Source organism: Eisenbergiella tayi, from assembly GCF_001881565.1.
Taxonomy (GTDB): Bacteria; Bacillota; Clostridia; order Lachnospirales; family Lachnospiraceae; genus Eisenbergiella; species Eisenbergiella tayi.
Genome location: NZ_MPDJ01000001.1, coordinates 643,031 through 700,701, shown reverse-complemented (window position 1 = coordinate 700,701; position 57,671 = coordinate 643,031). Strand labels below are relative to the sequence as shown.

46 protein-coding genes and 1 pseudogene (1 of these 47 cut by a window edge) are annotated in these 57,671 nt (G+C 49.4%); 43 read left to right on the top strand and 4 right to left on the bottom strand.

Features of this window, described 5'->3' with window-relative positions; genetic code table 11:
• Positions 1-521, bottom strand: the 5' end (the start) of a protein-coding gene (locus BLA28_RS02855) for a cache domain-containing sensor histidine kinase (RefSeq protein WP_069155934.1). 1,255 nt of this gene lie to the left of the window's left edge; the window shows 521 of its 1,776 coding nt (coding positions 1-521); its start codon is at positions 519-521; its stop codon lies off the left edge, out of view.
• Positions 522-1,120: 599 nt separating this feature from the next.
• On the opposite strand from BLA28_RS02855, the gene BLA28_RS02850 reads away from it, so the two are divergent.
• From BLA28_RS02850 to BLA28_RS02720, 27 genes are all read left to right on the top strand, one after another.
• The gene (locus BLA28_RS02850; protein WP_169897196.1) at positions 1,121-1,867 is read left to right on the top strand and encodes a carbohydrate ABC transporter permease; all 747 of its coding nucleotides are present in this window, start codon (positions 1,121-1,123) and stop codon (positions 1,865-1,867) included.
• Positions 1,867-2,742 carry a carbohydrate ABC transporter permease gene (locus BLA28_RS02845; RefSeq protein ID WP_044965126.1) on the top strand — a complete coding sequence of 292 codons (876 nt, stop codon included), beginning with the start codon at positions 1,867-1,869 and terminating at the stop codon, positions 2,740-2,742. Before BLA28_RS02850 ends, BLA28_RS02845 begins: the two co-directional genes overlap by 1 nt.
• Positions 2,743-2,812: 70 nt before the next feature.
• Positions 2,813-4,162, top strand: coding sequence for an ABC transporter substrate-binding protein (locus BLA28_RS02840; protein ID WP_069155932.1), 1,350 nt, complete (start codon positions 2,813-2,815; stop codon positions 4,160-4,162).
• An 88-nt stretch (positions 4,163-4,250) separates the two neighbouring features.
• Positions 4,251-5,492 carry an ROK family transcriptional regulator gene (locus BLA28_RS02835; RefSeq protein WP_069156580.1) on the top strand — a complete coding sequence of 414 codons (1,242 nt, stop codon included), beginning with the start codon at positions 4,251-4,253 and terminating at the stop codon, positions 5,490-5,492.
• An 18-nt stretch (positions 5,493-5,510) separates the two neighbouring features.
• Positions 5,511-7,610 carry a Sip1-related alpha-galactosidase gene (locus BLA28_RS02830; RefSeq protein WP_069155931.1) on the top strand — a complete coding sequence of 700 codons (2,100 nt, stop codon included), beginning with the start codon at positions 5,511-5,513 and terminating at the stop codon, positions 7,608-7,610.
• Between the two features lie 67 nt (positions 7,611-7,677).
• Complete coding sequence (locus BLA28_RS02825; protein WP_141702860.1) at positions 7,678-9,012, top strand: sedoheptulokinase; 1,335 nt, start codon at positions 7,678-7,680, stop codon at positions 9,010-9,012.
• Between the two features lie 100 nt (positions 9,013-9,112).
• Positions 9,113-11,647 carry a glycoside hydrolase family 2 protein gene (locus tag BLA28_RS02820; protein ID WP_069155929.1) on the top strand — a complete coding sequence of 845 codons (2,535 nt, stop codon included), beginning with the start codon at positions 9,113-9,115 and terminating at the stop codon, positions 11,645-11,647.
• Positions 11,638-12,660, top strand: coding sequence for an ROK family protein (locus BLA28_RS02815; protein WP_071698877.1), 1,023 nt, complete (start codon positions 11,638-11,640; stop codon positions 12,658-12,660). Before BLA28_RS02820 ends, BLA28_RS02815 begins: the two co-directional genes overlap by 10 nt.
• Before the next feature lie 13 nt (positions 12,661-12,673).
• Complete coding sequence (locus tag BLA28_RS02810; protein ID WP_069155927.1) at positions 12,674-13,393, top strand: MBL fold metallo-hydrolase; 720 nt, start codon at positions 12,674-12,676, stop codon at positions 13,391-13,393.
• A 129-nt stretch (positions 13,394-13,522) separates the two neighbouring features.
• Complete coding sequence (gtfA, locus tag BLA28_RS02805) at positions 13,523-14,986, top strand: sucrose phosphorylase (protein ID WP_069155926.1); 1,464 nt, start codon at positions 13,523-13,525, stop codon at positions 14,984-14,986.
• The gene (locus BLA28_RS02800) at positions 14,979-18,053 is read left to right on the top strand and encodes an FAD-dependent oxidoreductase (RefSeq protein ID WP_069155925.1); all 3,075 of its coding nucleotides are present in this window, start codon (positions 14,979-14,981) and stop codon (positions 18,051-18,053) included. Before gtfA ends, BLA28_RS02800 begins: the two co-directional genes overlap by 8 nt.
• Positions 18,054-18,113: 60 nt before the next feature.
• Positions 18,114-20,738: a glycoside hydrolase family 38 N-terminal domain-containing protein gene (locus BLA28_RS02795; protein WP_069155924.1), complete on the top strand. Its 2,625-nt coding sequence runs from the start codon at positions 18,114-18,116 to the stop codon at positions 20,736-20,738.
• Positions 20,739-20,827: 89 nt separating this feature from the next.
• Entirely contained in the window at positions 20,828-21,187 is a 360-nt protein-coding gene (locus BLA28_RS34390; RefSeq protein ID WP_278336432.1) for a glycoside hydrolase family 38 N-terminal domain-containing protein, read from the top strand.
• Complete coding sequence (locus BLA28_RS02790; RefSeq protein WP_278336431.1) at positions 21,136-23,274, top strand: alpha-mannosidase; 2,139 nt, start codon at positions 21,136-21,138, stop codon at positions 23,272-23,274. The genes BLA28_RS34390 and BLA28_RS02790 overlap by 52 nt, the downstream gene beginning before the upstream one ends.
• A gap of 77 nt (positions 23,275-23,351) precedes the next feature.
• Complete coding sequence (locus BLA28_RS02785) at positions 23,352-24,026, top strand: aspartate/glutamate racemase family protein (protein ID WP_069155923.1); 675 nt, start codon at positions 23,352-23,354, stop codon at positions 24,024-24,026.
• Between the two features lie 18 nt (positions 24,027-24,044).
• Positions 24,045-25,541 carry an FGGY-family carbohydrate kinase gene (locus BLA28_RS02780; protein WP_069155922.1) on the top strand — a complete coding sequence of 499 codons (1,497 nt, stop codon included), beginning with the start codon at positions 24,045-24,047 and terminating at the stop codon, positions 25,539-25,541.
• Positions 25,532-26,401: a class II fructose-bisphosphate aldolase gene (locus BLA28_RS02775; protein ID WP_069155921.1), complete on the top strand. Its 870-nt coding sequence runs from the start codon at positions 25,532-25,534 to the stop codon at positions 26,399-26,401. Before BLA28_RS02780 ends, BLA28_RS02775 begins: the two co-directional genes overlap by 10 nt.
• 351 nt (positions 26,402-26,752) lie before the next feature.
• The gene (locus BLA28_RS02770) at positions 26,753-28,018 is read left to right on the top strand and encodes a four-carbon acid sugar kinase family protein (protein ID WP_069155920.1); all 1,266 of its coding nucleotides are present in this window, start codon (positions 26,753-26,755) and stop codon (positions 28,016-28,018) included.
• Between the two features lie 23 nt (positions 28,019-28,041).
• Complete coding sequence (locus tag BLA28_RS02765) at positions 28,042-28,653, top strand: D-sedoheptulose-7-phosphate isomerase (protein WP_069155919.1); 612 nt, start codon at positions 28,042-28,044, stop codon at positions 28,651-28,653.
• Between the two features lie 23 nt (positions 28,654-28,676).
• Positions 28,677-29,255, top strand: a complete 579-nt coding sequence (locus BLA28_RS02760; RefSeq protein WP_169897195.1) for a class II aldolase/adducin family protein — start codon at positions 28,677-28,679, stop codon at positions 29,253-29,255.
• Positions 29,256-29,340: 85 nt separating this feature from the next.
• Positions 29,341-29,652 (top strand): ArsR/SmtB family transcription factor, encoded by a 312-nt coding sequence (locus BLA28_RS02755; protein ID WP_069155918.1) that lies wholly within the window; start codon positions 29,341-29,343, stop codon positions 29,650-29,652.
• 83 nt (positions 29,653-29,735) lie between these two features.
• Entirely contained in the window at positions 29,736-30,683 is a 948-nt protein-coding gene (locus tag BLA28_RS02750) for an alpha/beta hydrolase (RefSeq protein ID WP_069155917.1), read from the top strand.
• 136 nt (positions 30,684-30,819) lie between these two features.
• Positions 30,820-31,758 carry a cysteine synthase A gene (cysK, locus tag BLA28_RS02745; RefSeq protein ID WP_069155916.1) on the top strand — a complete coding sequence of 313 codons (939 nt, stop codon included), beginning with the start codon at positions 30,820-30,822 and terminating at the stop codon, positions 31,756-31,758.
• 364 nt (positions 31,759-32,122) lie between these two features.
• Positions 32,123-33,136, top strand: a complete 1,014-nt coding sequence (locus BLA28_RS02735) for a methionine ABC transporter ATP-binding protein (RefSeq protein WP_009251184.1) — start codon at positions 32,123-32,125, stop codon at positions 33,134-33,136.
• On the top strand, positions 33,126-33,791 hold the full coding sequence (locus BLA28_RS02730; RefSeq protein ID WP_009251183.1) for a methionine ABC transporter permease: 666 nt from the start codon (positions 33,126-33,128) through the stop codon (positions 33,789-33,791). The genes BLA28_RS02735 and BLA28_RS02730 overlap by 11 nt, the downstream gene beginning before the upstream one ends.
• 109 nt (positions 33,792-33,900) lie before the next feature.
• Positions 33,901-34,845: a MetQ/NlpA family ABC transporter substrate-binding protein gene (locus BLA28_RS02725; RefSeq protein WP_069155914.1), complete on the top strand. Its 945-nt coding sequence runs from the start codon at positions 33,901-33,903 to the stop codon at positions 34,843-34,845.
• A gap of 453 nt (positions 34,846-35,298) precedes the next feature.
• On the top strand, positions 35,299-35,745 hold the full coding sequence (locus tag BLA28_RS02720) for an RrF2 family transcriptional regulator (RefSeq protein WP_025485707.1): 447 nt from the start codon (positions 35,299-35,301) through the stop codon (positions 35,743-35,745).
• Here the strand turns inward: BLA28_RS02720 and BLA28_RS02715 are convergent.
• Complete coding sequence (locus BLA28_RS02715; protein ID WP_044970060.1) at positions 35,733-36,662, bottom strand: GGDEF domain-containing protein; 930 nt, start codon at positions 36,660-36,662, stop codon at positions 35,733-35,735. The genes BLA28_RS02720 and BLA28_RS02715 overlap by 13 nt on opposite strands.
• A gap of 251 nt (positions 36,663-36,913) precedes the next feature.
• Between BLA28_RS02715 and BLA28_RS02710 the strand changes: the two genes are divergently transcribed.
• From BLA28_RS02710 to BLA28_RS02700, 3 genes are all read left to right on the top strand, one after another.
• Positions 36,914-38,614, top strand: coding sequence for a GGDEF domain-containing phosphodiesterase (locus BLA28_RS02710; protein WP_050018793.1), 1,701 nt, complete (start codon positions 36,914-36,916; stop codon positions 38,612-38,614).
• 1 nt (position 38,615) lies between these two features.
• Positions 38,616-40,424 carry a DUF6044 family protein gene (locus BLA28_RS02705; RefSeq protein WP_141702859.1) on the top strand — a complete coding sequence of 603 codons (1,809 nt, stop codon included), beginning with the start codon at positions 38,616-38,618 and terminating at the stop codon, positions 40,422-40,424.
• Positions 40,425-40,558: 134 nt separating this feature from the next.
• A complete protein-coding gene (locus tag BLA28_RS02700; protein ID WP_069155912.1) occupies positions 40,559-41,512 on the top strand; it encodes a radical SAM/SPASM domain-containing protein in 954 nt (317 codons plus the stop codon).
• Positions 41,513-41,565: 53 nt separating this feature from the next.
• On the opposite strand, the gene BLA28_RS02695 is transcribed toward BLA28_RS02700, so the two are convergent.
• Entirely contained in the window at positions 41,566-43,149 is a 1,584-nt protein-coding gene (locus BLA28_RS02695) for an NAD(P)/FAD-dependent oxidoreductase (protein ID WP_069155911.1), read from the bottom strand.
• 797 nt (positions 43,150-43,946) lie between these two features.
• A complete protein-coding gene (locus tag BLA28_RS33640; protein ID WP_009251175.1) occupies positions 43,947-44,216 on the bottom strand; it encodes a helix-turn-helix domain-containing protein in 270 nt (89 codons plus the stop codon).
• A gap of 252 nt (positions 44,217-44,468) precedes the next feature.
• Between BLA28_RS33640 and BLA28_RS34385 the strand changes: the two genes are divergently transcribed.
• The 13 genes and pseudogenes from BLA28_RS34385 to BLA28_RS02625 form a co-directional block, all read left to right on the top strand.
• Positions 44,469-44,960, top strand: coding sequence for a sporulation initiation factor Spo0A C-terminal domain-containing protein (locus BLA28_RS34385; protein WP_009251174.1), 492 nt, complete (start codon positions 44,469-44,471; stop codon positions 44,958-44,960).
• A gap of 259 nt (positions 44,961-45,219) precedes the next feature.
• Positions 45,220-45,543: a hypothetical protein gene (locus tag BLA28_RS02680; protein ID WP_069151915.1), complete on the top strand. Its 324-nt coding sequence runs from the start codon at positions 45,220-45,222 to the stop codon at positions 45,541-45,543.
• Between the two features lie 14 nt (positions 45,544-45,557).
• Entirely contained in the window at positions 45,558-46,598 is a 1,041-nt protein-coding gene (locus tag BLA28_RS02675; RefSeq protein ID WP_009251172.1) for a V0D/AC39 family V-type ATPase subunit, read from the top strand.
• 42 nt (positions 46,599-46,640) lie between these two features.
• Entirely contained in the window at positions 46,641-48,596 is a 1,956-nt protein-coding gene (locus BLA28_RS02670) for a V-type ATP synthase subunit I (RefSeq protein WP_069155909.1), read from the top strand.
• A 42-nt stretch (positions 48,597-48,638) separates the two neighbouring features.
• Positions 48,639-49,082, top strand: coding sequence for an ATP synthase subunit C (locus tag BLA28_RS02665; protein ID WP_009251170.1), 444 nt, complete (start codon positions 48,639-48,641; stop codon positions 49,080-49,082).
• A complete protein-coding gene (locus BLA28_RS02660) occupies positions 49,082-49,390 on the top strand; it encodes a V-type ATP synthase subunit F (protein ID WP_009251169.1) in 309 nt (102 codons plus the stop codon). The genes BLA28_RS02665 and BLA28_RS02660 overlap by 1 nt, the downstream gene beginning before the upstream one ends.
• Before the next feature lie 14 nt (positions 49,391-49,404).
• Entirely contained in the window at positions 49,405-49,977 is a 573-nt protein-coding gene (locus BLA28_RS02655) for a V-type ATP synthase subunit E (protein ID WP_009251168.1), read from the top strand.
• A gap of 43 nt (positions 49,978-50,020) precedes the next feature.
• Positions 50,021-51,787, top strand: a complete 1,767-nt coding sequence (locus BLA28_RS02650) for a V-type ATP synthase subunit A (RefSeq protein ID WP_009251167.1) — start codon at positions 50,021-50,023, stop codon at positions 51,785-51,787.
• A gap of 12 nt (positions 51,788-51,799) precedes the next feature.
• Entirely contained in the window at positions 51,800-53,194 is a 1,395-nt protein-coding gene (locus tag BLA28_RS02645; RefSeq protein ID WP_009251166.1) for a V-type ATP synthase subunit B, read from the top strand.
• Between the two features lie 18 nt (positions 53,195-53,212).
• Positions 53,213-53,854: a V-type ATP synthase subunit D gene (locus BLA28_RS02640; protein WP_016359965.1), complete on the top strand. Its 642-nt coding sequence runs from the start codon at positions 53,213-53,215 to the stop codon at positions 53,852-53,854.
• The gene (locus BLA28_RS02635) at positions 53,851-54,663 is read left to right on the top strand and encodes a tyrosine-protein phosphatase (protein WP_069155908.1); all 813 of its coding nucleotides are present in this window, start codon (positions 53,851-53,853) and stop codon (positions 54,661-54,663) included. Before BLA28_RS02640 ends, BLA28_RS02635 begins: the two co-directional genes overlap by 4 nt.
• A 134-nt stretch (positions 54,664-54,797) precedes the next feature.
• Positions 54,798-56,966 carry a beta-galactosidase gene (locus BLA28_RS02630; protein ID WP_081329806.1) on the top strand — a complete coding sequence of 723 codons (2,169 nt, stop codon included), beginning with the start codon at positions 54,798-54,800 and terminating at the stop codon, positions 56,964-56,966.
• A gap of 322 nt (positions 56,967-57,288) precedes the next feature.
• Positions 57,289-57,671, top strand: a pseudogene (locus BLA28_RS02625) (hypothetical protein); the annotation flags it as partial.

The following is a 57,671-nucleotide window of genomic DNA, read 5'->3' as shown; positions in this document are numbered from 1 at the left end:
TCCGTCCCGCGCCGTTCGATATAAGAATTAATATATACGGGAGTAAAGGTTTCGGTTCTTCCATATGTCATGAAATCCTGATACCAGTGCTCTTTTTCCAGAATATCATAGTTTACGCCTGAATCAACAGAACAGATTTTATAAAAGTCATTTATGAAAGATACGGAACTGATCATGGTATTATTCTCTTTAATCTGAGAAAGAACATTCTTTAATATTATTTCATTTTCCCTTTTGACATCCGGAGATGCAGGTACTGAGGCAATAATATCCTGAACGGTACGATCAAAGAGAAAAGGGTATGTATTTACATTGATGGTGTTTAATACATTTTCTAACCTCACATTAAGTTGGTTTAAAAGATTCTGCGAATTGGATAACTCATTCTGGTATACGATACGGCTTGTGTTATGATACCACATAAAATTAACAAAGAGGAGGGGCAGGAAACCGAGGAGGAGGAAGGCAGATAATAATTTTGTGAAAAGAGAATGAATTGTGGCTTTAAACTGATGTTTCATTCCGGCTCCTTCCATAAAAGGCTGTATATGAACAGGCAGAAAATAAATATATTTACAATACTTTTGTTGATTTTATTGTAATATATGAGACGCTAAAAATCAATAAATGTGAAGGGAGAGGAATATGGTTATTACACAGACGGCTATTTTCAATTTAATTTAATAAGTAACTTTCTAAATTGAAAACAGCTTCTGTTTTCATCCTTTTCCCTCTATTTACCTTTAAAAAGTACCAAATTGCATATCTCATTTTTATGCACATGTACAAAAATGATTCAATTATTAAAAAAAGTTTAATTAGTAGTTGAATTATTTTTATAGATGGTATATATTGATACCAGAAAGAGAAAAGGCACATAAATACATATTAAAGATGGATAAAATATACATAGTGCCCAAACAGTTCATGGGGAAAAGGAGAGGATAACTTGAATTCTAAGAAAAGGAACAGATACGCATATTTTTATATTGCACCATTTTTTATAGTTTTTTTAATATTTAGTTTATTCCCAATTTTATATTCTTTTGTATTGAGTTTCTGCAATATGGATGTTCTATCCGGAAAGTTTACCTTTATCGGAGCGGAGAATTACAAGCGTATGATTGAATCGGGTTATTTCTTCCAGACCATTTTGAATACGCTGCTGATTTGGATCATGTCAATTATACCGCAGCTGACAATCGCGTTTGTGCTTTCATTGATACTCAGCAACAAATGGTTCCGGGGGAAATTCCTTTTAAGAAATCTTTACTATTTCCCCAACCTGGTAACGCCGGTAACAATTGGCCTGTTATTCGGAGCCCTGTTCTCTTATCCGGGCGGAGCGGTGAACAACATCATCAGCACATTCGGACTGCAGGCTGTGGATTTCCAGAATAACCCCATGCTGGCGAGAATTGTAATCGCCATCGCTATCTGCTGGAAGAATTTCGGTTTCAATATCATTTATTTTACGGCGGGCATCAATTCCATTTCCGAAGAGGTCATGGAAGCGGCTGAGGTTGACGGAGCCAGCTCCTGGCAGAAAATAACACGGATAACGATTCCGCTCATGAAGCCGATTTTGATTTATGTTATGGTAACGTCAATTATCGGCGGACTGCAGATGTTTGATGAATCCCATCTGGTATTCAAATCCGTTCCGGGAGATGCGACCTGGACGATGGTTAAGTATATGTACGAATCCGCATTTGTAAGATTCCAGTTTGGATATGGTGCGGCTGTAGCTTATGGTATTTTTGTCATCATTGCCATTTTCAGTGTGTTCTCGCTGTTGGTGACGAGGGATAAAAAAGATGATTACGGCAGTAAGCCTAAGAAAATAAGGAAAGGAGGAAAGGCATAATGAAGACTGTTGCAAATAAATCCAGAGATGATTTAAACAGTAGCGCGAAAAGAAAAAGGATATTATGCAGAGGCCTTGTTTACCTGTTTGCCATTGTCATGGCCATAACTGCCTTTTACCCCTTCTTTGTAATGATAATTTCATCGACTCATGACAATTACAATATTGTAGCCAAAATAAATGTACTTCCCGGTACGCATCTGAAGGAAAATTTTGAACGGCTGACCCAGAATATTGAATTATATAAGGGAATCATCAACAGCCTTTTACTGGCAGTCACGGTAACGGTGGTTCAGAACTATTTCACTATGATGGCTGCATACGCGTTTTCCAAATTTAACTTCAAAGGGAAGAACTTCCTGTTTTCTGTGATTCTGGTTGCGATGATGCTTCCGGGACAGCTGGGTATCATCGGCTTCTATAAGGAAATACAGGCAATGAAACTTTTGAACAACTATTTTACGCTGGTGGTGCCTACCATATCCAATTGCTTCGCGGTTTTCTTCTATAAGCAGTATATAGACGGCGCGCTGCCGAATGAACTGATTGAGGCGGCTGTAATGGATGGCTGTAAAGAACTTACGATATATCACAAGCTGGTGCTGCCGCTGGTAATACCGGCACTGGTAACGCAGGGAGTCATGACATTCATAGGAACCTGGAACAGTTACCTTACCCCGCTGATTGTTCTGAATGATAAGAATAAATTCACCCTTCCCCTGATGATTGCGACAGTCCGTGATTCCACTCATGCGGATTACGGCGCACAGTATGTGGGGATGCTGGTTTCCATAATTCCCATGGTTATCGTCTTCTGTTTTGCGTCCAGAATTATTATGGAGAAGATATCCATAGGGGCGGCAGTAAAAGGTTAATAATCCGATATTATATCAGTACGGCTGATAAATATAAACTTTCACATTTAATCAATTAGGAGGTATACTTATGAAGAAGAAGCTATTATCTGTACTTTTAAGTGCTGCAATGCTGGCAGCAGTGCTTGCGGGCTGCGGAAGCAGCGCACCGGCACCGGCTGAAAGCACGGGAAATGACGCCAGTGTTCCCGCTGCGGAAAGTTCCCAGGCTGCGGAAACGGGCAGTGAGGAAACAGAAGCTGCACAGGCGGATCCGGCAAGCCTTGAAGGGGAATTCACTTACTGGACCTACACGGACAGTGCAAACAATCTGGTTAATGCATTCAACGAAAAATACCCGAATGTAAAAATCGATCTTCAGGTTTTCGGCGGGGATGAATACAAGACCAAAATCCTGACAGCTCTGCAGAGCGGTGACAATGTGCCTGATGTATTTGACCTGGAAGAGAATTATATGTATGAGTTCCTGGACAGCGATTTGATTGCTGACCTGTCTTATATGAACATCGAAGAACTGACCAAGGATTTCTATGATTTCCAGATCGCGGGGATGAAGGATTCCACAGGAAAATTCAAGGCAATGAGTTTTCAGTCTTCTCCGGTAGGCTTCTGGTACCTGAGAGATGCCTGTGAAGAATGGCTCGGAACCAGTGATCCGGCTGAAATTTCAGCAATGCTGACCGATTGGCCGACTATTATTGCAAAGGGCGAAGAGGTTTATGAGAAATCAAACGGCACCGTTCAGCTGTGGCCGAATATTGCGGAAATGGTAAAAGTGGATGCGTTCTCCTTTGATCCTCTTGTAAGGGACAGCAAGCTTGAAATTACTGATGACTGGATCGGAATGATTGACAATATGCGGACAATGTATAACAGCAAGGCGAATGCAGAGCTGGGAAGCTGGAGTTCTGAATGGGCGGCTGCCTGGAATGACGGCAAAATTCTTTTCAGAGTTATGCCTTCCTGGGATTTCTTCACTGACTGGGATACGAATAAAGGAAATGTGGGTATTGCAGTTCCTTTCAACGCTTCCTATGAAGGTGTAACCGGAACCTGTGTATATAATGAGTCAGACAAAAAAGATCTGGCGGCAGCGTTCCTTGCTTATATAGCATCCGACGATTTCCAGAAGCTGAATCTGGAAAAATATAATCAGGTGCCCGCAAGCAAGAAGGTTTGTGATGAGATGGCAGAGGGCTTTACCTCCGAAGATTTCGGCGGACAGAATCTGCTTGCAACCTACAGTGAAATCTGTGATAAGATTGTCGGCATTACTCCTGACAAGTTCACTCGTGTAACACAGAATAAGTTCCAGGAAGCGGCGACCAACGGCATCAAAGAAGGTAAAGATAATGACGCTATCATTGATGAATTCAAAAAGAAATTACATGACATGTATCCGGAAGTTGTAATGGACTAAATGAAAAACAGGTGTGAAAACATCTGTGAAGGCAGCGGCAGAGGGAAGTCAGGCTTTCCTCTGCCGGCCGGATAAAAAGGAGTCGCAGATGGGAGAGCAAACAAACCAGGTTCAACTGAAGAATTTTAACCGAAGGACAGTACTGAATTATATCAGAAAAAATAAAACCGCCACCAAAGCAGGGCTTGCAACGGCGACGGGACTTACCTTCATGGCGATTAAAAAGATATTAGAGGAGCTGGAGGGACTGCATCTGATTCGCTGCGATGAGATGGAGGCCGGCGGCATGGGACGCCGGGCAGTTACTTATGCAGTAAATGAAACATACCGTTATACGGTGGGAATACATATCAACAAATTTGTTACCAGCATTGCCCTGATGGATTTGCGGGGTGAAATTCTGGAAGTGGAACGCTGCTCCATGCAGCAGGAATTTCCCAACCAGAATGCATTTGTAGAACTGCTGGTTTCCGAGATAGAAAAGGTAATTAAGAAATCAGGAATAGAAAAGGAAAAATTGCTGGGAATCGGAGTGGGAGTGCCCGGGCCTGTGGATACGGAAAACGGCATTATCCTCACCCCGCCCAATATCCCCATGCTGAGCTATCTGCCCCTTAAGGAAATCCTGGAGCAGAAATGCGGGTACAGTGTTTATGTCCAGAAGGATACCAATGTGATCGCCTTCGGCGAGTATTGGTACGGGGACGGCAGCGGCCGCAATAACAGGAATGACTGCTATGACCTCGCCTATGTGGATGTGGATATGGGTATTGGTTCCGGCTTGATAATAGATGGAAAATTGAACATAGGAGCCAACAGTATAGCCGGTGAATTCGGGCATATCACCATTGATATCAATGGGCCGCTCTGCAACTGCGGCAACCGGGGCTGTCTGGAGGCCATGAGTTCGGGGATAGCGGTTCTGCGTGAACTGAAGGCCCAGCTGGAAAAGGAGCCGGAGCATCCTCTTTATGAAAAGAGAGAAAATCTGGTGATTGAAGATGTGTTTAAAATGGCGGAGAAGAAGGATTTGCTGACGATTTCCATTCTGAACCAGTCCGCTTTATATGTGGGGGTTGCCATCAGCAACCTGATAAATATACTGGATCCCCAGATTATTATCCTGGGCGGTATCCTTATTCAGAAGTATCCCAGATATTTTGACATTGTTACCAATGTGGCCAACTCGAGAAAGGTCAAGGGGGCCAAGGAAAATTATATTGCGGTATCCAAGCTGGAAGAAAATGCAGGCGTCATCGGCGCCGGAGAAATAGTGGCCGACAATTTCTTTAATGAATTGGTAAATGAGTTATTTTGTAAAAACGCGTAATGGACAGGGAGACCGGATATGTTTGTTAAAGAAGAAGGAAAAGAAAGCCCCGTTATAATCAATCAGGAAAAAACAGCGGTTCTGGAGACAGAGGGAGGGATACGTATCCTCCTGCGTACGGAGGCGGCGGATAAAATAACCGCTTCCCTGGAAATCCGTCAGGAGGAAGAGGCGGCGGTATTCCTTCATGCGTTTAAGCAGCCGGAAGAACCTTTCTTCGGGCCGCAGACACATCTGGATCCTGCAAAAGGTGTTTCTTACCGGATGACGCTGGAAGGGACAGGAAGGCTGATGGCTGTTTATCAGCATAAGAACTGGTGGATAAGGCCTGCATTTCCGGCCTGCTTCGGGGATATCCCCAAACGTACGCAGCTTCTTTTGGCGGAGAAGAAAACGGGCGCCGGTTCCGGAAGGGAATATCTGGCAGTGCTTGCCGTATGCGGGGAAGAATACCGTACGGATATTGCGGGAGACGGGCAGGAGCTGCGCATCACCGCAGCTTCCAATTGTATAAATAAATCGGCGGCGGATGATTTGAGCCTTGTCCTGGCGGCGGGAAGCGATCCTTATCTGTGCTGTGAACGGGCGGTGAAAAAAGCACTGGCCCTCACAGGAAAGCAGAAAATGTTCCGTAAAGAACGCACCTACCCGGAAATGTTCGATTATTTTGGCTGGTGCAGCTGGGATGCCTTTTATCATGAGGTCTCTCAGGACGGGATAATGAAAAAAATGGATGAGCTTGCGGATAAGCAGATACCGGTCCGTTGGGTGCTTATTGATGACGGCTGGCTGGATGCGGACTATAAAAAGCAGGTTCTGAAGGGCCTTGACGCCGCCGCGGATAAATTCCCCGGTGGATTGGGAGCCTGTGTAAGTAAGCTGAAAAAAGAGTATGGAATCCGTCAGGTGGGAGTATGGCATGCGGTGATGGGCTATTGGAATGGCCTGGAGCCGGGAAGCCCCGCCCGGGAGGCTCTGCAGGAGGGCATCAGGATTCTGGAGGACGGAAGAATTGTGCCTGATGCGGAAGCGGGGAAAGCGTTTCGTTTTTATGATACCTGGCATGATTATTTAAGAAATATATGTGATATCGATTTTGTCAAGGTGGACGGTCAGAGTGCGGTTTCTTTGTTCTATGCAGGAAGAAAGGAATACGGCAGGGCTTCCGGAGAGATCCAGAAGGGGCTGAATGCTTCCGCCGCCCTTCATTTTGACAATCAGATCATTAACTGTATGGGAATGGCGAGCGAGGATATGTGGAACAGGCCCAGCAGCGCCGTTTCCAGAAGCAGCGATGATTTTGTGCCGGATGTGCCCCATGGCTTCCGGGAGCACGCGATCCAGAACGGATATAATTCCCTCCTCCAGGGACAGTTTTTCTGGGGAGACTGGGATATGTTCTGGAGTGATCACGAGGAAAACTGGCAGAACTCCATCCTCCGCGCCGTGAGCGGCGGCCCGGTGTATACCAGCGATAAGGTGGGACGTACCGACGGAAAATTCATCATGCCGCTGCTGAAAAAGGACGGAAGGGTGATACGCTGTGAAGAGGTGGGCATGCCTACGCTGGACAGTCTGTTTGAAAATCCGGTGGACACCACTCACGTGCTTAAATTGTTCAACCGGTATCAGGATAGTTATGTGATAGCGGCGTTCAATATCAATAAAGAGGATCAGGCTTGCGAAGGAAGTGTCAGTCTGGCGGATCTTCCGGGGCTGGACGGCGGAACCCGGATTCTGTACAGCTATCGTGAGAGAAAGGCCGTGCGTCTGGAAGCCGGAAAGGATTATTCCTTCCGTCTGGAGCCAAACGACGGGGAACTGTTCCTGCTCCTGCCGGACAAGGAATTCACAGCGCTGGGCATTCTTGAAAAATACATAGGAGCCGGCTGTGTGGAGACGGTGAGAGAGGGGAAGGAAAAGACGACGGTCATTCTGTCGGAAGGAGGGACCTTTGGTTTCCTTAGTGGCAGAAAGCCGGCGGCGGTTATGTATGATGGAGTAAAAGCGGAAACAGAAGGAAAAGAGACAGAGGGTTCCGGCAGCAGTCTTTATCAGGTGAGAGATCCTTTCGGGGAGAGTGATAAGGAAGGCCGTATGGTGGAAATTATCTGGTAACAGTTCGGGCTTGTCCGAACTGCTGCAGCATCCGGAGCCGACGGAAAAGAACAGGGGGAGAGCGGCTGTGAAATCACTGGGAATAGATATCGGGACAACATCTATCTGTCTGGTTTGCTATGAGGAAGGCCGGGAAAAGCTGCTGTTTACAGCAAGCAGGCAGAATGAATTCCTTCCGGGGACCTTTGAACAGGATCCGGAGGCTATTGTGGAAAAAGTCAAGGATATGCTGGCTGAAGCAGAAAGAAACGGGTTTGGCGCAGGGACGGCGGATACCATGGATTTCTCTGCCGCGGATTCCATTGGAATATCCAGCCAGATGCACGGGATTCTTTATGTGGATGCGGACGGATGCGCGGTTTCTTCCTTTTATACATGGAAGGATGAAAAGGGCAGAGAGCTTATGGAGGACGGCAGGAGCTATGAAGCCTGCCTCAGCCAGAGTCTGGGCATGCCTGTATTCTCCGGTTTCGGAACGGTAACGCATTTCTGTCTCTCCCGGAAAGGGCTGATTCCCGGGAAGGCGGTGAAGCTGGCTAACATCGGTGACTATGTCGCCATGCGTCTGACGGGCAGGAAAAGCCCGCTGACGGATGAGTCCATAGCGGCCAGCTTCGGCGGCTATGATGTGCAGGAGGGTGATTTTGCCCGGGAAAAGCTTGAACAGGCCGGAGTGGATATTTCCTACTACCCGGAGCTTTGCCGGCGGGGGGAAGCGGCAGGGACTTACCGGGGAATTCCGGTAAGCTGTGCCTTCGGGGATAATCAGGCCAGCTTTTACGGCGCTTTGGATAAACCGGAGACCCAGATCAGCGTCAATGTGGGAACGGGATCGCAGGTTTCTCTTTTTGACAGCCGTTATTACCGGACCGCGGCGGCAGATATCCGGCCCTATTTTCACAAAGGCTGCCTTTATGTGGGAGCATCCTTAAACGGCGGAAAGGTTTATGAAAAACTGGCCGCTTTTTTTGAAGAAATTGTATACGAATTTACGGGACAGAACATACAGGCATTTGACCAGATGGCACGTCTGGGAGCGGAAAAGAAGGAGACGGGACTGATGATCACCCCTTCCCTTTACGGAAAACGGGGAGAGGCGGGAAGCGGTGCGGACGCATATGGAACCATGAAAAATCTTACCGCAGATGACTTTCATGCTTCTGATTTTATCAGAGCTTACGTTAAAGGGATGGCGGATGAGCTGTACCGGATGTATCTGGAATTTCCGGAGGAAATCAGAAGAGGGCGGACGGAAATAGTGGCCAGCGGCAATGGAATCCGGAAAAATCCGCTGATGGCGGAGGAAACGGCTAAAGTTTTCGGCCTGCCGGTGATTTTTAAAGATACGCAGGAGGAAGCGGCGGCGGGAGCGGCCAAAGCGGCTTTGGATCTTCTGGCATAGCAGTGAGCGGGGTGCGCAGACTGTGGAAATGAATTTTCGGACATACTAGTGCTCCATCCGGATGGAGCACTTGCCTCCGCTACAGGAAAGGAACAGGAAAATGGACAGAATCAATTTAAACGGCCCGGACTGGCTGATGAAGGAATTTGTGGGAATGGACTGGGTCTGGAGGGATTCCGTAATGCCTCAGACCGGTGATGTGCGCTGGTGGTATCCGGCGGAGGTACCCGGGAGCGTGCTTCATGATTTGATGGAAAATGGCCTGGTGCCGGATCCGTATTATGAGATGAATTCAAAGCTGGCTGAGTGGGTGCCGGACAGAACCTGGGTTTATAAAAAGGAATTTTTTGTCCCGGAGGATCTGGAAGGAAAGCGGATAACACTGGTTTTTGAAGGAATTGATTACAGCTCGGAGATTTTCCTGAACGGGGTATCCCTGGGAAAACAGGAGGGGATGTATGTTCCCTGGAGCATGGATGTCAGTGCGAAGCTTCTTCCCGGAGAAACAAACCTTCTGGCGGTAGTACTGGAACCGGCTCCTTTTGAGCAGCCACAGGTAGGAAAAACCAGTCTGGTATATACGCATAAATCCAGAATGACCTACTGGTGGGATTTCTGTCCCCGCATGATCCATCAGGGGATCTGGCAGGACGTATATCTGAAGGTAAACGGGGAGGCAGTCCTGACCGACGTATACGTGCACGCGGAACTTTCCGAGGACAACCAACAGGCCGAAGTTTATGTGGATCTGGAAACGGACGGACCGGACGGATGCACGGTGGAAGGCAGTTTCGGTGACACGGTTTTCCGTGGAACCGTGGAAAGGGAAGAGGGCTCATCCAACGGAAAGTGCCGGATACGCCTGATTATAAAGGAGCCGCGTCTGTGGTGGTGCAACGGGCAGGGAGAGCCTTATGAATATCCGGTTGAGGTACGCCTTCTTGACAGACAGGGAAGGGTTTCCGACAGCCGGAGTCTGGAAACGGGAATCCGGAAGGTGGAATTCCTTCCTAATGAAGAAGGGATTGCCGGACGGGAAAAAGAGGGCAGCTTTACTCTGCGCTTAAACGGCAGAACCATATATATGAACGGCTATAACTGGGTGCCTGCGGACGTGATGTACGGCTCTGCTTCGGAAGAAACCTATGCCCATTTGATCAGGCTTGCGAAGGAAGCGGGCGTCAATATTTTCCGGGTATGGGGCGGCGGCCTGATAGAAAAGGATGTTTTTTACCGGATGTGCGCCGGGGCGGGAATCCTGGTGTGGCAGGAATTCATCCTGTCAAGCTCTGGAATTGACAATACTCCTTCCGAGGCGGACAGCTATAAAACGCTGATGAAAGAACAGGCGGAATCGATCATCCGTCAGAAAAGAGGGTTTACGGCCCTGGCTGTCTGGTGCGGCGGAAACGAACTTCAGGATCCTGACGGCACGCCGCTGGATGAAAGGAATGCCCTGGTAAGGACACTTGGGGAGCAGGTGAGAAAGCTGGACGGCACAAGAAAATGGCTGCCGACCTCTCCGTCCGGAGGAGTGTTCCTGAACTCTCTGGAAAATCTGGAAAAATGTCCGGAGGAGCTTTTCGATGTACACGGGCCATGGGAGCATCAGGGGCTGAATAAGCATTATGAGCTTTATAACCGGGGAACCTGTATGCTTCATTCCGAATTCGGGGTGGAGGGGATGACCAACTATGAGGCTCTGCGCAAAACGACGGCGCCGGAGCATTTCCTCCCGGCGAGCAAGAAGAATCCCGTATATTTCCACAGAGGGGCCTGGTGGAATAATGAGCCTCTGGTACAGGAAACCTTCGGGGGACTTACTGCAATCGAGCCAATCAGAAAGGGAAGCCAGTTCATGCAGTATGAAGGCCTGAAATATGCGGTGGAATGCAACAGACGCCGCGTCTTACACTGCAGCGGCACCTTCCCGTGGCAGTTCAATGAACCTTATCCGAACCTTTACTGTACCTCGTCCCTGGACTATTTCGGAAATCCCAAGCCCGCTTATTATGGGGTGAAAAAGGCGTATGCTCCTTATCTGGTGAACGCGTCCTTTGAAGGGGCGTCTCTTCAGGGAAAAGAATGGCTGGAGGCCGATATTTATGGTGCAACCAACCTTCCGGCCAAAAAAGAAAACCGGACTTATACGGTACTGGCGCGGGTTTACGCCCTTTCAGGAGAGATCCTGCAGGAGGAAGCTTTCCCCCTGGAAAAACTGCAGATAAGGGCATCCCATGCAGGAAAAATCCGTTTCTCTTTAAAAAATACCGAAGAGGAGCTGCTGCTTCTGCGGCTTGCCCTGAAAGAGGAAGGAACGGAAGAAATTCTGGCAGAAAACGAATATCTGTTTACGGCCGGCCGGGATCTGGGAGCAGTATTCCGGATGGAAGCGCCGGAGCTTACGGCGGAAGGGCAGGAAGAAGGTTTTGTGCTCAAAAACAGCGGAAGGAGCGCGGCTTTATTTGTTTTCCTGACGAAAGAAAAAGGAACTCCCGTTTACTGGAAGGATAACTATTTTACCCTTCTTCCCGGTGAAGAAAAGAAGCTGACGGGTGAGGGAGACTGGAAAGCCTCTTTCGTGCAGGCCCTGAATATGGAATATCAAAAATTGGAGGTAACACAATGCAGGTAGTGGTAGGAATAGATATAGGAGGAACAAAATGTGCGGTATCCTTCGCAAAACAGCATTCCGACGATATCGAGTTTCTGGATAAGGTGCGGATGAAAACGGAAACGGAGAGTTTTGACAGGGCCATGGAAAGCTTTATCCGGATCATCCGGGAAAAGTTCAGTCAGAATCCGGACTGGCAGCTCATGTCCATCGGCATTTCCTGCGGAGGCCCTCTGGATGCGGAAAAAGGGCTGATCCTGTCACCTCCCAATCTCCTGAAATGGGAGAAGGCCGATGTGTATACGCCTCTGAAAAAAGAATTCGGCGTACCGGTAATGCTGCAGAATGATGCGGATGCCTGTGCCCTCGCGGAATGGAGCATGGGAGCGGGAAAAGGCTGCAAAAACATGATTTTCCTTACCTTCGGTACGGGTATGGGAGCCGGCCTGATTCTGAATAATGAACTGTACAGCGGCACTACAAGCATGGCGGGAGAGGTGGGCCACATCCGTATGGAAGAGGACGGCCCCTTCGGTTACGGCAAATATGGTTCCTTTGAAGGCTTCTGCAGCGGAGGCGGTATCGCCAAGCTGGGCAGGATGAAAGCGGAAGAAGCGCTGCGGGAAGGAAAGCCTCCTCTTTTCTGCCGGAGCGAAGCGGAGCTTGAGGGAATATCCAGTAAATCCATTGCCGAGGCGCTGGAGCAGGGAGACGAACTGGCGGCGGAAATTTTTGATACGGTAGGCACCTATCTGGGAAGAGGGCTTTCCGTACTCATAGACATACTGAACCCGCAGATGATTGTGATCGGAAGTATCTATGGAAGGCAGAAATCGGTTCTGGATAAAAAAATGATGGAAACCCTGGAAAAAGAAGCGCTTCCCGTCTCCAGAAAGGCATGCAGGATTGTTCCGGCAAGTCTGGGGGAATTGATCGGGGATTATGCGGCGGTTTCCGTGGGAATTAAGGCTTACCAGGATTTATACCGCAATGCGGAGCGTTTCAGCCTGAAAATGACATCAACCGTTTCCTGAAAGGAGTAATAGGATGAAGCTTTTAACAAATATCTATCAGGTAGGCGGCCCCAGCCTGACTCATTTTTTTGACGCAGCCGTGTATCTGATGAAAGGGAAAGAGGGATGGTTCCTCATCGACTGCGGTACGCCGGAGGGCTATGAACAGATAAAGGAAAATGTGAAGAAAACAGGGGTGGATCCCGCTGAAATCCGTTTTATCCTGGGAACCCACGGCCATTATGACCATGTGGGGGCGGCCCATCTGTGGAAACAGGAATTCGGATGCCTTCTGTATCTCCATGAACTGGACAGGGAACAGGTCGAAAACGGAGACAGCGTAAAGACCTCCGCGGCCCTGCTTTATGGAACCAAATCAGAGCCCTGCAAGGTAGACGGTACGATTGCGGAAGGGGATACCTGGGAAGGCGACGGTTTTACCGTGGAAGCTATGTATACACCGGGTCATACCATGGGATCGGTCAGCTTTGATGTAACGGCCGGCGAATACCGGCTGCTGATAGCCGGAGATGCCATATGGGGCGGCTACAGCGAGAAAATCGGATCCAATGAGGAAGCCTGGTTTGAGACGCTTGATAAAATAACAGCCAGACATTATGATTTTTACACCTTCGGCCATGTGAATCCCCAGCTGATCGCGGATGCGGATGCCCGATTGAAGGAAGCGAAAATGGCCTTTGCCAACTATTATAATCCATGGTTTAAGACCTTTTACGAGACCTATAGATATTGACGCATTGTAACTGTTAAGCCCTCTCTTAGCCTGCAGGAACCGCAGGCGCACTCCCGGCAGGCTAAGAGGGGGCTTAACAGTTACGGTAAATTACTTTAAAAATTTATGATACGGACAGGAAACAGGGACATGAAAAATAAAATTATGCTGATTACCTACTCGGACAGCTTTGGCAAAAATTTAAAAGAATTGAAGCAGATGGTGGATACGTATTTTAAACGGGAAATCAATGGAATCCATATACTTCCTTTTTTCCCGTCTTCCGGGGACCGTGGGTTTGCACCCATCAATTACAGGGAAGTGGATCCTCAGTTCGGAACCTGGGAGGATATTCAGGCTTTGGCGGAGAATTATGAGCTGATGTTTGATTTCATGATCAATCATCTTTCCAGAAGAAGCCCGGAATTCCTGGACTTTTTGGAAAAGCATGACCAGTCGGAATATGCGGATATGTTCCTGCGCTTTAAGAAATTCTGGCCAAACGGGGAGCCGGATCAGAAACAGGTGGATATGCTGAATAAGCGCAAGCCCTGCGCGCCTTGTGAGGATATTCTTTTTGCGGATGGGACGACAGAGAAAATCTGGTGTACCTTTGACAATGAGCAGATGGATCTGAACCTGGAATCCGAGACGGCATGGCGTTTTGTGGAAAAGACGCTGCGGTTCCTGATGGATCAGGGGGCTGCCATGATCCGGCTGGACGCCTTTGCGTTTGCCACGAAAAAGCTGAATACCTCCTGCTTTTTTATCGAGCCGGAAATGTGGGATATGATGAAACGGGTACAGGGGATTCTGGATGAAAAAAACATACCGATGCTTCCTGAAATCCATGATCATTATACGATACAGCAGAAAATTGCGGATCATGGTTATACGGTTTATGATTTTGTCCTTCCCGTCATGGTGCTGCATACCCTGTTCAGCCAAAACAGCCGGAGGCTGCGGCATTGGCTTGAAATCTGCCCCAGAGATCAGCATACCACCCTGGATACCCATGATGGCCTGGGAACCGTGGATGTGGAGGATCTGCTTTCCGAAGAGGAGCTTCAGGCAGTGATTGATAAGACGGAGGAGTACGGCGCTAATTTTAAATGGGACTACAGCCAGAAGGGGCATGGCGGCAAAAGGGTTTATCAGATCAATTGTTCTTATTATTCTGCTGTGGGGGAGGACGATGACAGTTATCTTCTTTCACGGGCCATCCAGTTTTTCACGCCGGGAGTTCCCCAGGTGTACTATATGGGGCTGCTGGCAGGCGAAAACGATTATGAGCTGATGGAAAGAACCCAATACGACAGGAATATAAGCAGACATAATTATACGGTGGAAGAGATCGAAACACTGGTGGAAAAACCTGTTGTGAAAAAGCTGTGCAGACTGATGCAGTTCCGTAATGAGTACCCGGTTTTTGACGGGGAAATGAGTCTTCCGGATACGGACGACTCCTGCCTGAGCATCGTGTGGAGCTGTAAGGGACTGGAGGCGAGGCTGGATGCCCGGCTGAAGGAAAAAAGCTTTACAATAACCTATCTGGACAGAATGGGGGAGGCGGTAACGCTGAGCCTGGAAGAGGATTTTAAGTGGGATGAATAACCATGACTGCGGCCTGCCCGTTATCGGGGAAGCGGATTTATGTATATTAAGCGGAAAGCTGCCTGTGCTGCGCCGTGCGTTTGAACTGGCGCAGCAGGGGAAGAAGATAATTCTGGCGGTAAGGGAGACCTGTCTGGCGGAGGATATCTGCCAGACCTTCCAATATCGCCTGACGTCGGAAGAGTGCGCCTTTTTTCCGGAAGAGACAAGAACAGAAAAACTTATGCTGCTGAGGCCGGATGAAGGGAAGCGTTACCTGGAGGAACGCTGCCTGGAGGCCGGCATAAAACTGCTTTACGGGGTATGGCCCGTGGACTGCAGGGAGTGGGAGGAAGATACCCAAGCTGCGGACGGGAAGAATTCCGGGGGCGCCGGGAAAAGACTTCTCCGGGTGGCGGCTAAAGGCGGGGTGTTCGGGATTCTTTGTGATGAGGTATGGATGGAAGCTGAAGCATCCATGGAAGCTGCTACATCCGTGGAAGCTGGCGCATCCATGGAAACGGCCCCTTCCCCTGAAGGAATGTATTCCAAAGAAAACAGATATACCTATACGGCCCTCATAGGAGGCCTGCCGGATAAGGAGGCTGTGGTAAAAGAAGGCCGTGCTGTCTGGAAGGATCAGGAAATTCCATATCTGCTGGAAGGTGAGGAAGGGAGAGGAATCCTCACCGTTTTCCTGCCGCCTTCTCGGAAAGAGAATTCCTGTCAGGAGGCATGCGGGGAGGAAAAGCCTGTCCGTCGCGTACCCTGGCTGTCAGGGAAAGGCTCGGAGAGAGAAATCATTATCTCCGTTTTTGCACAAATACAAAAAGAGATGCCAAAGCTGGAATTGGGGCGTTTTGCACCGCGTCCTGCCTTGGTAAGAACTGGTGAAGGAAATTCTGCTGTGCGGAAAATTCCCCGCGAGGAAGGTAAGTGGATTTCCCTCCCATCGGGAAAGGTTTTCTCTGGCGGAAACAAGGCTCTCCGCCGGATTCCGGATAGCAGCCGATCCCGTATCTGCATATGTACAGGCAATGGCCTGCCTGAGGAAGGGCGGCACAGATGTCTTCCGGCCGCCAATGAAATCAGTTGCACAGAGGAAGAATACGATCTGGTGGTGGCGGGCGGAGGAACGGCAGGAGCCATGGCTGCTTTGTATGGAGCCAGGGGCGGCCTGAAAACAGTCTTGATGGAGCCGCAGTTCACACTGGGCGGCACATCCACGGTGGGCGGCGTGAGTACCTATTGGTTCGGAAACCGGTTCAGTGATGTGCGGGAGATTGATTCGGAAACAGAGCGGGTGGCCTCAGCCTTGAAGCTGCCCCGAAGGGATGGGATTTGGAGTGAACTGGACGATTTTCATCCGGGAATCCGTGCGGAGGTATTGACCCGGCTCTGCCTGGAGGCCGGAGTGGACATCCGGTTCGGAGAGCTTGTTTTCGGAACGGTATGTGACGATATACCCGGAGGCGGCAGGCGGTGTAAGGGAGCGGCAGCCGCAGGGCCTGCCGGTTTGACTGTTTATTACGGAAAGGCGGTCATCGATGCTACCGGCGACGGGGATCTTGCCGTATTTTCCGGAGCGGAAGCGGTATATGGTTCTGACAGGGATTATATTACCTATTGGGCGTCGCTGGCCCAGTATACGGATGTAAACCGGTATAAAAATAATTTTTCCTCCATGGTAATTTCTGCGGATCCGGAGGATTTTACCCATTTTATTCTGCTTGGAAGATGCCGGGGAGACGCGGTCCGGGATCATGGGATGTATGTGAGTATGAGAGAAAGCCGTCATGTGAAGGGGACATATACGGTAAATTTGCAGGATTTAATGCAATTCCGAACCTATCCTGACGGACTGTACACCTGTTATTCCAATTATGACCCGAAAGGAAAACTGGATGCGGACGTGATATACTGCGGCATGCTTCCGCCCCAGGTGCAGATCCAGATACCCCTTTCAGCCCTGCTTCCCTGTGACGGGAGCGGCGGGCGCATAGAGGGGCTCTATGTGGCGGGAAAAGCCGTCAGCGCTACAAGAAATGTGTTTCCCAGCATCCGCATGCAGCCTGATTTGATGCATCAGGGGGCCGTATTGGGAGGCCTTCTTGCGGAAAGCCTGAAAAAAGGGATCTATCCGGAACAGATGGAAGCGGAAGAAAGAAGGGATTTCCTCCTTCATTTGACAGATGATCCGCTCACCCTGCCCGGCGGGGAAGAGAAGAAAGGCGGCCTGTCCGCAGAGGTTCCTTGGGCTTTGGAGCATTTGAAAAAAGAAACGGAGGCCATAACGGCCGACTCCAGAACGCATTGGGTGGATGTTCCTTTTATATATGAAGAAAAAGAAGAGAGTGAAATCCTTTCTGTGGCAACGGCCCCGTCGGAGGAGGCGCTTCCTCTTCTTTTAAAAAGACTGCAGGAAGAAACCTGTCCTTATGACTGGACGGATAAGGAGAATCTCCGTATCCGGCTGTTGGAAATGTGTTTGTGGCACGGTTATGCGGAGGCGGCGGAGGAATTAAGCGCTTTTGTACTCAGGGAGCTTTCTTCTGGTACCCTGCCTGAAAGGGAAGGTTCTACGATGTGTGCCCAGCTTCTTCCGGATCACGGAGTCATGCCGGAGACTGTTTACCGGCTGAACCTATTGGGCCGCAGCGGGAGAAAATGTATCATCCCTGTTTTCAGAAAGGTGCTGGATCTGCTTTCCGGTATGGACAGAGATTACGAAGACATCCACAAGGGAATTTACCACTATGTGGAAAGCTTCGCTTATGCTGCGGAGCATAGCGGAAAAACAGACGCCGATACTGCCGCGGAATTTATTCCGATGCTGCGCAGGCTGACAGAATTTCCGGAATTCCTAAGCTGCCTGGAAAGAGAGAGACAGGTAGAATTGATGACGGAAAGGCTGCAGATTTTGCTGCTGATTCTATGCAGGGCCCTGGCGGGGCTGGGAGAGGAAGCGGGCCGGAAGCGTCTGAGGGAGCTGGAGAAAGAACCGGCTGGTCTGGCTGTCCGCCTGTCGGCCCGCAGGGCGTTGGAAGAAGCGGGGAAAAAGGAAAGAAAGACAGATAAAATCTGGTAAGTACAGGCAACAGTTCAGATATCTGCATTGTTACAGGGATATAAGGAGAAAAGCTGACGAATGGAAAAGAAAGAGCTTTATATGATAGGAAATTCCCATATCGATCCGGTATGGTTCTGGAACTGGGAAGAGGGGATGCAGGAGGTTAAGGCCACTTATGCCTCCGCGCTGGAGAGAATGAAGGAATTTGAGGATTTTAAATTCACTTCCACCTCCACCCTGTTTTTTGAATGGATAGAAGGGATACTTCCGGAGATGTTTGAGGAAATCAAACAGCGTGTGGCGGAAGGCAGATGGGAAATTACAGGGGGATGGTTTCTGGAACCGGACTGTATTCTGCCCTGCGGGGAAGCCTTTGTAAGACAGGGGCTGTATGCGCAGCGTTACCTGAAAAGCCGCTTCGGACGGCTGTGTACTATAGGATCCAATGTGGACAGCTTCGGACACAACCATGTCCTTCCCCAGATCCTGAAAAAAAGCGGTATGGATGCCTATGTGTTCATGAGGCCAAGGCTGGACACCCCGGTTTTTGTCTGGGAAGGAGCCGACGGAAGCCAGGTGAATGCCATCAGCCTTCCGGCGGAATACACTACCTGGTTTCATGATCCTACCGTAAAAAATATAGAAACCACGCTGGAGAGGACAAAGGGTTATGAAAAAATGCCCTGCTGTTACGGCGTGGGCAATCATGGAGGCGGGCCTACCATTGAAAATATCAACAGTATCCTCAGCCTGCAGAAGGCTTCGGAAACCCCGGAGGCGCCGTTCGCGGCTTATGGCGATGTCAGTCTGCGATTCTCTTCCTATACGGAGTTTCTGGAAGATTTGGATAAATCCCGCCTTCCGGTGATCAAAGGGCCATTTGAAAAGGTGAATGAGGGCTGTTATTCCATTGATTCCTATTTCAAGAGCCTGAACCGCCTGGCGGAACGAAGGCTGATAGAGGCGGATTGTCTTATGAGTATGGCTGCTTGCGCATCCACGGCAGCTTGCGCATCCACGGCATCATGCACATCCATGGGAGCATGCACGTCCACGGCAGCATGCGCACCAACACCGGCAGGCACCTCCGGGGGAGAAAGCCCCGCCGGCCCGGAATGGATGAAGCAGACGGAGGAAATAGAAAATCTCTGGAAGACGCTTTTATTTAATGAATTCCATGATACCATGGGAGGAACCACCATCAAACAGGCCCGGGAGGAAGCCATCATGCAGATGTCCGGTGTCTGTGCCGGAGCCGGAAAAATCAAGGCGCTGGCCATCCAGAAAATAGTGAACGGCCTTTCCACGCTGGGAGAAGGTTTTCCCCTGGTGCTGTTTAATACGGACAGCCAGCCTTATGATGATTATGTGGAAACCGAACTGGAATGGTTCTGCCAGGCTCCTCTTAAGCTTCTGGATGCAGACGGGAAGGAAATCCCTTACCAGAGAATCCATACAGACGCCAAAGTAAGGCATACTACCCTTGGCGGAAGAAGGCGTTTTGTGTTCCGTGCCCATATTCCCGCTTTTGGGTTTGCCGTGTACCGGACTGTGAAGGCTGAGCCTGCATTGTGCTGCAATAACCAGATGGAAATCGACAATCCCGCCGCCAATGTTCTGGAAAATGATTTCATCAGGGCGGAGTTCGATACACAAACCGGAGCGCTGGTATCCCTTGTGGAAAAATCCTTCCCGGAGAACGAAGAAACGGAAGGCTACGATGCCCTGAAGGGCGCCTGCAGCATCCGCGTTTACCGGGATGAACGGGATGCGTGGGGCGGACTGCAGGGAAGAAGATATGAGGATCGAAATGAAACCTTCCGCCTGATTTCCATGGAAAAAGTGGAAAGCGGCAAAATCAGGGAGGTTATCCGGGTGAGGACGGCTTTTGAGGGAACCACTCTGGAACAGCTCTATTCCCTTGGCGAGCAGGAGAAAGAGCTCTGTGTGGAAAACAGACTGGTTTTCAATCATACATGGACATTGCTGAAGGCCGCGTTCCCCACAGGAAAGGCATGCAGCCATACAGAGGCAGAAACCGCGTACGGAACGCTGGAACGGACGATCACAGAGGATACTTCCGAATTTTATATGCAGCGTTTCCTGGATGTGAGCGATGAAGACGGCAAAGGTCTTGCCATTGCCAATGACGGAAAATATGCCTTTAATATGGAGGACGGAAGAACCCAGATAACCCTCTGCAGAAGCGCCATTTATGCCCAGGGCAACAGCCCGGAGTGGTATAATGAAAAAGAAAGCTATCAATATACGGATATCGGTCCCCAGACCTTTCATCTGATCCTGAAGCCTCACGGTAAAAAGCTGCCCCGTTCGGAAGCCTACCGTATTGCCCAAAAAGCGAACGGCGCATACGATTATCTGGCCGACAGTGCCCATCCCGGCAGAGAGCAGATCACGCAGAAAAGCTTTGCCGGCGTACGGGGTACGGATGACAGGGCCGCCTGTGACGTATCCAATGTGCGCATCATGCTGGTTAAGAAATGCGAAGACGATAATTCCTTTATTATCCGGCTTCTGGAAACGGAGGGAAAGGATACCGCCTTCATGCTGGAATTTAACGGCAGGAAATATCCCATACAAATAGGCCATGAGGAAATCCTTACCCTGAAAATAGAGGAAAACGCACAGCAGCCGGTCACGGAAGTGAATCTGCTGGAATGGACTCTGAAAAAAGACCAATAGGCAGCCGCTATTTTTAATGAAGTATAAGGACAGCCCGCCGGACACGGCATCTGCTGTTTATGGCCCGCCGGGACGGGCAGATAGGAGTAATGATGGATAAAAAGAAAACATTATATATGATAGGCAACGCCCACCTGGACATCGTGTGGCTCTGGCAATGGCAGGAAGGCTGCCAGGAAGTAAAAGCCACCTTCCGATCCGCCCTGGACAGAATGAAGGAATACGACGATTTCTTTTTTACCAGCAGTTCGGCAGCCCATTATGAATGGGTGGAGGAAAACGAACCTGCCATGTTTGAAGAAATCCGGGAAAGAGTAAAGGAAGGACGCTGGGTTATCGTAGGCGGCTGGTGGATGCAGCCGGACTGCAACGCGCCCGGGGGGGGGGGGAATCCTTTGTGCGCCAGGGGCTGTACGGACAGCGTTATTTCCGGGAAAAGCTGGGAGTGACCGCACATACCGGCTATAACGTGGACAGCTTCGGGCATAACGGCATGCTGCCCCAGATCCTGAAGAAACAGGGAATGGACAATTATGTATTCATGCGCCCGGGACGCCATGAAAAGGGGATAGAATCCGAGCTTTTTGAGTGGGCTTCCAACGATGGATCCAGGGTGACGGCCTTCCGCATTCCTTTTGAATATTGTACCTGGCCCGATGAACTGAAAGAGCATGTCCTCCGGTGCGCAGGGGAAATCAAGGGGGAGGAAGGAAGCATCATGTGCTTTTACGGCGTGGGAAACCATGGCGGCGGCCCCACCAAACGGAATATCGAAAGCATCCGGGAACTGGATAAGGAAGAGGATATGCCTCATCTTATCATGGCCACGCCGGATGATTATTTCCGGGATATAAAGGCGCAGGGGAAAACACTCCCTGTGGTATCCGGAGAGCTGTTCCACCATTCCAGCGGGTGCTACAGCGCCCATTCCGAAGTGAAGAAGCTCAACCGGCTTGCCGAAAACCGTCTTATCATGGCGGAGAAGCTTTCTGTGGCGGCGAAGCACTGGGCCGGCGGCAGATATCCTCTGGAAAGATATACGGAGGGCTGGAAAAAGGTCCTTTTTAATCAGTTCCATGACATTATGGCGGGGACATCCATCGAACCGGCTTATGAGGATGCAAGGGAAAGCTACGGAGCCGCCCTTGATACGGCGGCCAGAGGCCTGAATGCGGCGGTGCAGTCCATATCCTGGCACATCAATATTCCCATGGAAGACGGGATGAAGCCTGTCGTGGTATTCAATCCCAATTCCTTTCCGGGAAAATTTGAGGTGGAGATGGAATCCCCAAATCTGAAGGAAAACCAGATCCTTGTGGATGAGGAAGGAAAGCAGATCCCCTTGCAGCAGGTGCAGCCGCTTGCCTCATCCAACGGAAGGACAAGGCTTGTTTTTATCGCGGATCTTCCCGCGATGGGTTACCGTACCTACCGTCTGGTGATCCGGGAGACGGCCCATGCCTTCCCCGATGTGGAAAGCACCGATACCACAGCGGAAAACCGCTGGTTCAAAATAGCTTTTGATGAAAAAACAGGTTATATCTCTTCCTTATATAAAAAGAATGACGGAACCGAATATTTCAGCGGCCCCGCGGCGGTTCCTGCCGTGATAGAGGACAGGAGCGATACCTGGTCCCATGCCGTCCGTATTTTTGATAAGGTGAAAGGCTGCTTTTCCGGTATCTCTGTAAAAAGGGTGGAAAATGGCCCGGTGAAATGTGTGATCCGTGTGACCAGCACCTACGGCAGTTCCCGCATGTTCCAGGATTTCTCCATTTACAGGGAACTGGACTTCATCCGGGTAAAAACGACGGTGGACTGGCACGAAAAATGGTCCATGCTCAAGCTTCGTTTCCCCATGCAGCTGAATTATCTGCGGGCCACCTGGGAAATCCCTTACGGTACTGCCTGCAGAGAGCCGAACGGTGAAGAATTCCCCATGCAGAACTTCCTGGACGTGGAGGGCGCCAATCCGGGCCTGACGACTGCAGTCAACGGTCTGTCCTTCCTGAATGACGGAAAATCAAGCGGAAGCATTGCGGGAAAAGAAGTGTCCCTCACCGTGCTTCGCAGCCCCATTTATGCCAATCATGAGCCCTATGAACCGGATGAAAACCTGGAATATGTATATATAGACCAGGGCGTCCAAACCTTTACCTACGCCCTGTACCCTCATGACGGAAGCTGGGAAAACAGCCATACCGTGAGAAGAAGCCGGGAAATCAATGAAAAGCCGATCGCTCTTTTTGAAACCTACCATAAAGGAGAGCTTCCCCAAAGCGCCTCCTTCCTGGATATTTCCGCTGAAAATGTGCTGCTGACAGTCATGAAGGAAGCGGAAGACGGAAGCGGGGATGTGATTCTCCGTCTGGTGGAAACCGCAGGAAGAGGCTGTGAGACACAGCTGAAGCTTCCGGGCCTGCACAGAGAAGCGGCTCTTACGTTTACCCCTTTTGAAATCAAGACTGTGCGTATCCCGGTACCGGAAAATATGGAAATACAGGAAAACAACCTGTTGGAAGATGCGATGAAATAAGAGAGGCAGGGGCTGAAAGAAAAACTCTTTCAGCCAGCCTGATTTCGAGTGCGCCGTGCGCACAGATGGGAGCTTAAATGAAAAAAGTAGCAGTAATCCATACGACACCAGTAACAATCCCCACACTGAAAAAACTGCTGACTGACAACCGGAGGCCGGATGAGGAAGAAATCGAGGTCATAAATTTTCTGGATGATAGCATGCTGCCGGAAATCAACCGGCTGGGGCACCCTTCGGAGGGCGTGAAATACCGGCTGAATACCCTTTTGCTGTTGTGTCAGACAACAGGAGCGGACGCCGTTCTGTGCGCATGCTCTTCCATCGGAGGGCTTGTGGAGGAAGGAAGCAGTCTTGTGGGAATCCCCGTTTTCAGGATTGATGAACCCATGGCGCGCCTTGCTGCCGGCTATTCCCGTATCGGGGTGGCGGCGACACTCCATTCAACAATAATGCCTACTACTGAGCTTATCCGCAGAAAAGCGGCGATAGCCGGAAAAGAAATTTCCATCCAGAGCACAGTAATTGAAAATGTGGGAAATCTTCTGGCAGAAAACAAAGGAGATTTATACGATGAGATGGTAGGGGAACAGCTGCGCCTGTTATTAGAGGAAAATGAAGTGGTGGTTCTCGCCCAGGCATCTATGGCAAGAGCGGTGGAGAGATGGCCGGAGGAAGAGAAGAGCCGCTGCCTTACCAGCCCGGTAAGCGGTGTGGAAGCGGTTCGCGATTACCTGCGTAAAAAAGAAGGGTAACGGGGAAGGCAGGCTGATATGGAACTTTATCTGGGTATTGACATCGGCACGACGCATATCAAGGTCTGTGCCGCGGATACAAACGGCAGGGTGGTGAAAACTGCCCTGCGGGATCAGGAAAGCAGGCCCGTGCCGGGCTGGGGAAACTGCATCAGCCCCGAAGAACTGTGGGATAAAACAGCGGCCTGTCTGGAAGAGGTGCTCTCAGAGACGGAACCCGGAGCGGTGAAAGGAATCGGCATAACCAGCATGGCGGAAGCCGGTGTCCCTGTCGGGCGTGACGGAAAACCGCTGATGCCTATCATACCATGGAACGCATGGGATGGTGCCGAAATAACCAGGGAAGAGTTTCCCGAATCCCTCAGAGGATGGGGGCTTTACCGGAAAACCGGGCTTTTATGGCATCCCAAATATACGATAAATCAGTTCCTTTTTCTGAGGAAAAACAATCCCCGGCTGTTGGAACAAATGGATTGCTTTTTATCCGTTTCCGATTACCTGCTTTACTGCTTTACAGGAGAGCGTCTTATGGAAGAATCCCTGGCCTGCAGGACAATGCTGTATAACATCCATGAGCGGAAATGGGATGATGAGCTGACGGAACTGGCGGGGGCAGCAGGCAGGCTTCCCCGGGTAGCCGGGCAGGGAGAAGACCGGCCGGTTTTAACAAAGGATATGGCGCGGCGCTTCGGGCTGCGTGAGGATGTGAGGGTATGCACGGGAGGACATGATCACCTGTGTGCGGCTCTGGCGGAAGATCTGAAAGAAGGGGAAATCCTGAATTCCATGGGGACGTCCGAGGTATATATCGGCTTTCTCACACAGCTGCCGGATCAGGATTTACTCTATAAAAAGGGAATCCAGCTGGGACGTTTTCAGGGGAAATATTATTGGATTTGCAATATGCCTTCCTCGGGAGCGTCTGTGGAATGGCTGCGCTCCTTCCTTTCTGTGGAGGGAAGGCCTGTTCCCTATGAAAGCCTGATGCAGATAGAACGGCAGGTCCCTTCCCGGATGATGTATCTGCCTTTTGTGAATGGGGCGGGTTCCCACCGGACAGGGCATGGCGGCGGCCATGAAAACAGGAATTATCAGGGCGGCCTGCTGAATCTGTCCATGGCCTCCGGGCCGATGGATGCGGCTCAGGCAGTCTACGAAGGCATAGCCTGTGAGTCCAGGGTGATCCTGGAGCTTCTGGAGGAAGCGGGCATAGGTGCAGAGAAGATAATCTGTGCGGGAGGAGGAACCGGAAACCCGCTGCTGATGCAGGCAAAGGCGGACATAACCGGACGCTCCTTCCTTATCTCCCATATGCTCCAGGCCACGGCGCTTGGGGCGGCTGCCATAGCCGGAGGGAGCAGGATGAAAAGAAATATGGATGCAGACAGTGAAAAAGAAACTATATCTCCCACAGATGCTTTGCGGGAGGCATATGATATAAAATATGAAACCTATCGGGAAATACTTCAGAAGCAGTACCCGATGGAAAGAGAGGCAGGAAGTTTATGCAGTTAGTACCGGTAACACAGATGCTTAAGGCGGCAGAAAAAGGAGGATATGGAATCGGCTCTTTTTCCGCCAGGAATACATACCTGATTAATGCGGTTCTGAAGGGTGCCCAGGAGACAAAGGCGCCAGTCATTGTACAGATATCCGCCAATGAATTTAATTGGTTTGATGTGACAGCAAAGGAATTCGCCGACCGTTTTTATGAGGTACACGGCAGGTATCAGGGACAGGCCGCCCTTCATTTGGATCATACCAAAGACATGGACATTATCAAAGCCGCCATCGATGCCGGATTTCAGTCTGTCATGATAGACGCTTCCCAGAAAAGCTTTGAGGATAACATCGCCATAACAAGAGAAGTAGTGGAATACGCCCATGCCAAAAATGTGGAGGTGGAAGCGGAACTGGGGAAAATAGGCGCTACGGATAAAATCGAAACCGACAATGATGAAAGCCTGTATACCGATCCCGCGGAGGCGGAAGAGTTTGTGGCAAGGACCGGTGTTGATACGCTGGCGGTTTCCATCGGCACGGCCCACGGGGTATATCCGGTAAAAAATCCGAAAATCGATCTGGAACGCCTTGCACAGATCAGGAAACGGGTGAGCATTCCCCTCGTGCTTCACGGCGGCAGCGGCCTTCCTCCCGAAACAGTTCAGGCGGCCATCACCATTCCCGGAGGAGGCGTGAGCAAAATCAACATTGCCACGGATTTGGAGCAGGCATTTTTAGGCTCTCTCGGCTGTCAGAGAAAGACCAACCGGGAAATCTGGCAGATGGATGAAAAAGCGCTGGCTGAAGCCGCAGAGGCGGTTCAGCGGGTTGTGGAAGATAAAATCACAAATTTCCTATTGTGGAAGGGATGATTTTATGAAAGAATAGGGAGGTGAAGCTTATTGACTCAAACTTCGCCCCTGCCCCTGTCCCCTCCGGCCCGTGTATTCGGGACTGCTGCCCGGTTCGGCGGCCCTTTTTCCCTCTGCCGGCTCTGCAGGGTTTCCTGTAAGGGGCGTATAAACACGCCGGTCCTTAGGCCGCGTACTTTGCGGCCTTAGTACCGCTGCGTGTTTGTCCGAGCGAGAGTGTCCCCTGAAAGGATCCCTGCAGAGCCGGCAGAGGGAAAAAGGGCCGCCGAACCGGGCAGCAGTCCCGAATACACGGGCCGGAGGGGACAGGGGCAGGGGCGAAGTTTGAGTGATTGACAGGAGGGGATAATTATGAAAAAGAGAATTGGAGTGGTTGCAGACGATGTGACCGGAGCAAATGACATCGGAGTTATGTTCCGAAAGGGGGGCTACCGCAGCGCTGTTTTTCCGCTGAGCCTTCTTTCCCTGTGTGATTTAAAAGGGGAATGTGAAGAACTGGATGCCATCATTATTGATACGGACAGCCGTTTTGATGATCCCAGGACAGCGGCGGACAAGGTCGCACAGGCCACCAGGCTTTTGCAGGAGCTGCCCTGCGACAGATATTTTAATAAAACCTGTTCGGTGTTCCGCGGGAACATCGGCGCGGAATTCGACAGCATGCAGGACGTGCTGGGTATTTCCTGTTCCATGGTAATCGCAGGCTTTCCCGGCAACGGCCGGACTACGGTGGACGGCGTCCATTATGTATATGGAACCAGGCTTGAAGACTCCCAGTTCCGTACGGATCCCATTCATCCCATGGATATTTCTTTTCTGCCCGATATAATGAGCAGGCAGACCGACAGGAAAATCAGACAGATCACCTGGGAGGATCTGGACAAGGGACTGGAGCATGTAATCGGGAAAAAAGAAGAACTGAAAAAACAATGTGCCTATATTCTTTTTGATATACGCCACCAGGAGGACCTGAAGCTGGTTGCCCGTGCCGTGGCGGATGAAATCAATCTGTGCGGCAGCTCTGCGATCGGGGAGGAGCTTCCCGCCGCTATCCGGGAAATGTGCGAAGACGGGCAGGATCCGGTATTCCTGATAGCGGGAAGCCTTACCAGGCAGAGCATTGCCCAGACAGAGTACCTGCGCGGAAAAGGATATCCGGTGATAACCTTTGATACCGAAACCATATTTGATGAGGAGGCTTTTTCTTGGGAAGAGGAAAGGCTTGCAGGGGAGGCCCTGAAGGCCATGAAGCAGGCGCCCCTTGTCCTGGTGCATTCCGCCCAGCAGCCGGAAAGGGTGCAGGCGACAAAGGAGAAGGGACAGAAGCTGGGATTTACCCATGAAGAAATCGGAAAGAGGATATCCGGGTGCCTCTGCAGGGTGACCCGCAGGGTTCTTTCGGAGACAGGCTGCCGGAAGCTGGTGGTGGCAGGAGGAGATACCTCGGCGGCGGTTACCGGTGAGCTGGAAATATACCGTATGGAAATCGGGGAAGAAATCGAAGCCGGAGTACCGGCGATGACAGGAAAAACAAATCTGGGAGAAATGTCTCTGGTGCTAAAATCAGGAAGCTTCGGCAGTGAAAGCTTTCTGGAAAAAGCGGCGCGCTATGTGTAAACAGAAAGGGGAAAACGAGTACAATGAACGATCTGGAACGTTTGACGGAAAGGTATCCGGCCCTGGCTGGCATGAAGGAAGAGATTGCCGGAGCCTTCCGTATTTTGAAGGAGTCCTATGAAAACGGAGGCAAGCTGCTTGTATGCGGAAACGGAGGCAGCGCTTCGGATTCCGACCATATTGTGGGCGAACTGATGAAGGGCTTTTATAAAAAGCGTCCTTTAAGTGAAGAAGAAAAAGAAAAATACGGAGAGCTCGCCGGGCATCTTCAGGGAGCGCTCCCGGCCATTTCCCTCACAGGGCATCCGGCCCTTTCCACGGCGTTTCTCAACGATGTGGATCCGGAAATGGTTTTTGCCCAGCAGGTGTATGGATATGGCAGGGAAGGCGATGTGCTGATTGCCATCACCACGTCAGGAAATTCCGTGAACGTGCTCCATGCGGTGAAGGTGGCAAAGGCAAAAGGTATGAAGGTAATCGGCCTTACCGGACATGACGGGGGCGCCCTGAAGGGACTGTGCGAGGTGTGCCTGATCGTCCCGGGCGGCACGACTGCGGATATTCAGGAATACCATCTGCCTGTTTACCATACGCTCTGCGCTATGCTGGAAGAACATTTTTTCCCGGGTGAATGACCGGGATTCGGAAGGAGGAAATCGTGGAAGATAAGAAAGAATTACTCTGCCGGATTGCGGGCCTTCTTTTTCAGAAGGGGCTTGTGAGCGGCAAGGATGGAAATATAAGCATAAAAACCGGGGAAGATGAAATGCTGATCACCCCGTCGGGGATTTGCAAGGGTTTCCTTACGCCGGACATGATCATACGGCAGAGGTTTGACGGCACAATAATAGAAGGCAGTCTGAAGTCAACCAGGGAAGCAGGCATGCACAGCAGGCTCTATGAACTGCGCCCGGATATCGGTGCTGTCGTACATACCCATCCGGCGGCCGCCACGGCCTTCGCCGTATGCGGACGGAAGTTTCCGGAAAACTGGCTGCTGGAGGTCCCCGCTCTAATAGGTAAGATAGGGATTGCAGGCTTTGCCCCGGCAGGCAGTGCCGAACTGGTGGCAGAAGTGGAGAAGGTGGCCGACAGCGATGTCATTTTCCTGCAGAATCATGGCGTGATTACCTATGGCCCGGATATATACGAAGCCTTTTCCAGGATGGATGCGGTGGAGAATACAGCCAAGACAATCCTGTATTCGCAGATCCTGGGGGATGTGAAGGAATTTTAAAACGAGTGATATAGCTCTTGATATTTGCCGGATATAATGATATTATGGGTTTAAACTTGTAAACGCGTTGGCACAGGAGGGCTTTATGAGTAAGCAGACCATGTTTTATATGAAAAAATGTGCTCCTATTTTCTCAATGCTCCAGGACGAAAGACGGCAGGAAATTACGCAGCTTCTGTTTGAAAACCGAGAATTGAGCGTTACGGCGCTTACGGAAAAGCTTTCCTTATCCCGTCCGGCAGTTTCCCATCATCTGAAGCTGCTGCTGGATACGGAACTGGTAACGGTCCGCCAGGAGGGGAAAGAAAGATACTACCGGATGAATTTAAGGCCTGCCCTTACGTATCTGAAAAATCTGACAGATTCTATTGAGAGCGATATAAAGCAGATGGAATAAATAATATGACGCCACGCAGGTGGCGTTATATTATAGACTATGAGTTTACGAGTTTAAACATATAATCAAAAGGAGAAATGAGAATGAACTATTCAGAACAGAAAAACTGGAAAAGAATAATAACTTTTCTTCCCGGAAAATATCATTTCAATAAGGAGTATTATCCCTCGGAAGAACACTGGGACTGGAAGGGGAACGATGTGCATCTGGATACCTTCCGTAATCCGGATGCAGAGGCTAAAATTATCCTTTTACATGGGGTAGGGACAAATGGCCGTCAGATGTCTGCGATAATCGGCGGACCGCTTGCGATGGACGGCTATGAGGTCATAGCCATAGATATGCCCTTGTATGGAGTTACGGAAGTGAACAGAAGGATGACAATCAGCTATGATGACTGGGTACAGCTCGGAAGTGATTATATTGACTTTGAAAGAACCAAGGATGAGCGCCCCATTTTCCTTTACGGACTTTCCGCCGGCGGTATGGAGACCTATCATATAGCCTGCAGAAATTCCCACATAAAAGGAATTATTGGCATGACCTTTCTCGAACAGAGAAATCAGGCCGTACGGAATGAAACAACGAACAATGTTTTCTGGGCGCATTTCGGTACCCCTCTGGCAGGACTGTCGGTAAAAATGGGATTGGGCGGGATGAAAATGAAAATGTCTGTCTGCTCCAAAATGTCTGCGCTGTGCAACGACAAGGAATGTTTAAAAGAACTGCTGGCAGATCCCACCTCCGCCGGAAACAGAATCCCCATGAAATTTATCTATTCCTATATGAATTATGCGCCGGAAACAGAACCCGAAAATTTTGATGTATGTCCTGTTTTGCTGACACAGCCGGAAAAAGACAGGTGGACCCCCCTGGCCTTAAGCCAGCCTTTTCTGAACAGAATAAAAAAAGTGCCGGTGAAAATAACTGTTCTGGATAATGGAAGCCATTTCCCGATTGAAGAGACGGCTCTGGAACAGCTGCACAATAATATACTGCAGTTTATTAAAGAGAATTTACACTTGGAATGAATTATTTTACACTTGGCATGAATTATTTTTTCCTTGACACCGGAATAACAGAGGAGTATATTGAATTCATAACAAACCTACTGAAATAGTAGGAAATAAAAATAGCAGGAGCATCACAAAAAGGAGAGCAGAAATTATGGCAAATATTAAAAAGAGTGCGGAAGAGCTTATCGGCAGAACACCTTTGATGGAGCTTGTTAATTATGAAAAAAAGGCGGGGGTAACGGATGCCGTAATTCTTGCAAAGCTGGAATATTTTAATCCCGCAGGAAGCGTAAAGGACAGAATTGCCCTGCAGATGATTCTGGATGCGGAAGAGGAAGGCCTGTTAAAGCCCGGTGCCACCATTATCGAGCCTACCAGCGGCAATACGGGAATCGGCCTGGCGGCTATGGCTGCGGCGAGAGGTTATAAAGCCATTCTTACGCTGCCTGAGACGATGAGCGTGGAACGGCGTAAGCTGCTGAAGGCTTATGGCGCCCAGATTGTACTGACACCCGGAGCGGAAGGCATGAAAGGGGCGATTGCGAAGGCGGAGGAGCTCCACCGCGAAATCCCCGGTTCCTTCATTCCCGGACAGTTTGACAATCCTTCCAATGCAAAAGCGCATAAGCTGACCACCGGCCCGGAAATCTGGGAAGATACCGACGGGAAGGTTGATATTTTTGTGGCAGGCGTAGGTACCGGCGGAACGCTTACCGGCGTGGGCGGTTACTTGAAGGAGAAAAATCCTGATGTAAAGGTGGTTGCCGTGGAACCGGCGCAGTCTGCCGTACTTTCCGGAAAGAAACCGGGCCCTCATGCCATTCAGGGCATCGGCGCAGGATTTGTTCCCGGCGTGCTGGATACGGAGATTTATGATGAGATCATACAGGTGGAAAATGAGGATGCTTATTCCACAGGCAGGGCTATCGCGCATACCCAGGGACTGCTTACCGGCATTTCCTCCGGGGCCGCCCTGCATGCCGCCACACTGCTGGCAAAACGTCCGGAAAACAAAGGCAAGGTAATTGTAGTGCTCCTGCCGGATTCCGGAGATCGTTATCTGTCCACCCCTCTTTTTTCCGAAGAATAAACTTTTGGATGGAAATGTCCGTCTCAGGAGGAAAAAGGGAAGAATCACCGGTAATAGTTCAAACAGAAATCCGGCCCGCCGCGCAGCCTTTTGGGGGCCGGATGCGGTAAAGGGCCGGACCTGTCCGGACTGCTGCTTTCCCCGCTTTGCCGGAGGAAGTTTGAAGTGCTTTACTATTTACAGGATAATAAGAAATGTGGTATGATAAAGCTTACGCGGGAGGACTGATATCATGCAGGCATAAGCTGTACAGCATTACAGTGAGCCGGCAGGATAGAAGCCGACGGCCTGTTTTTATGAACACATGTCCGCCGATTACGGACATTATAACAAAACAGAAGCGAAAGTGAAAGGGCCTGGAAAAATGGGACTGCCTATCATACAAATCAATAATGTAACCAAATCATTTGAAACGAAGGACAGCAGGGTGGAAGCCCTCAAGGGTATCAGCCTGGAAATCAACAGAGGGGATATCTACGGAATTATCGGTATGTCCGGCGCAGGAAAAAGTACTCTGGTACGCTGCCTGAATTTCCTGGAAAAGCCTACCGAAGGCACCGTGCTGATAGAGGGACAGGATTTGTCCTCCTGCAGTGATAAGGAGCTGAGGAAGGTCCGCAACAGCGTGGCCATGATTTTCCAGCATTTCAACCTGCTGATGCAGCGGACGGTCCTGGATAACGTATGTTTTTCCCTGGAAATCCTGGGAATGAAGAAAAAAGAAGCCAGGGAGAAAGCGCTGGGCATTTTGAAAATTGTGGATCTGGAGGAAAAGGCCAATGCCTATCCGGCGCAGCTGTCCGGCGGACAGAAGCAGCGTGTGGCCATTGCCCGTTCCCTGGCCATGGATCCCAAAATCCTGCTATGCGACGAAGCAACAAGCGCGCTGGATCCCACAACCACACGTTCCATCCTGGCACTTCTTAAAGAAATCAACCAAAAATATGGAATAACCATTGTCATCATCACCCATGAGATGGGAGTGGTTCAGGAAATATGCAGCCATGTGGCCATTATAGAGCAGGGAGAGCTGGCGGAAACCGGCACGGTGGAAGAGGTTTTCTCAAGCCCCAAATCAAAGGCGGCAAAGAAGCTGGTTTTCCGCGGGGAAAGAAAGTATTCCCTGATGAAGAGCAAACGCTGCATCCGTATTGTATTTACCGAAAATTCCTCTTTCGAACCAGTGATTGCCAACATGGTCCTGGAATGCAGGGCATCGGTGAATATTTTACTTGCGGACACCCAGGATGTGGGCGGCACTGCCAGAGGACAGATGGTCCTGCAGCTGCCGGAGGATGAGCAGATTGCCGAAAAAATGATACAATACCTGAAGGACAGGAATCTTGCGGTGGAGGAGTTGGACGATTATGTGGAATAGTGCAACGATTATGATGATTGTGGAAGGCACCTTTGCCACCATATATATGACCCTGGTATCCACGCTCATGGCCTACGTGATCGGCCTTCCGGCGGGAGTCGCCCTGGTGGTAACCGGAAAGGAAGGGCTCAAGCCCAACAAAGCCGTGAACCGTATCCTGGATGTTCTGGTTAATGTGATGCGCAGCATCCCCTTCCTGATACTCCTTATCCTGGTAATACCCCTTACCCGTGCCATCGTCGGAAAAAGCTACGGCCCCAGCGCAACCATTGTCCCCCTTACCCTGGCGGCAGCCCCCTTCATCGCCAGACTGGTGGAATCCTCACTGCTTGAGGTAGATAAGGGAGTAATAGAAGCCGCCCAAAGCATGGGAGCAGGAATCCCTACCATAGTAATGAAAGTCATGCTTCTCGAGGCCCGTTCTTCCCTGCTCAGCGGACTCGCTATCGCCCTCGGAACCATTCTTGGATATTCCGCCATGGCCGGCGCCGTAGGCGGAGGCGGCCTGGGAGACATAGCGATTCGATACGGCTACAACCGGTACCAGCTGGATATCATGATAGTAACAGTTATCCTGCTCGTGGCCCTGGTTCAAATCATGCAGGCCATCTGCATGAGGCTTTCCAGAAAACTGGACAAAAGGATCACCGGATAACGCCAAAAAAAGCATATTTATTTATATGAGCCATGCGCCCGTGCCCAAACACCACGGACTTACTATACAGATACATGGTCTATGATATTTCATGAATGGAGGAGACATTATGAAAAAGAAAGCATTATCATTAGCACTTGCGGCTGTCCTGACAGCCGGTTTACTTACCGCCTGCGGCTCTTCAAGCACAGGAACGTCCGCCCAGCCCGAAGGAGCATCAGAACCCGCTGCGGAAACAACAGCCAGCCAGGCCCCTGAAAGCGAAGAAGCTTCCTCAGAAAGCGCATCCACACAGGCAGCCGAAACAGAAGTGGAATCCAAAGGAACCGTTACCGTAGCGGCAACCAGCGTACCCCATGCGGAAATCCTGGAAGCGGCAGTCCCCCTCATGGCAGCAAAAGGATGGGAATTAAAAGTAACCGAATTCACCGATTACGTACAGCCCAATGAAGTAGTGGAAAGCGGCGACATGGATGCCAATTACTTCCAGCACATCACCTACATGGAAAGCTATAACGAAGAAAAAGGCACACACCTCGTAGATGCCGGAGACATCCACTACGAACCCCTCGGAGTATACCCCGGAAAACAGACTGACCTCTCAGCCATCACCGACGGTGCGGAAATCGCCGTACCCAACGACACCACCAACGAAGCCAGAGCCCTCCTCTTATTACAGGAACAGGGCCTGATCACCCTCAATGACGGCGCAGGCATCACCGCAACCGTAAACGACATCAAAGAAAACCCCCACAAAATCAAATTCGTGGAACTCGCAGCAGAACAGATCCCCAGAAGCCTCCCCGATTTTGACTTTGCCGTAATCAACGGAAACTACGCCCTCGAAGCCGGTCTCAACGCATCCACCGATGCCCTCGCAACAGAGACCTCCGACTCCGACGCCGTCAAAAAATACGTAAACGTCATCGCCGTAAAAGAAGGCAACGAAAACAACGAAGGCATCAAAGCCCTCGTAGAAGTCCTCAAATCCGAAGAAATCAAAAAATTCATCAACGACACCTACCAAGGCTCCGTAGTACCCTACGAAGGCTAATAAGAATATAAAACAGAACTATTTTCCAAGGCCTGTGTCCATCCCTCCGGAGAAACACAGGCCCTTTCCTTTTTAATTTATACACATTCCAAGTCCCCCTCCCCCTTTTATCACTACCTGCGCGAGTCCCGTCCTTATGCCTGCCAGCCGGGGCCGTGGTGCTTTCGGTTTTTCCGGCAAACACATGGAGCTGTAAGGGCCGTCATAAACACGCCGGTCCTTAGGTTGCGTCCTTTGCAACCTTAGTACCGCTGCGTGTTTATCCGAGCGAAAGCGTGCCCTCTAAGCCCATGTTTTTGCCGGAAAAACCGAAAGCACCGCGGCCCCGGCTGGCAGGCATAAGGACGGGACGATCCCCCACCCACTTAGACTTGACTTATAGTATTCATACTGGTATGGTATAGATACAAACAAAGCCCCATGAAAAGATAAACGAGGTAAAAAATGAGTGCCATGAGAATTTCAACCAAAGGAAGATATGCGGTACGGGTCATGCTGGATTTGGCAGTGAACAACACCGGAGAATATATTAAAGTAAAACAGATAGCCGACCGGCAGGGAATTTCAGAAAAATACCTGGAACAGATCATAGCTATCCTGAACAAGGCAGGCTTTGTTAAAAGCACGCGCGGAGCACAGGGCGGCTACCGGCTCTCCAGGGATCCGGCGGAATATACGGTAGGCCAGATACTCCGGCTGACGGAAGGGTCACTCAATCCCGTCCCCTGCCTTGACAGCTGCGGGGGAGAGGTTGACTGCCTTCGCTATGATACCTGCGAAACTGTGGAGGTATGGAAACAGCTGGCTGATGCTATAAACGGCGTGGTAGATAACGTAACTATCGCCGATTTGGCCGAGAAACATGCAAAACGGATGGAAAGCATGAATTACATGATCTGATCCTGCGCCGGACGAATGATACGATCCGCAAGCCGGAGAGGCAGCTGTCCTGCTTTTTCCCGGAGGGAGTCCAGGGTGTTTATAAGCCTGTCCTTCTGTATTAGCTCCGGAGAGGTGCAGGTGATAAGCCCGGCACAAAGCTGCAGGGATAAAGGCTTTTCTCCGAAAAGTATGGGAACGGCAGGGGCATTGTGGATAACCTTCAGCAGCTTTTCCTTCAGCTCTTCGTGGGTATCGCTTCCCGCTGCAAACAAAAAGGTATCTTCATTATAAAGCGCCAGAAAAGCGCCGGTATCCTCTCCGGGAAGATATTTCCGGATGGAGTCCGCAGCGGCACGCAGGATACCGTCGCAGGCCAAATGACCGGAATTTTTGCGTATTTCCTCCAGGCCGTCAATACCGATGAGGGCCAGGTGAAAGGAATAGGGATTATTTCCCGTGTTCATGGCCGTGTGGAGAAGATGTTCTTCGATATAATGCGGCCGGTAGGCTTGTGTAACAGGATCCGTCACCATTTTATGGTTCAGATCACGGATTCCTTCTTGTATTTCTTCCTTTGTCTTTCTGCTGTCAAGGACGAAGGCTGTAATGTCAGTCCCCATCTCCAGAATAAGCTTTGTATTTTCCAACAGAATATATCTGCATATAATCTGAAATACCTGATTTTCTATACATTCGAATTTGGTGCAGGCCTGTCCGGACCTGAGAGTGCGTGCGGAAATACAGTTTGCGCATTGCTGTGACCGGTTCCATACTTGATAGCAGGGGGAGGTCGGAGAAAAAATCAGTTTATCGTTTTGAAGGGTTACATGAACTACCCTGCAGATAATCGGATCCACAAGACGCACGATGGAAAAGGTGTTTTCTAATACAGACATTTCATTCTTTAATTCCGCATATGTATATTCGTATTTCATATGAAAGTCGCTCCTTTCCCGCTGAAACGGTTAATCTCAACATAATAGAATTATAACTTTCAGAATATCATATTTTGTTGAAAATAACAATAAAAATAGTTACAATATTAATGCGGTGTAACTATTTTAACGTTTAAAGGGAACTCTTTGGTATGCTGACAGGGAAAGAGTTGACATACCTGCCAGGTGTTTGTAATATGGAAGTAATGCAATGGAGAGTTGGCGCCCAAAGAAAGTATAGGGATAAAAGAATGGAAAATAAAGTCCTGTTGTCCGCTATGGATAATCAACAAATAACAGAAGTATTTCAGGCATTGAATCAGACAAGTGATGATTATTTTTATATACTGGATTTTATGGAAGACAGCTATTCCATATGTAACAGGGCGGTACAGCGCTTTCATTTGTCTACGGACTATATTTGTCCGGTTTCCACGGATTTAAGGGAAGTAGTGGTGGAAGAGGATTATCCTGTGCTGCAGAAGGAGCTGGAGCTGCTTAAGGACGGGAAAAAAAGCTTCCATGACATGGAATACCGCTGGTATGGCAGAGATATGGAGATAATCTGGATTCATTGCAGGGGGACGGTTGTCCGCGGAAAAGAAGGAAATGTCCGTCTTCTTGTAGGAAGTATTACAGAGGTCGGAAAAGAAGAAAAAAGAGATCGGCTCACGGGATTGTATGGGGAAAGCAGGCTGGCGCTGGATGCGGAACGGATGCTGCTGAAGGAAGACGGCAACGGTTTTCTGATGCTGATCGGTGTGGATGATTTCAGGGAAATAAATGAAAAATACGGAATAGACACCGGAAATTCACTGCTGCGGGAACTGACAGGCATCATCAGGGAATGTATGGAGCCGGGCATGATGCTTTACCGGTTGGTGGCGGATGAATTTGTGCTGTTCTGTCAGAATGATATATCGGCGGAGAGGGTTCGCGGGCTGTATGAAAATATAAGGGAAAATATTTTCCGTCACATAGAAGAAGAGGACTACCGTAATTTTTATACGGTTTCCGCAGGGCTTCTGGCGGCGCCTTATCCCTCAGGGACATATGGGGAGTTGGTGAAGTATCTGGAGTTTGCCATGAGCGAGGCCAAACGGCGTGGGAAGAACGGCCTGGTGGAATTCAGCAAAAACGATTATGATGCTTATGTGAGCAGACTGGAAATCAAAGAAGAGCTGCGTAAATCCATATTTAATAATTATGAAGGCTTCACTCTGTATTATCAGCCCATTGTGGATGCCAAAAGCTACGAAATAAAAGGGGCGGAGGCCCTTCTTCGATGGAACAGCAGCAAATATGGCAGCATGTCCCCCGGCGTATTCATTCCGGTCATGGAAGACAGCGGCCTGATCATACCCATGGGCTCCCATGTGATGAAGGAAGCGGTGGAATGCTGCTGCAGATTAAAAAAATATATCTCTTCCTTCCATATTAATATAAACCTGTCTTATGTACAGCTGAAAAAAACGGATGTGCTTGAGGAACTCAGGGTTCATCTGGGGATGCTTGAGGTATGTCCGGAGAACATTATGCTGGAAATCACGGAGAGCGGCTATATTGAAACGGATTTGGCGTTCCGGCAGGCCATGGAGGAAATCCAGTCGCAGAAAATGAGGCTGGCTATTGATGATTTTGGAACCGGCTATTCCAACCTGCGGTATTTAAAGGATCTGCGTGCGGATATGATTAAGATTGACCGTTCCTTTGGGATACGGGCGATGGAAAGCGAATATGATTATACGCTGCTGGGGCATATCATTGAAATGGCCCACAGCATCGGCCTTGGAGTATGCCTTGAGGGTGTGGAAACGGAAGAGGAGCTGGTAAAGCTGCAGAGACTGGGGCCGGATTTTATACAGGGCTATCTGTTCGGCAGGCCGGTGCCGGAAAATGTATTTGTGGAAAAATACCTGGAGACAGGAAGAAATACGGCAATGGAGAATTAAAATGAAGAAAATCTGCAGGATGTTGACGTCAAATTGGTACTGGCTGCTTTTTGCAGCCGTGGTGCTGGGAGAGGCGGCCGTATTCCTTTTTTTCGGAGAAGGAAGCTATATTGCCACTCACGACAATCTGGATTTATTTATGGGGCATTTCCAGGCGATGAAGCACTGGAATGCCTTTTTCGGACATGGTGTTACGGTACCCATATTGGGAGGGATTTCCCGGGACTATCTTAGTTCCGAGTTCTCCCTCTACAATATCCTTTTTTACTGTCTTCCTCCTTTTGCCGCCTATATGTGCGGTTATTTCCTGAAAATACTCATCGCCGCGGGTTCCGTTATCCTGCTGGCAAAGGATATTTACCGGGAAGAATATAAAAAGTATGAACCGGCCGCGGTCATCACAGGGCTGATATATGGGCTTCTGCCGCTGTTCCCTGCGTATGGGATTGCATTCGCCTCAATCCCCCTTGCCATACTGCTGCTCCGGCGCATTTACAGAGGGGAGAGCCGTTGGGATTATCTGTTCCTTTTCCTGTATCCGCTGCTCTCTTATTTCTCTTATTTCGGCTTTTTTATTCTTGCTTATCTGGTTCTGGCCATCATCATCCTGGCGGTGAGGGATTACCGCAGACGGAAAAAGGAAACGGGTTCCTGCAGCTGGAAGCAGGCGGTATGCTGGAGGCTTGCTGCGGCTCTTTTTATCCTTTCTGCCGGTTATATCCTGTTTGAGTACAGGCTGTTTGGAGAAATGCTGTTTTCCCCTGTGGTTACCATGCGCTCCACTATGGCGGAGGACAATTTTACCGCCGGACAGATCGCGTCAACCATATGGGATGTATTCTATCAGGCAATTTTTCATGCCCAGCCCTCCCATACCAGGTTTGTGCTTCCTCTGTGCCTGCTTTTTCTCGCGTTTCGGATTATCTGCTTTTTACGGGAAAAAAAGCCGGGCAAGATCCTGACGGACAGCTTCTGCCTTGTTATTTATTTCATTGTGGGGAACTGCCTGATTTACGGGTTTTATTACTGGGGAGGATTCCGGGGGCTGTTTGAAACGCTGGTTCCGCCGCTTAAGGGCTTCCAGTTCAACCGGACCGTATTTTTTAATCCCTTTCTCTGGTATGCGGCACTGTTTTTAATCATTAAATATCTGTACGATAAAAAGAAAAAGTGGATTGGCAATCTGCTTGCCTTCCTGGCGCTGGTGACGGTGGTGCTCACCCCGGCTGTGTACAATGATTTTTATTATACCTGTTATTACAATGCATATCATCTGATCAAAAAGGTGCCGGTGGAAAGCCTGAATTACAGGGAATTTTATTCGGAAGACCTGTTCGGGCAGATTAAGGAGGACATCGGTTATAACGGGGAATACAGCGCCGCTTACGGGATGCATCCCGCCGTTCTCTCCTATAACGGGATTGCTACCCTGGATGGCTATCTCGGTTTTTACCCTCAGGAATATAAAGAAAACTTCGGCGCCATGATAGCCCCCGCCACGCAGCGGGTGGAGGAATGGGATGTTTACTTCTGGGACTGGGGAGCGAGGGCTTACCTGTTTTCCGGCTCCGGGGAAAATACATGGAATGCGGTAAGGACCATGAATGTGTCCGATGACAGGCTCTATATTGACGGAGACATATTCCGTAAACTGGGAGGGAAATACCTTTTTTCCAGATTTAAAATCAGCAATGACAGGGAGCTGGGATTCACGCTGAAGGGAGTATATACCCAGGAAGAATCTCCCTATACCATATACGTATATGAAACGGGTGAAACCGCAGGTTACTTGTCACGGAGTGGACAGTAACGAAGTGGGCGGTCAGCCGTGTACAGGTGAGCGCCGGAATTGACAACAAAGACCGGTGATGATATGATATTAAGTGCTGTTAACGGGTTAACAGTAAGGATGGAACCTACTGTAAGAGAAGGAGATTATATACAATGCCAATCAGAATCCATAATTTCGCCGGTAAATTCGGATGGAATATGAGAAAATATTTTCCAAAGCTGTCCAGCGAAGGGTATCTTACCTTTCAGTTTATGACAAGGGGAAAATCACAGAAGGATTATATTGAATATTTTATGAACAGCGATCCGGTGCCTCATCCCAATGTGGTAAACCTGGAAACCATCAACCGCTGCAACAGTACCTGTGAATTCTGTACGGCCAATAAGAATGCGGAAAAGCGGCCTTATGCCAGAATGGAAGAGAGCCTGTATTACAGTATAATCGACCAGCTCAGAGACTGGGGCTACAAGGGGCATCTTACCTTATACGGAAATAATGAGCCCTGGCTGGATACCAGGATTGTGGAATTTCATAAATATGCGAGGGAACAGCTGCCGGAGAGCTTTATTTTCATGTCCACCAACGGACTGCTTCTGGATGTGGAAAAGGTGAAAACCATTGTCCCCTACGTAAATCAGCTCATCATCAACAATTACTGCCTGGATATGAAGCTGCATGACAATATCAAGGTGATTTATGAATATGTAAAAGCCCATCCGGAAGAATTTAAGAATGTGGATATCCTGATTCAGATGCGGTATCTGAAGGAGGTATTGACCAACCGTGCCGGAAGCGCGCCCAATAAGGCCGCGACGGAAAAGGTGATCAAGGAAACCTGTCTCATGCCGTATACGGATATGTGGATCACTCCCGGCGGGAAGTTGGGTATCTGCTGCTGTGATAATTTTGAGGTGACGGATGTGGGTGATTTGACGAAAATGCCCCTGAAGGATGCCTGGAACAGCCCGGCTTATCAGAAGCTGAGAAATGCGGTAAAGGACGGAAGGCAGAATTATCCCTTCTGCAAGCACTGTGATTTTATAGATGCGGGGCTTCGCATGGAAATCGTTAATGATGTACTGAAGCAGCAGAAGCATAAAAATTAATAATAAATATAAAAAGGATCCGGCCGTGAAAAGCCGGATCCTTTTTGTATTTATCAGTTCTGTTCCGCAGTGGATTCCAGATATTCCTTATCGGTATTTACATTCCAGATATTGCTTCTGTCCCTCACCTGATTCAGGATGTTATGGACGGTTTCAAAGGAAGTGACCATAGAATGGTCGATATTGTTATAACGGTGCTGGCCGTTGCGGCCCACACAATACAGATTATCGATGGTATCCAGGAAAGCCCGGAGCTGATCAATATCCTTATAAGTATCAAAATAAGCCGGATACGCTTTTTTAACCTTTTCCATATGGGTATCGATTACCTGGCTGACATCGTCAATCAGACCCATCTTCACCATTTCCTTCACGGCGAAATCAGAAAAGTCCTTTTCCGTCATTCTCCACAGGGAATCTCCCTCATCACAGAAATATTCCAGGCCTACCCAGACCGTGTTTTCCAGATCCTTCACCATATAAGGGGACCAGTTATTATAAATCTGGAAACGTCCCATCTGAACGGTCCTGTCATGCACATAAATCCAATCATCCGGAACGATGTTGGAAATGGTTTTTATCTTAGTCTTATTGACCAGATTCAGTCTGGGTACCAGAACCCCCAGAGTCATATAATCCCTGTAAGGAAGGCCGGCGGCGATGGCGGCTTCTTTTTCGGGGACATCGTTCATTCCTCCCACCAGATCCTTAATGGGCATGGAAGAAATAAAGATATCGCCTTCCATGGAATATTCCTTCCCTTCCTTAATATAAGTCAGGGAGGTGATATGGTTATTCTCATCCTTGTGCAGTTTGGTAACCTGGCAGCCACGGAGGATCTGCCCTCCGTTTTTAATGATTTCCTCACCGGTTACATCCCACAGCTCACCCGGCCCTAATTTAGGATAACTGAATTCTTCAATTAAAGAAGTCTCCACATGGCCCTTTTTCCCGCCGGGGAGGATTTTCTTGAACATATCCATGACTATCGCCATGACAGAAAGGCCTTTGGCGCGCTGGGCGCCCCAGTCAGGAGCGATTTCCCTGGGACTGCGTCCCCACAGATTTTCCGTATACTTTTCAAAAAACATGGAATACAGTTTCCTGCCGAACCGGTTGATATAAAAATCTTCCAGGGAATCTTCCTGTCTTTTGTGAAGCACAGAGACCAGATAACTGAAGCCGGCCTGAAGGGTGGTAATGAACCCCATATTTTTAAAGGTTTCCCATTTCAGGGAAATCGGATAATCAAAAAACTTCTTGTCAAAATAAATACGCGATACCCTATTCCTGGTGAGCATCACCCGGTCCGTTTTTTCCGGATCCGGCCCGCCTGCGGCGAGAGGGGGTGTACGTTTCAGAATAATATCATCATAGGCGGGAGCCCCCTGGGGAGGAAGCATTTCAAGCCACCAGGCGTTAACCTTCGGGTCTTTGGAAAAGAAACGATGGCCGCCCATATCCATACGGTTGCCGTTATAGTTTACTGTCTTGGAAATCCCTCCCAGCAAATCACTTTCTTCAAAAACAATGACTTCGATCTCCTCCGGGGGATTTTTTGCTTTGGAGCCCTTTAACAATTCATAGGCCGCGGTCAGACCGGCAGGGCCGCCTCCTATAATCAAAGCTTTCTTCATATGAATAAGGTTCCTTTCTATGGTGCACACAAAATGCACACCTGTTTCAGGTAATCATTGTTTTTATCTTAACATATTCTAACTACTAATTCAAATAGGAATACATGGGAGGCAGCAGATAAAAAAGAGAGTGCGGCTGTCCAATGTTCCTGAGACTCACCAAGGCTGCCCGGTTTCGCCCTCCTGGGCCCGTCCTTCCGCTTCGGTCTTTGCGTACAGGCGGCGGCTCAGCAAGGTTCCTGTGCGGGCACACTCTCGTTCGGATAAATACGCAGCGGTACTAAGGCTGCAAAGTACGCAGCCTAAGGACCGGCGTATTTATACGGCCCTTACAGGAATCCTTGCTGAACCGCCGCCTGTACGCAAAGACCGAAGCGGAAGGACGGGCCCAGGAGGGCGAAACCGGGCAGCCTTGGTGAGTCTCAGGAACACACGTGGCAACACTTTCTTATTTTATCTGCTCCCCACATTAAATCTACAACGTGGACGTCCCCCAAGAACCAACCGAGCGGCCTGGGGCATTGATCTTCGTCCGGCTTTCGGCTCCGGCCTTTCCGCAGAGACAGCGGCCCAACAAGGATTCCAGTAAGGGCCGTATAAATACGCCGGTCCTTACGCTGCGTATTTTGCAGCGTTAGTACCGCTGCGTAGTTATCCGAGCGAGAGCAAAAACGACTAAAAGTCGTTTGCCCGCACAGGAACCTTGCTGAGCCGTTGGCTGTACGGAGAGGCCGGAGCCGAAAGCCGGACGAAGATCAATGCCCCAGGCCGCTCGGTTGGTTCTTGGGGGACTGAAACTATGAATGATCGGAAGGTCGGGGAGAGATTTCTTTTCCTGCGAGGTAGTCTATGGTGCAGCCGAAGGCGAGGGATATTTTGAGGATACTTTTCAGGGATGGGTTTGAGATTTTGCCGTTGGCTATTTTTTTGATCGTTTCATAGGGGACGCCGGAATTGTCGGACAGAATTTTAAGGGACCAGTTGTGGGTGGAGAGTTGGCTGGATATTCGGGACATTATGATTTCAGCGAGATCTGGACTGTCGTTTTCCGTATCGTAGTAATCCATATAATTTCCTCCATGAATGTGCGGGTATTTGTGAAGAACAGGCTTTGAGAGAATGATAAGTCTGTATGTTATCGTTATTGCATTCTTCCTTTTTATTCCTTTATGTGCCATGAAAGGCACAAAAAACATAAAATTTTTCTTAAATTGTGCCATAAATTACCTTTACAAATAAAAATAATCTGATAAAATATAGTAGTAACATTTAATTGTTAATACAATTTTGTGGGGAATGATACGAGAGGAGAAAACATTATGAGTTGTATGTGGGTATCGGTGGCTGATTGCAATCAGTCACACATTTTTCAACTTACCCAATTACTAAGACAGGACAAGGAACTTCAGATCATTTTATCTTACGGAGCTCCATACGCGGACAATAGGGGGAATTGTTCATCACAAAGTCGTATTGAACGTTTGCTTTCCAGAATTGGAATGCCATCACATCTGAAAGGATATCAGTATCTGAAGACTGCGCTTGCTATTTGTCTGGAGGATATGGAAGAACTGGACGGAATTACCAAGAAGCTTTATCCTGCGGTTGCCAGAAAGCATAAGACAACGGCGGAGAAAGTGGAGCACGCCATCAGACATGCAATTGAGTCGGCCTGGAAAAGAGGCGATGAAAAGGTGCATAAGAGTCTTTTCGGTTATTGTCAGACAGAAGGAAAACGTCCTACTAATTCGGAATTTATTGCGAGAATGGCTGACTATCTTCTGCATGATACAACATCTCTCCTTTCCTGAGCCAGGAAAGACAGGAGGAGCAATGGGTGTAAAATGGGAGATAATTTGGGATATGGAAAAAGAGCTAAAAGGCGTCAGGAATCGGCATCCAGACGCTTTTTTTATTGCCAAGGAATAGCAAAATGAACATTGTTTATTTGTAAGTTATGCATATTGTGGATTGGTTTTTCGAGTGGTATACTTAATTAGCATTGGCAATATGACAGACAAAAATTAAATGATAGGGGCATATTGCTGATAGGAAGGCAGGAGGTAGTATATGGAAAAAGCCGTAGATGAAGTGATCAGCAGGCTGGCGGAGATTGAAGATACAGCCAACCGGATGAATGACGCGGTGGAAGTGAGGAAAAAAGAGATTTCTGCCGAAATGGAAGCCAGGACGAAGGATTTTGACGAGACCCTGTCCGCTGATACGAACAAAAAACTGGAAGAGCTGCAGAACAGGCTTATGAAGGAAAAAGAAGAAGCGCTGGCAGGACTTGAGGAAGAGACAGGTCAGCTTCTGGAGAAGCTGCAGCAGAAGTATGATAAAGAGCATGGTAAGCTGAGCGACCGGCTCCTTAATGAAATGGTTCGCAGCTGAAAGGACGAAGTGTTATGAGTTTATTCCGTTACAGCGGACTCTCCACGAAGGTAAAGGCCATGAGGGGCCGGCTGCTTTCCCAGGAGCAGTTCCGGGAAATGAGTGATCTGCACAGCGTGCCTGAGGTTCTTTCCTATCTGAAAAAGATTCCTTCCTACGAGAAGGCATTGGGGGACAGGGATGAAACGCATCTGCACAGAGGTGCGGCAGAAGCGCTGGTTAAGCAGTCCCTTTATTATGATTTCGGCAAGCTATATCGCTTTGCTGATTTGGAACAAAGAGTATTTCTGGATGATTACTTTATGAGGTATGAAGTGATTTTTCTGAAAAATGTGCTGCGGTACCTGTTAGACAGCCAGGAGGATTTGGCGGAGATTGATCTGTCGGCTTACCGGGCTGTTTTTGAACGCCATTCGTTAATGGATCCCCATGTGTTAATGGGGGCGGAAAGTGTGGAGGGCCTCATCGGCCTGCTGCAGGATACGCCTTACGGAAAGGCGCTGGCTATGGTGAATAAAGCAGGCGGCGCCAATCTGTTTGATTATGAAGCCGCTTTGGATATGCTTTTTTTCAAACAGCTCTGGCAGGATGTGAAAAAGCATCTGAAGAAACAGGATCTGATGGTTATACAGCGTTCTGCAGGATTGGAAGCGGATACCCTGAATATGCAGTGGATAAACCGGGCCAAGAAATATTACCATATGGCTCCTGCGGATATTTATGCATTTCTGATTCCCATCCACTACCGGCTTTCCACCGGTCAGGTCAAGCAGCTAGTGGAGGCGGAAAGTATCAAGGAATTTATGGATGTCCTGGAGGATACCGGTTATGGCAGGTTCCTTGAGGAAGCGGATAATTCCCAGCTGGAAAAAATATGCGGGAGGCTGATGGATAAGGTGCATCAGTTGAATATGCGGACGGCAGCTTATTCCGTTGCCTGCCTGGATACCTATTTATATGAGAAGGAACAAGAGGTAAATAAGGTAATCAAGGTTATCGAATGCGTCCGGTATGGTCTGCCCGCAGACCGAATAAAAGAATATCTGGCGTCCTGACCCGTTCGGCGGGTGGTGATGCCTGATTAGGAGGTGTGAGCAGTGATAGAAAAAATGAAATTTATCAGTATTATCGGACCCAAGGCAGAAATAGACAGAGTGGCCTCCGAATATCTTTGCCGGTACGAAATCCAGCTGGAGAACACGTTATCAGAGCTAAAAGATCTGAAAAATATCACGCCCTGTGCGGAAAGCAATCCTTATCGGGATGTAAAGGTCAGGGCAGATGAGCTTGCGGCCCGTTTGACGGATGGAACGCAGCGTTCGCAGACATATGACAGGATGGACACCGGGCAGGCGGTATCCCTGATTGAAGAGCTCTGGAAGGAGCTGGATGTATGCAAAAAGGCAAAAGGCAGCCTGGAAGAAGAAAGGAAGAAGGTAATAGACCTTCTGACGAATATCAAGCCCTTCCAGAACCTGCATTATGATGTCGCTTCTATTCTCCATTTCAAACATATCAAGTTCCGGTTCGGCAAGATTCCTGTGGAATCCTATTCCAAGCTGCAGGAGTATCTCATGGACGATATCTGTTCCATATTCGATGAGTGCGGAAGAGATGAGAATTATATCTGGGGTGTCTATTTTGTACCGGCAGCCGAAGAAGAGAAGGTTGACGCCGTATATGCTTCTCTCCACTTTGAAAGGACCTTCATCGATGATGATTATGAGGGTACCGTAGAGGAGGCTTATGATAAACTGACCGCCAGAAAAAGAGAGCTTGACGGTAAGCTCCGGGAACTGGAGGATACCTTCCAGGATAAGCTGGAGTCGCAGAAATCCAAAGTACTGTCTGCTGCACAGACGATTACGGAGAGCTCCGAATATTTCGATGTACGCCGTCTGGCGGCATTTACCAAGGCGAAGGATACGGTTTTCTTTATCCTCTGCGGATGGATGACGCAGGAGGATGCGAAGAAATTCGAGAAAGAAATCGAAGGGGATGCGGATATTTTCTGTATGATCGAGGACGGTAAGGGCGAAAGCCTGGAGAACCGGTTCCGCAAGCCGCCGACCAAGCTGAAAAACCCGAAGATTTTCAAACCCTTTGAAATGTTTATCCGGATGTATGGGCTTCCCAACTATCAGGAATTTGATCCCACGATTTTTGTAGCCATAACCTATTCCATTATTTTCGGAGCTATGTTCGGGGATGTGGGGCAGGGACTGTGCCTGTTTGTGGGCGGCATGCTTCTGTATAAGTTTAAAAAACTCAACCTTGCGGCCATCGTAGGCAGCTGCGGTATCTTTTCCACCATTTTCGGTTTCTGTTTCGGCAGTGTGTTTGGCTTTGAAGACGTGATAGAACCTCTCTGGCTGCGTCCCACCGAAGCAATGACCACACTTCCTTTCATAGGAAATCTGAATACGGTATTCGTGGTGGCGGTTGCCCTCGGCATGGGCCTGGTTCTCCTGATGATGGTGTTCCATATCATCAACAGCCTGCGGGCAAAGGAGCTGGGGGAAGCGCTCTTTGATACCAATGGCGTGGCAGGACTTGTATTTTACGGAGCCGTGGCCGCGGTGGTGGTGCTCTTTATGACAGGGCATTCCCTTCCGGCAGGTATCGTGCTTGTGGTGATGTTTGCGGTGCCTTTGCTGGTGATAGCCTGCAAGGAGCCGCTGACCAATAAGCTGAATAAAAAGAAGGAACTGATCGAGGGAGGAAAAGGGATGTTTGTGGTGCAGGCCTTTTTCGAGATGTTTGAAGTCCTCCTCAGCTACTTTTCCAATACCCTTTCCTTTGTGCGTATCGGCGCCTTTGCCGTGAGCCACGCGGCCATGATGCAGGTGGTTCTGATGCTGGCCGGGGCGGAAAACGGAGGGACCCCCAATATCATTGTCATTATTGTGGGCAACCTGGTTGTCTGCGGAATGGAAGGCCTGATTGTGGGGATACAGGGACTGCGTCTTCAGTATTATGAATTTTTCAGCCGTTTCTATAAGGGCGACGGCAGGGAATTCACACCTTATGCCAAAACAGCAAAGAGTAATTAATCATATAAAAAATAATAAAGGATTAACAGGAGGTCATTTATCATGGCAAAAGTATTACTTTTCACAGCATTAATTTTAAGTATTGTGGTACCCTTCCGCTTGTATTTTAAAGGAGAAAGAACGAAGAAGAGATATAAAGTATCCCTGGCAGTGAATGCCATTGCCTTTTTCGGCCTGATGCTGGGAACGGGCCTTGTGATGTTCGGAGGCCAGGCATCCGCAGCGGACGCGGCTAATACGGCAGCGGCAGCTACCGCAGCAGCGGGCGGCATGGCTACCGGTCTGGGCTATCTGGCGGCAGGCCTTTCCATCGGTCTTTCCTGCGTGGGCGGCGGTATTGCCGTAGCCAGTGCGGCCAGCGCAGCGCTCGGCGCCATCAGTGAAGATTCCTCCATCCTTGGTAAGTCCCTCATCTTTGTAGGTCTTGCCGAAGGTGTCTGCCTTTACGGTCTGATCATCGCCTTCATGATCCTTGGTAAACTGTAATGAAAATGTATCTTATCAGCGATAACATTGATACCTATACCGGCATGAGGCTGGCTGGGGTGGAAGGTGCGGTAGTCCATGAAAAGCAGGAGCTGAAGGCAGAAATCGACAAGGTGCTTGCCGATAAGGAAATCGGAATCCTGCTGCTCACGGAAAAATTCGGAAGGGATTTCCCGGATGTCGTCAACAATGTGAAGCTGAATTGTAAAGTGCCGCTGGTGGTGGAGATACCTGACAGACATGGTACCGGCCGGAGATCGGATTTCATTACGGCATATGTGAACGAAGCAATCGGTATCAAGTTATAATAGGGAGGTTCTTTATGACAACTGAGGAAAAGTTAAAACATTTCCTGGATGTGACGACAGAGAGCACCAACGCTAAAAATGCGAAGGTTCTTGAGGATTATACCAATGCGCTGGAAAAAGCTTTTGAAGAGCATAAGGAAGAGAGCACGAGGAAGGCTGCGCTGCAGCTGAAGCTTTCCGAGGACAGCTTTAAAAAGAAACAGAACGCGGAAATTGCCAGAGCACAGCTGCAGATCCGGGAAAGAGTGAGCGGGCTTTCGGAAGAACTGAAGGCGAAGCTTTTTACGGAGGTAAGGGATAAACTGGAGCGCTACATGGACACCAGAGAATATCAGGATTATCTGGTGGCGGAAATCCGGAAGGCGAAGGAATTTGCCGGAGAGGATGAAGTGCTTATTTATATTGACCCTGCTGATTCCGGCAAGCTGAATTCCCTTGCAGCCATGACCAATACGACGGTTGAGGTGAGCAAATACGGGTTCGGCGGCGGTATCCGCGCATTGATCCGTTCCAGGAATATTCTGATTGATCAGTCCTTTGAAACGAAGCTGAAAGAAGCGGAAGAAACGTTCGTATTTCAGATATAGGGCTTGACAGGCCGTATCTTAAGACAGAAAGAGAGATCTTGTGATGGAAAAAACAGGAAAGATATATGGAATTAACGGGCCTGTAATTACGGTAAAGGGTGATGTTGGTTTTTCCATGGGAGAAATGGTTTATGCCGGTGAAGAGAAGCTGATCGGAGAGGTCATTTCCCTGACGAAGGAATTTACAACCATTCAGGTTTACGAAGAAACCTCCGGAATGAAGCCCGGGGAAATGATTACGGGAACCGGAGCCACCTTATCCGTAACACTGGCGCCCGGTATCCTTAACAATATATTTGACGGTATCGAAAGGCCTCTGGAGGAAGTAGCCCGGATTTCCGGTGATTATATCAGCAGAGGCTTTGCCGTGGATTCTCTGGATATCCACAAGGAATGGGATACCAAAGTAGCGGTAAAAAAAGGGGATAAGGTCAGCGGAGGCACTATTATAGCCGAAGTGCCTGAAACACCTGCCATTGTGCATAAGGTTATGGTGCCTCCCGGAATGGAAGGCTATATCATAAGCGCCGCGGAAGATGGAAAGTATACCATTCAGGATACCCTTGCCGTGCTGCAGAAGGCGGACGGAACGGAAATCAATCTGACTATGGTCCAGAAATGGCCCATCAGGCGTCCCCGCCCCTCTGCAAAAAGATTCCCCGTGTCCCAGCCCCTGGTAACAGGCCAGAGGATTCTGGATACCCTGTTCCCCATTGCCAAAGGAGGAACCGCGGCGATTCCGGGAGGGTTCGGCACGGGTAAAACCATGACCCAGCATTCCATCGCCAAATGGTCCGATGCGGATATCATTATTTATATCGGCTGCGGGGAGCGCGGCAATGAGATGACAGAGGTTCTGGAGGACTTTTCCAAACTGATTGACCCGAAATCCGGAAATCCCCTGATGGACAGGACGGTGCTGATCGCCAACACCTCCAACATGCCTGTGGCGGCCCGTGAAGCAAGCGTATATACGGGTGTGACGCTGGCGGAATATTACAGAGACATGGGCTACCACGTGGCTATTATGGCGGATTCCACCTCCCGCTGGGCGGAGGCTCTTCGTGAGCTTTCTGGACGTCTGGAGGAAATGCCTGCCGAGGAAGGCTTTCCCGCATATCTGGCAAGCCGCCTGTCCGCCTTTTACGAACGGGCCGGTATGGTGCAGAACTTAAACGGCACGGAAGGAAGCGTATCCATCATCGGCGCGGTATCCCCGCAGGGCGGTGATTTTTCCGAGCCGGTTACGCAGAATACCAAACGTTTTGTCCGCTGCTTCTGGGGACTGGATAAGGGGCTCGCCCATGAAAGACATTTCCCCGCCATCAGCTGGCTGTCCAGCTACAGCGAATACCTGCCGGATCTGGCGGGCTGGTATGCGGATCATGTGGGAAGCGATTTTATCGACAACAGAAACCAGCTGGTATCTATTTTGACCCAGGAAAGCAGCCTGATGGAAATCGTCAAGCTTATCGGCGGGGATGTCCTTCCCGATGATCAGAAGCTGACGCTGGAGATTGCCAGGGTCATCCGCCTGGGCTTTTTGCAGCAGAATGCATTCCATCCCGAGGACACCTGTGTGCCTCTGGCAAAGCAGAAGCTGATGATGGAAACCATTCTTTATCTGTACCAGAAATCCAAAGTGCTGGTATCCATGGGAATGCCCATGTCGGTGCTGCGGGAGGATTCCATATTTGACAAGGTGATCTCCATTAAGTACGATGTGGAAAACAACCGTCTGGATAAATTTGATGATTATAAAAAGGCAATTGATAAGTTTTATGATGACGTCATTGCCAGAAATGCATAAAGGAGGCGCATTATGGCAATTGAATATTTGGGCTTAAGCAGCGTGAACGGCCCTTTTGTAGTATTGGAAGGCGTACAGGGCGCCTCTTTTGATGAGGTTGTGGAAATTACCGTGGACAACGGCGGCCTGCCGGAACGCAAGCTGGGCCGTGTGGTGGAAATCAATGAGGATAAAGCGGTGGTGCAGGTGTTTGAAAAGACCGAAAACCTGTCTTTGCAGAACACCCACACCCGTTTCACCGGTCATCCTATGGAAATCGGGCTTTCCGAAAGCCTTCTGGGAAGAACCTTTAACGGGATCGGAGAACCTATTGATAATCTGGGAGAAATCGTGGCTGAGAAAAGGGCGGACGTGAACGGCAAGCCCTTGAACCCGGTAAGGAGGGAATATCCCCGTAACTATATCCGTACAGGTGTTTCTGCTATCGACGGGCTGACCACACTGATCAGAGGGCAGAAGCTGCCTATTTTCTCCGGAAACGGTCTTCCCCATGACCAGCTGGCGGCACAGATTGTGCGTCAGGCCTCTCTGGGAGACAGTTCCGATGAAAAATTTGCTATTGTTTTTGCCGCTATGGGTGTAAAATATGATGTGGCGGAATATTTTAAAAGCACCTTTGAGGAAAGCGGCGTGTCCGACCATGTGGTTATGTTCCTGAACCTGGCGAACGATCCTGTGGTGGAAAGGCTGATTACCCCCAAGGTGGCCCTTACCGTGGCGGAGTATCTGGCATTTGAAAAGAACATGCATATCCTGGTTATTCTGACGGATATGACCTCCTTTGCAGAGGCGATGCGTGAAGTTTCCTCCAGCAAGGGAGAAATCCCTTCCAGAAAAGGTTACCCCGGTTATCTTTACAGTGAGCTGGCGACTATTTACGAACGCGCGGGTATCGTGGACGGCGTGGACGGTTCTGTTACACAGATCCCCATTCTTACCATGCCGAACGATGATATTACCCACCCTATCCCGGATCTTACCGGATACATTACGGAAGGGCAGATCGTTCTGGATCGTGAGCTGAACGGCAAATCCGTATATCCTCCCATCAATGTGCTTCCTTCCCTGTCCCGTCTTATGAAGGACGGTATCGGAGAAGGTTATACGAGGGCGGATCACCAGGATGTGGCTAACCAGCTTTTTGCCTCATATGCAAAGGTGGGGGATGCCAGGGCGCTGGCAAGCGTTATCGGTGAAGATGAACTGTCCCCTCTGGATAAAAGGTATCTGGAATTCGGAAAGGCTTTTGAGTCCCGTTTTGTGGGCCAGGGCCAGGATGAGAACCGCTCCATTCAGGAAACCCTGGATATCGGCTGGGAGCTGCTGCATATGCTTCCCAGGGAAGAACTGGATCGTGTCAACACGAAGGTTCTGGAGCAATATTATCCCGCAGAGGAGAAGGCGTAAAGGAAAGGGTGTGAGCGCATGGCAGAGAGTAATATATTTCCTACCAAAGGCAATCTGATCATGGTGAAAAATTCCCTGGAGCTGGCAAAACAGGGCTATGAGCTGATGGATAAAAAAAGAAATATCCTCATTCGGGAGCTTATGAACCTGAACGAGGAGGCAAAGGCTATCCAGTCGGAAATCAACGATACCTTTACCAATGCCTATGAAGCCCTTCAGCAGGCCAATATCGAGGTGGGAATCCATTATGTGCAGGAAATATCCCATGCGGTGCCGATAGAAAGCTCCATCCGGATCAAAACCAGGAGCATCATGGGAACGGAAATCCCCAAGGTGGAATATACGCCGGATGAGGCCGGGCCCAGCTATGGCTTTTACAGCACAAGGGAGTCTGTGGACAGGGCAAGGGAGGGGTTCCTGAAGGTAAAGGAGCTGACGATCAAGCTGTCCATGGTGGAAAATGCGGCGTACCGTCTGGCAATGAACATCCGTAAAACCCAGAAACGCGCCAACGCGCTGAAGAATATAACAATTCCCACCTACACGGCGCTTGTCAAGGATATCAGCAATGCCCTGGAGGAAAAGGAAAGAGAAGAATTTACCAGACTGAAGGTTATTAAGCGGAACATGAACAAGAAAAAGGAACAGGAGGCCGGATGAAAGAGATCACAAGAATCCCGTTGGAGGGACTGCATAACACCAGAGATTTAGGCGGATTTGAGACAGCGGACGGAAGGAAAATCCGTCCCCGCAGGCTGATACGCAGCGGACAGCTGTCAGGCATGACAGAAAAAGATAAGCAGGTTCTCACAGAGGATTACGGACTGCGTACGGATGTGGATTTCCGCACCGGACAGGAACGCACGGAGGCGCCGGATCCCCGGCTTCCCGGTGTAGCCTATGTGGAGAATCCCATTCTCAGCGACCAGGCTATCGGAATCACCCGGGAGAAGGATTCGGAAGAGGATATGATGAAGCTGCTGGTACAGCAGATGAGTTCCAGTGAAAAGGCGGCGGAGGAATACATGGCAGGACTGTACCGCAATCTTGTTATGGATCCTTTTTCCAGACAGCAGTACCGGAAGTTTTTCGGGATTCTTCTCGATCAGAAGGAAGGCGCTGTCCTCTGGCACTGCAGCGCCGGCAAGGACCGGGTAGGCGTAGGGACAGCATTGCTCCTTTCCGCGTTGGGAGTACCCCGTGAAACCATTCTGGCGGATTATATGATGGTGAATACCTTTACCGCAGAGGTGGTGGAGAGCCGTCTGGAAGAACTGAATGAACGCCTGCAGAACCCGCAGCTGATTGATTGCCTCAGGGAACTGATGCAGGTACAGGAAAGCTATCTTATCAGCGTATTTCAGGCGATTGAGGATGGCTATGGCACGATGGATTCCTTTCTGGAAAAGGAAATGGGGTTGTGTGCAGAGAAAAGAGAGCAGCTTCGGGAGATGTATCTGGAGGGCTGAGAATAATGGGAGAAGGGCTGGTATCCGCATGGCGATGCGGGATACCAGCCCTTTTTCAGACCTGATATTGACTTTCCTGCTTAAATACAATAGTGTTGTAAGTATAAAAGGCAAACGGAGGGGGCGGTAAGGATATGGATAACATAATCAAAGTAACAGGGCAGCAGCAAGAGAGAATTAAGCTGCCGATGTGTGGAAAAGACAGGGAAGGGAACCTGTATGAGGTGGATAACCTGAGTCTTTTGAAGAATGGGAAGCGTTTTCTTCCTGTCATGGGGGAATTTCACTATTCCCGCTATGAGCCTGCGGATTGGGAAGAAGAGATCCTGAAAATGAAGGCAGGAGGTATCCGCATTGTCGCTGCATATGTTTTCTGGATCCATCATGAGGAACGCAAAGGCGAGTGGGATTTTACTGGCTGCAGGGATCTGCGGGGATTTCTGGATGTATGCGGAAAAACCGGTATGCAGGTGTGGCTGCGTATCGGCCCCTGGGCTCACGGAGAATGCAGGAACGGCGGTTTTCCCGACTGGCTGGTAAAGGAATGCACAGACAGGCTTCGCAGCAACGACCCGGTATATCTGCAGGAGGTCAGGCGGTTCTATCAGAAAATAGGGGAACAGGCGGCAGGCCGTATGGCAAAAGACGGCGGCCCCATAATAGGCATACAGCTGGAAAATGAGTACGGGCACTGCGGCGGAGGCCCTTCTTCCGTGGAAGAATGTATGGCACATATGCGCACCCTGAAGAAAATGGCATTGGATGCGTCCCTGGAAACCCCTTATTATACCTCTACCGGCTGGGGAGGAGGAATTGTGGTGGACGGGGAAACGCTTCCCGTACTGGGAGGCTATGTGGATGCGCCCTGGGCGGAGCATGTGGAGGAAATGCCTGCCAGTACCAATTTCATCTTTTCTTCCTACAAGCAGGATGAAAATATCGGTTCGGACCTGAAGAGTCAGGAAAGCATGCAGATGAGGCTACAGCAGGAACTGCAGAGTTTTACCTTTTCCATTCATAAAAATCCCTATCTTACGGCGGAGCTGGGAGCCGGCCTGCAGGTAACCTCCCACAGAAGGACCTGTCCCTATCCGGAGGATATTGAGGCCCAGGCTCTCTGTATGCTGGGAAGCGGGGCTAATCTGCTGGGATATTATATGTATCACGGCGGCATTAATCCGGAAGGAAAGGTTACCACCCTCCAGGAATCCAGGGCCACAGGCTATAATAATGACCTTCCGGTGAAAAGCTATGACTTCCAGACCTGCATCCGGGAATCAGGAGAAGTGAAGGAAAGCTATGGCAGGCTTCGCAGACTGCACTTGTTTTTGGAGGACTTCGGGGAAGTGCTGGCGGGAAGCGATACCTTTTTCCCGGAAAAGCAGCCGGAATCGCCGGAGGATATGCATACCCTGCGGACGACGGCCCGGATAAATCAGGAAACGGGAACAGGATTTCTTTTTATTAATAACCATCAGAGAAAGCGTGTTATGGAAGAGCATGTCAACGCTGCGGTAAAGCTGGAGCTGCCGGAAGGAGAGCTGCTGCTGGATTCTCTGTATATAAAATCCGGCGCCTGCGGTATTATTCCCTTTGCACTTCCCTGCGGGAGCGGCTTTCTGGAAAAAACAAATGCTTTTCTGCTGTGCCGTCTGGGCAGCCGTTATTTCTTCTATACGGATGGAGAGCCGGTTTATCAGTGGAGAGGACAGGAAGGGGAAGTGGTGACGCTCACTTCCGATCAGGCCTGCCGGGCCTGCAGGCTGGGGGACACCCTTTATATTTTGGAGCATGCGGACAGCTGTCTCATTGAGAAGGAGGGCAGGGTCTGCCTGTTATCTGTCCATGAAGAAGAGAAGGTGCTTTGCTATAAAAGTACGGGGGAACCGGAAATGAAAGTCTTACGTGCCGACCCGGTGAAGGTGCCTGTGGAGATGAAAGCCCTGGAAGGCTCCGGACGGGAAGGGGAGCAGAGGGAATATTGTGAATATCAGATACAGCTGGGAGCGGTGCCTGTGGATAACATTCACCAGTTATATCTGGAAGCGGATTATGTGGGGGACAGGGCAGAGGTTTACCTGGACGGGAAGCTGGCGGATGACTGGTTTACCACCGGTGAAAAATGGCATATTGCGATGAAACGGTTTGGGTATCCAAGTGAGCTGGTTATCAGGGTTTATTCCAACGACTGCCCGATTCCTAATCCTTATGGAAATCAGGTCTATTATGATCTTCCGGTGGAGAAGGGATGTGTGCTTAAGGGAGTGAAGGCGGTGCCGGAGTATAGTTTTAGAGTTCTTTAATATCGGGTTCTAAGAATGATAAACAGTATGAAAAATGGGGGCATATCCCGTAAGGGATATGTCTTCTCAGCCAATAAATATATTCAAAAAAATACATTCAAAAGTAAATTTATAGTTGCAGTATGGGTAATAATATGCTAAAGTAAATACAAGCATAATTTTCTATGAATCCGGGCTTATACGCCATCTACTTTCTATATTCTATTCAGAAACTCTATGCTTACAATCCATTTTAAACAGGCAGGAGCTGCTGAACGGAAGGTGATTATGCCCTTATTCTATCAGACGGCTTCCTGCACACAATTGCAGAAAGGAGCAGTCTATGGAAGCGAAGAATTTCATGGAAGAAAAGCCATCCATAGAAAAAACGCAGTCTATGGAAGAAAAAGAACTTCATGTGGTAAAAAAACACAAGGATACGGTTTTCCGTATGCTGTATAATGACAGGGAGAAACTCCTGGAGCTATACAACGCTCTTAATGGAACCGTATATGAAAACACCGGCGAGTTGGAAATCTGTACGCTGGAAAACGCAATCTATATGGGATTTAAGAATGATGTGTCATTTCTGTTTGATTCGGAAATGAATTTATATGAGCATCAGTCTTCCTTTAACCCGAATATGCCGCTTCGGGATCTCTTTTACATTTCCAGACAATTGCAAAAGTATGTGGTAGGGAAGACCCTCTATTCCAGTAAGCTGGT

Bases quoted from the DNA above. Each gene is read 5' to 3' on its own strand.
- BLA28_RS02800 (WP_069155925.1), top strand. From the start codon at position 14,979: ATGAATAACCATGACTGCGGCCTGCCCGTTATCGGGGAAGCGGATTTA.
- BLA28_RS02720 (WP_025485707.1), top strand. From the start codon at position 35,299: ATGAGAATTTCAACCAAAGGAAGATATGCGGTACGGGTCATGCTGGAT.
- gtfA (WP_069155926.1), top strand. From the start codon at position 13,523: ATGAAAAATAAAATTATGCTGATTACCTACTCGGACAGCTTTGGCAAA.
- BLA28_RS33640 (WP_009251175.1), bottom strand. From the start codon at position 44,216: ATGGATTACTACGATACGGAAAACGACAGTCCAGATCTCGCTGAAATC.
- BLA28_RS02700 (WP_069155912.1), top strand. From the start codon at position 40,559: ATGCCAATCAGAATCCATAATTTCGCCGGTAAATTCGGATGGAATATG.
- BLA28_RS02725 (WP_069155914.1), top strand. From the start codon at position 33,901: ATGAAAAAGAAAGCATTATCATTAGCACTTGCGGCTGTCCTGACAGCC.
- BLA28_RS02630 (WP_081329806.1), top strand. From the start codon at position 54,798: ATGGATAACATAATCAAAGTAACAGGGCAGCAGCAAGAGAGAATTAAG.
- BLA28_RS02695 (WP_069155911.1), bottom strand. From the start codon at position 43,149: ATGAAGAAAGCTTTGATTATAGGAGGCGGCCCTGCCGGTCTGACCGCG.
- BLA28_RS02735 (WP_009251184.1), top strand. From the start codon at position 32,123: ATGGGACTGCCTATCATACAAATCAATAATGTAACCAAATCATTTGAA.
- BLA28_RS02845 (WP_044965126.1), top strand. From the start codon at position 1,867: ATGAAGACTGTTGCAAATAAATCCAGAGATGATTTAAACAGTAGCGCG.
- BLA28_RS02770 (WP_069155920.1), top strand. From the start codon at position 26,753: ATGAAAAAGAGAATTGGAGTGGTTGCAGACGATGTGACCGGAGCAAAT.
- BLA28_RS02675 (WP_009251172.1), top strand. From the start codon at position 45,558: ATGAGTTTATTCCGTTACAGCGGACTCTCCACGAAGGTAAAGGCCATG.
- BLA28_RS02660 (WP_009251169.1), top strand. From the start codon at position 49,082: ATGAAAATGTATCTTATCAGCGATAACATTGATACCTATACCGGCATG.
- BLA28_RS02680 (WP_069151915.1), top strand. From the start codon at position 45,220: ATGGAAAAAGCCGTAGATGAAGTGATCAGCAGGCTGGCGGAGATTGAA.
- BLA28_RS02730 (WP_009251183.1), top strand. From the start codon at position 33,126: ATGTGGAATAGTGCAACGATTATGATGATTGTGGAAGGCACCTTTGCC.
- BLA28_RS02640 (WP_016359965.1), top strand. From the start codon at position 53,213: ATGGCAGAGAGTAATATATTTCCTACCAAAGGCAATCTGATCATGGTG.
- BLA28_RS02815 (WP_071698877.1), top strand. From the start codon at position 11,638: ATGCAGGTAGTGGTAGGAATAGATATAGGAGGAACAAAATGTGCGGTA.
- BLA28_RS34385 (WP_009251174.1), top strand. From the start codon at position 44,469: ATGAGTTGTATGTGGGTATCGGTGGCTGATTGCAATCAGTCACACATT.
- BLA28_RS02655 (WP_009251168.1), top strand. From the start codon at position 49,405: ATGACAACTGAGGAAAAGTTAAAACATTTCCTGGATGTGACGACAGAG.
- BLA28_RS02840 (WP_069155932.1), top strand. From the start codon at position 2,813: ATGAAGAAGAAGCTATTATCTGTACTTTTAAGTGCTGCAATGCTGGCA.
- BLA28_RS02645 (WP_009251166.1), top strand. From the start codon at position 51,800: ATGGCAATTGAATATTTGGGCTTAAGCAGCGTGAACGGCCCTTTTGTA.
- BLA28_RS02715 (WP_044970060.1), bottom strand. From the start codon at position 36,662: ATGAAATACGAATATACATATGCGGAATTAAAGAATGAAATGTCTGTA.
- BLA28_RS02780 (WP_069155922.1), top strand. From the start codon at position 24,045: ATGGAACTTTATCTGGGTATTGACATCGGCACGACGCATATCAAGGTC.
- BLA28_RS02750 (WP_069155917.1), top strand. From the start codon at position 29,736: ATGAACTATTCAGAACAGAAAAACTGGAAAAGAATAATAACTTTTCTT.
- BLA28_RS02765 (WP_069155919.1), top strand. From the start codon at position 28,042: ATGAACGATCTGGAACGTTTGACGGAAAGGTATCCGGCCCTGGCTGGC.
- BLA28_RS02755 (WP_069155918.1), top strand. From the start codon at position 29,341: ATGAGTAAGCAGACCATGTTTTATATGAAAAAATGTGCTCCTATTTTC.
- BLA28_RS02635 (WP_069155908.1), top strand. From the start codon at position 53,851: ATGAAAGAGATCACAAGAATCCCGTTGGAGGGACTGCATAACACCAGA.
- BLA28_RS02775 (WP_069155921.1), top strand. From the start codon at position 25,532: ATGCAGTTAGTACCGGTAACACAGATGCTTAAGGCGGCAGAAAAAGGA.
- BLA28_RS02795 (WP_069155924.1), top strand. From the start codon at position 18,114: ATGGAAAAGAAAGAGCTTTATATGATAGGAAATTCCCATATCGATCCG.
- BLA28_RS34390 (WP_278336432.1), top strand. From the start codon at position 20,828: ATGATGGATAAAAAGAAAACATTATATATGATAGGCAACGCCCACCTG.
- BLA28_RS02820 (WP_069155929.1), top strand. From the start codon at position 9,113: ATGGACAGAATCAATTTAAACGGCCCGGACTGGCTGATGAAGGAATTT.
- BLA28_RS02850 (WP_169897196.1), top strand. From the start codon at position 1,121: ATGATTGAATCGGGTTATTTCTTCCAGACCATTTTGAATACGCTGCTG.
- BLA28_RS02650 (WP_009251167.1), top strand. From the start codon at position 50,021: ATGGAAAAAACAGGAAAGATATATGGAATTAACGGGCCTGTAATTACG.
- BLA28_RS02835 (WP_069156580.1), top strand. From the start codon at position 4,251: ATGGGAGAGCAAACAAACCAGGTTCAACTGAAGAATTTTAACCGAAGG.
- cysK (WP_069155916.1), top strand. From the start codon at position 30,820: ATGGCAAATATTAAAAAGAGTGCGGAAGAGCTTATCGGCAGAACACCT.
- BLA28_RS02705 (WP_141702859.1), top strand. From the start codon at position 38,616: ATGAAGAAAATCTGCAGGATGTTGACGTCAAATTGGTACTGGCTGCTT.
- BLA28_RS02710 (WP_050018793.1), top strand. From the start codon at position 36,914: ATGGAAAATAAAGTCCTGTTGTCCGCTATGGATAATCAACAAATAACA.
- BLA28_RS02665 (WP_009251170.1), top strand. From the start codon at position 48,639: ATGGCAAAAGTATTACTTTTCACAGCATTAATTTTAAGTATTGTGGTA.
- BLA28_RS02785 (WP_069155923.1), top strand. From the start codon at position 23,352: ATGAAAAAAGTAGCAGTAATCCATACGACACCAGTAACAATCCCCACA.
- BLA28_RS02810 (WP_069155927.1), top strand. From the start codon at position 12,674: ATGAAGCTTTTAACAAATATCTATCAGGTAGGCGGCCCCAGCCTGACT.
- BLA28_RS02830 (WP_069155931.1), top strand. From the start codon at position 5,511: ATGTTTGTTAAAGAAGAAGGAAAAGAAAGCCCCGTTATAATCAATCAG.